Origin of the sequence: Acinetobacter sp. ACNIH3 (assembly GCF_002918965.1) — a bacterium.
Lineage (GTDB): Bacteria > Pseudomonadota > Gammaproteobacteria > Pseudomonadales > Moraxellaceae > Acinetobacter > Acinetobacter schindleri.
The window spans coordinates 1-57,671 of record NZ_PQLP01000011.1; the positions used below are offsets into that span (position 1 = coordinate 1).

Below are 57,671 nucleotides of genomic sequence, written 5' to 3' on the forward strand. Positions count from 1 at the left end.
GACTCAAGCATTAATGCAGTACGATCTTCAAAGTTAAGATGATGGTATGACAATTTTATATACTCCATAAACCCTTTAAATTAATTAGGTGGTTTATGTCGCACTTCAAGTTTTACTCTGCCCTGGAATCTACAATATGGAACTGAGTAAAAAATGACTTATGAAATAAGTCTATTTTAATTTTTATTAATAAATAATTTTTTTAATATTAAATAAAATGAATTAAATAAGTGCATTTAATACAATTAAATGCTATTAAGATGTGCATTTATATTTAAAATAATTTATGTAAAAATAAAAAATTCCATTCTTAAAATGGGATTTTCTTCTAAAAAGGCTTATCTGCTTTGCCAGAATTGCTGTTGTAAACTGACCGTTTCAGCTTCAATCTCAGGTACTGGTCCAATCAACTCAATCTCCTTTTGTCCATGGCTAAAGATATAGTGTGAGCTGACACTCATCGTTGGGTTTTCCTGATGATTACCGGTACATTCAAGTAAATGTCCTTCCGAAATACCATAGACTACACAGCCTATATTGGCCCAATAGATGGTTCCAGCACACATACAGCAAGTTTCTACTGCCGTATAAAGCGTACATTGCCATAAATAATCTGCTGGATAATTGGTCGCAGCAATACGGGCTAATGTTGATTCTGCATGATTGACCGTATCAATATTACATTGGGTGAGCAGCACCGTTTCATGATCTGGCGCCACCAATACTGCTCCAAAAGGATGATGTCCCAGCTGGGTAGCACGCCGTCCCACGTCATTGGAAAGTCTTAAAAACTTTAATATCTGCTGATGATTTGGACGGCTCATTTATTTATACCAGAATAAATTTTAAATGATTGAATGTTTAAATGGATAATTTGCATTTTAAGAAAGTGTGATTTATTTAAATATAGCTCCTGCTTGTTAAATAAAAATCTAATGGTTATTTTAAATAATATAACGTTTACTTAATCCCCATTCTGCCAATATACGTCGATAAGTTGTTGATGAGCGATCTGCTTCAAAATGTGCTTCCATTGAAATATCCAATGGCAGCTCTTCCGGTTTTTGACTTTCTACCAGTTCCTGGTCTTCAGCAAAGATCTGTGCATTAAAATCATAAACTGCCTGCAAATCGCCAGTGGTATCAAAATTTCGGGTTAATGGTACAAACAGTCTGGTTTGGTTGTGTGACACTGGACAGCAGGCATTCAGGATCTTAAGAATGCCTTCATTTGGAAAATGCACAGTTAATATCGCAGAAAATGGTGGATAGACATCAAACACGCGTTTCCATAAAAAGCCTTCAGGTGCCAGATGCTGCATGCCATGAGGATAATTGCTGACATTACTGACATATTCAGTATGCAGACCATAAGGCGTACGTTCGGTATTGTATTTCGGCACCACCGGATTATCACGATCAGCAAAAGCATTGTGATGTACCCAGGCAAAATGCGCTACATCAATAAAGCCTTCTAACTGACGACCACTCGAACCGGCAATATCCACAAATGGCGGTAAAATAGATTGATGTTCTGCGGTATCCCAGGTATCTAGTACCGGGAAATTGGCAGCACTTTCATTCCGACTAAACAGGCTGGTCCAGATCAGACCGTATTTTTCTACGACTGGAAATTTTGTGAGCGAGAAACGGTCTGAGATTTTAGTCAACTCGGGTTGCGCTGGGATTTTGATACATTTTCCCTGTTCGTTGTATTGCAGACCGTGATAGGGACAGACAATATTTTCCCCAGAAACCCAGCCCTTGCTCAGTGGTACACCACGATGCGGACAGATATCGCGTACCAGATGAATGACGCCGCTTTCAGTTTTATAAATTGCCAGTTTGACATCCAGCAAAGTCACTTGCTGTGGCTTTTCGTTCACGTCCTGAATACGTGCAACCGGATACCAATGATGCGCCAGAATCTCCCAATCCTGATCATCAAACTGGCTGTAGCATGGCTTGCTAAATACATTGATCATTGGAATAGCGTTCATATCAAACCTTTTTTCTGCAAAATCCTGAATATTTTTAATCCCCCTGAAACGTGGCTTGTGCTGGCTAGCGTTCCAGTTATTTACAATTGAAATTACTCGTTTTTTTACTTTTTCGTCTATTAGAATGTTTCGTATAAATCATTCTAAAAATTAGAACAGTACCTTGTAATACTTGCTTGGCTTGGACCTTAGCTGCCTGATTTGGCATAAAACTCGCATAAAGCTTTTATTGAATTTTAAGTACAGGTGAAACAGGCTTGAGTAAATTGATAAATACCCCGTTTTCACGCTTTTCTGATTACTTTATTGCAGTGGCGAAAAGTGGCAGTTTACGCAAGGCTGCGGATCAGTTGTTTATTTCGGTATCTGCAGTTCACCGGCAAATCGCCCTGGCTGAAGAAGAGCTAGGTATTGACCTGTTTGAACGTTTGCCAAACGGACTGAAGTTAACTTTAGCAGGTGAAATGTTATATGCCGATATTCTAAAATGGCAAAAGGAGTTTCAGCAGACCTGTATCCGCTTTGATGAAATTCAGGGACTCAAACGTGGCAGTATTGAATTTGGATTAATTTCTGCCTTGAGCGAAGGCTTTGTAATGCAGTCACTACAGCATATGTACGCGCAGTATCCTTGGATTAATTTCAATATACGGGTGGCAGACAGTGAAGTAATTGCCCGAAAAATTATCGATACCGAACTGGATTTCGGGCTGATTCTTAATCCCAAAGCCCATCATCAGCTGGAAGTACTGCATTTTCTGGAACTGCCTTTGGGCTTTGTCATGTCCAAACAGCATCCCCTAGCTGAGGCTGAACGAATCTATTTTTCAGATACCTTGGATGACAATCATTTTATTGCAGCAGAGCCGCTGATCATTCATGACTATGTACAGGCCATGTACAAACATCACAAATTCATTCCGGCACGCAAAACGGAATCTAATGATATCCGCTTGATGAACAGCATGATCAAGGCCAATACTGGTATTGGCATCTTGAGTTATCTGGATGTCTTCCCGGAACTGCAACGCGATGAACTGATCTTTAAACTAATTACGGAAAAAGGTGTACGTCCTTTGACCATTGCCCTTTGCGTGGCGCCAAAACGTCAGATTTCACGAGCCTCCCAGCTGATGATCAAGCATATCATTGAACAGATGGAACAATTAAAAAGTCAGATTTCTCAGCAAGCAGCCTAATAAATGATTTGTGATGTCTACCTTTTCCGTAAAGACGCGTTAATTCTCAAAATATGCTCACATATAAAAGAGAATGATCTTCAAATGCTAAAGAGTGTTCTAATTTCTTCAATACCTCATACAGATTTCTCTAATTTCAGTGAATAGCCTGTTGATCTATATTCAATCGAATAATACCGATTTGAGGCAATCATGAATAGTAAAACCATCCTCACGCATCAGCCTGACTTACCTGTTCATATGACATTTTCAGAACATGACTGGCATCTGTTAGCACAATACTGGTATCCGGTAGCCTTGGCACGCGAAGTCTCTGAACAGCCAATCGGGACCATGCTGCTGGATATGCCCTTGGTAATTTATAAAATGGAGGATGAAATTATTGTGGCGCGAGATACCTGTCCACATCGAGGGGTTGCTTTAAGTCTGGGAAAAAATGATGGACAAGGTGTAGTTTGTCCTTATCACGGTCTACGCTTTGGATCAGGTGGAAAATGTAATCGTATCCCGGCCCATCCGCAGCAAAAAATCTCTGAGCGTTTCAATCTAAAAACCTATGCCGCCGTAGAAAACTATGGTCTGATCTGGTGCTCACTGCTGGCAGATAAACAGGCTGAGGCAAATATTCCGCAAATGCCTTACTGGGATGAAGCAGATTACCAACAACTGGTTTGCCCGAAAGTTGATATTCAATGTTTTGCCGGTCGGCAGCTAGAAGGTTTTATTGATGTCGCACATTTTGCCTGGGTACATCCAGATACTTTTGGCGATCCGGATAATTCAGAAGTGCCCGATTATCAAACCTATGAAACAGATTATGGCTTTGCTGCTGACTATATCAGTACCGTTGGACGCTATCCGATCGGGCTGGATCAGCGCGGTGCAAAAGACTTTAAATGGCTACGCCATTTTGAAATCAGTATACCCTTTACCGCTACCTTGACCATTCATTTTCCAAATGATGCCAAACAGGTCATTATGAATGCAGCTTCGCCTATGACAGCACGTACTACGCGGCTGTTTGCACCCATCTGCCGGAATTATGACAAAGACCTGCCAGTTGAAGATGCTTATGACTTTAACCTGAAAATTTTTGAAGAAGACCGGTTAATCGTCGAAAACCAGAAACCTGAATATCTGCCTTTGGACTTGTCTTTAGAAGCACATTTCCCGGCAGATCGCAGTTCCAGCATGTACCGGAAATTATTGCGTAAGCATGGATTCAGTCCTTTATTTGCGGCTTGAGTTGAAATGAAAGGCTCTGGTTTTGGCTGGATTATTTTCCAGCTTTCAGTTTGAACAGTGGATCAGAGTCTTTCTTGAATAACACATACTTTCAAAGAAATAATAACAAGCGTTAAGCATAATATGCCTCTCTTTTCTTTGAGAACCGTTCTAACTGCTTCAGGAACCCTTCAAAATAATCTTTCTGTTTTTCTTCAGTGCGATAGCCTGCAAATAAAGTCCGGCGTAATCCTTCAGGTGCGACGCAATCCAGACGACGGGAGCTTACCCAGCCTTTCTGCTCATATTCATTCACCACCCAGTCCGGCAGTGCTGCAATGCCGCGTCCACTTGCCACCAGCTGAATCAACATCTGGGTTAAATCAGTCGTCCGGATCTGCTTTGGTAAAATATTTGCGGGAATAAACAGGCGTGACATGATGTCCAGGCGATGTTTATCCACCGGGTAAGTCACCAGTGTTTCTTCTGCCAGTTGCTGTACACTAATCTCTTTGGCACGTACCAATGGATGAGTATTAGAAAGTACCAAACGTGACTCATATTCAAAAATCGGAAAATACTCTATCCCTTTTAATGCGATCGGATCGGCGGTAATCAGCAAGTCAAACTCACCAGTTTGTAAAAGCTCATGCGGATTGGCTTCAAAGCCTGAGGCAAAATCTAAATCTACATCTGGATATTGGATGCGATACTGATTGAGTAAAGGCATCAGCCAGTCAAAGCAGCTATGACATTCAGAGGAGAAAATAATACGTCCCGTCTGTCCATGGACAATGCGAGTAATATCACTTTGAGCAATCTGTACCTGAGGCAATATTTCATCTGCCAGTTTAAGTAATCGCTGTCCAACATTGGAAAAGCTCACAGGCCGACTGCGGCGATTTACGACTTCTACGCCAAACCATTGATCAATTTCACGCAATTGATGAGATAAGGCTGAAGGTGTAAGACACAGATCTCCTGCAGCGGCGACCAATGAACCATGTTCTCGTAAAGCAACTAAAGTTTTTAAATGACGAAGTTCTAACATGTCTTCCTGTAGAATTTTCATAAAGCATTTTCAATATGCTGATCATAAAGCATAAAATTTTTATCTGTTAGTTTTTTTCAGCTTTAAATAACAATGATGATATTTATTCAATTTATATTTATAGATACTAACATTCCTAGCAGATGACCCGACTTATATTTTAAAAGCTAATTTTGAAAACAAGAATGATTTGATGGTGAGGCTTTGCCTTCAGCAAATTCTGGATTTTATCCAGCCCTAGAGTAATACCATTCACTGGATCATCTTGAATCGCATCAACTGGTAATGCGCCAAGCAAGCCAACCCGACTCATCCACAATAGGATAAAGTTGGTATTAAACTGCCCGCCATTGTATAAAATATCACGCTCACCATCACCAATTGATACCATTGGAAATGCGGCTTTTAATGCCGGATGCTGGGTAGATGCCCCCAGCAGACTGGTAATACCTAGATAAGAAACACCATAGAGACCAATATTGCCATTTGACCATAACTGTTTGCCAGCCCAGTCAATAATTTCAAAACTGTCCTGCTGTTTAATGCCATCAAATGCCTGCCATACCCCTTCTGAAGAACCGGTACCATGTACATCTGCAGCTACTGTGGCATAACCACGGCCTACAAACTCAGGATTCGGGCCGCCTGCCATATCCGCAATCTGGCCTGCAAGGCCTGTATTGTAGAGTGTCTGGATTAAAATCACTGGATGTGGTTTAGTAAAATCGGGTTGTTTATTCTGATCAGCTGGCAAGGTAACACGAATTGCGATTTTGGTACCATCACGCATTTTAATCCACTGTACAGGCAAAGTAACCATATTGGGATAATCATAATCGCGAGTGTAATTACTCTATTGTGCATCTGAATTTGTGAGTAATGGTCGTTGAACTTGACTTTCGAACTGTCGTGTTCCTAATTTAGTATTTTTTAATGTAATGGCAGGTTGTGTCATGCCTGTAGAGTCAGTAAAAGATTGTGGTTCTAGGTAACTTAAATCTGAAGTGACTTGCTGAGGGGGGGGAAGTTTTATTGACCACACCCGCGGTCACGGTCACTGCAACCACACAGTGACCGTCGCTGCCATAGCAGCATAAAGTTTATTGAGCAGCTTCATTACTTATATCCTAATTATTAGGATGATGCATTCCTCGATCAATGAGACATGCATTTTTATCTATGTTCATAGTTTTTATTAAGTTTGATTTGACGAAATGATCTCCTTCTCTCTGTTTTTCTTTTTAGATCACTTCTTAACACTGCATTTATAAACTGACAATGCTCCTTGTCTGTTATAAAAATTCTTATACAAAACTATGCTTATTCACATCTTGATAGATTTTAGAAATTTCTGATTGAGAAAAAATTTTATAGAAATGTGATTTTCAAGACATTTTTACAAGATATTGCAACGTTACAGTAGATAGGTGAAATGTATTATTCATTATAGGAATAAGCAGATCCCAGATCTTGACATGTTATAAAAATAATCAATGCATCAAGAGACTGTAATTTATTACACCCTAACAATGAAAACTACAAATGCTGTTCTAGATTCTATTTATCCCGAGATAGCGAAAAAGCTGGATCGGAGAGCTAAATATAATTCCTTACCCTGTATTTTATTTTTAGACATTGACGGTACACTTTCAGAATTTCATCCAGATCCTGAACAGAGTTTTATCCCCTCTTCTACCCTAAATAATATTGCACAAATCCAGCAATTTTTACCTTTATATCTGGTTACTGGACGTTCTATCGAGCAAGCACAACGACTGATTCAGCCTTATCGCTGGAATATTATCGGATCACATGGCGTAGAGCTGCTACAGCAAGACGGTATAGGTCGAAAACTTTTTTATATCAATCACAAAGAACTTGAACAACTCAAATCTAGTGTACTTGAGCAGCAGCATAAATGGCAGCCGATCCGGGTAGAAACTAAAACCCATTCAGTTGCCCTGCATTTCCGTGAACATCCTGAATATGCAGATCAGGCAAAAGCCATTATTGATAATTATCTTAAACAATTTACAAGTTTTGAATTAAAAAGCGGCAAATGTGTCTATGAACTGGTTCCCCACGGTTGCAATAAAGGTGCGGCAATCCAGCATATTTTAGAGGATCTTGAAGCTGAGCAGTTTTACCCCATTTTCATTGGGGACGATTTAACGGATGAAGCTGGTTTTCACATCATTAATGACTATGGAGGTATGTCAATCAAAGTTGGCCCAGGAGAAAGCGCAGCCAAAGCTCGTTTAGACGACGTGGCAGATGTCGGTTTTTTCTTACATGAATTTTTAACATCACTAAAAGCGTTAAAACAAGAAATGAAAGGAGAAAAAACGTGTCCCGACTCATTGTATTATCCAACCGTGTAACATTACCGAATCCGAATGCCACTCAGGCAGGTGGTCTTGCGGTTGCTCTGGAAGATGCCCTAAATGGTATAGGCGGCATCTGGATGGGATGGAATGGCAAAAAGACGGCATATAGGCAAAATTCCTTTGACGTCCTGAAAGATCAGCAGATTGAATATCATACCTGTAGTTTCTCTGAAGCTGAATATCAGGGTTTCTACTGCGGTTTTGCGAATGGTGCACTATGGCCGCTAATGCATGACCAGAATCAATATATTGATTACTCAGATCAGGATTACCGGATCTATCAGGATGTCAATTTTAAGTTTGCCCGCCAGTTGCAGAAAATTATTGAACCGGGTGACATGATCTGGGTGCATGACTATCATTTCTTAAGTGTTGCACATTACTGCCGTCAGTTGGGCATGCGCAATCGTATCGGTTTCTTCCTGCATATTCCATTTCCAGAGACACAAAAGTGGAAAGATCTAGCCTGCAGCCAGCATCTTGCAGCGCATCTGGCACAGTACGACCTGCTTGGCATGCAAACGCAGCAGGATCAGAGAAACTGTTATGATTTCCTGAAAACTACCTTGTCTCTAACTGCACATACCAACAATATTCTGCGTAATGGACAGCGTCAGGTAGAAGTAAAAGCTTATCCGATCAGTGTGCATCCTACTGCAATCCAGCGTCGTGCGGGACAACTCACTGATACTGAACTGCCATTTGATTTCAGTTCATCACCTGATGTTAAACATATCATTTCAGTAGACCGAATTGACTATAGCAAGGGCTTATTACAGAAGGTGGATGCGCTGCGTCAATGTTTCCAGGAAACTCCTGAAATGTTGTCGAAGATACGCCAGTTTCAGATTGCCTGTCCTTGCAGACTGGAAGTTCCGACCTATGCCAATCTGTATCGGGATTTAAAACGAGGTGTCGATCAGCTGAATCAGGATTTCTCTCATACAGATCAACCGGTCTTTGACTGTCATTATGATGCTTTAGGCCATCATGCCTTGATGCGTTTATATCGCAAGTCGGAAATCTGCTGGGTCAATTCGGTACGTGATGGCATGAATCTGGTAGCGAAGGAATATATTGCTGCTCAAGATCCAGAAAATCCGGGCATTTTGATTCTGTCCAAATATGCGGGTGCTGCTGAGCAGATGCGTGAAGCTTTACTGGTCGATCCTCATGATAACAACAGCATGATCAAAGCCTTAAAGCTGGCAGTAAAAATGCCAAAGTCTGAACGTATTGCACGTTATCAGGCGCTATTTCAAGGCCTAAGGGACTATGACATAGTGCATTGGCGTGATTGTTTCTTAAAAGATCTTAAACACGTAAGTAGCCAGTATATTTACCAGCCACTTAGTAAGTCACCCTCTCACGATCTTTATTTACAGCATTAAATTGCTTTGATTTAAACAAAAAACACCAGCTTTATGCTGGTGTTTGTGTTTTTTCTGCTTCTGCCGCAGTTGCTGGAGCAGAAGTCAGCTGGTTCAGTACAGTAATACTGATCAGGCCAACTGCAATGATAAAGAATACCTGGCTTAGACCTATGATCTCGCTTCCGAATCCCACCAATGCTGGCCCAAGCAAAGAACCGGTATAAGCAAATACAGAAACATAAGATAAAGCAATATGTTTTGGTAATTCAGTTTGACGTCCTGCACGTGAGAACATCAACGGAACGATATTGGCGCTACCCAGACCCAGGATCGCATAGCCAATCAAAGCCACATACCACACTGGTGCAAATACCACAGTCAGAAGACCCAAACCTGCCAAAGTGGCACTGTACAGAATCGTGTTCTTTTCACCAAAGAAGCGAATAATCAAATGGCCACTTAAACGTCCTGCAACCATTAAAGCAGCAAAGCAACTGTAAGCTAGACCAGCTTGAGATGCTTGAACTTTAAATTGAGTATTCAGGTAAATTCCACTCCAGTCCATCGCTGCGCCTTCAGACAGAAAAGCGATAAAACAGATCAATCCCATGCAAAGAATTGCAAATGTTGGACGTGGTTTATGGGCAACTTTCTGGGTAGTATCTTCAGATTCTGTTGCTTCAGCTGCAGCTTCTGCTTTTAGACAGAATGGCACAGCAAATACCATGATTAGTAAAATGCTCATACTGATCACCAGTACACTCAAAGGCAGTGCAAGACCAAATGCCAGCATACTGGTCATACCCAACACACCTGCCAAACCACCCAGGCTACATACGCCATGGAACAGTGACATCATGCTTTTACGTTGCTGACTTTCCAGTTTAATTGCCTGAAGGTTAACCGATACGCCGAGTGCGCCAGCGCTAGCACCGAAGCAGAATAAAGCGGCTGCCAATAGCAATTTAGTCGGGCTAAATGCCAATGCAGGCAGAATCAAAACAAATGCAGCCAGTACCGTAGCAATAACGGAACGACAGCCGTAACGATGTGCCATACGACCTGCCAATGGCATGGCAATCATTGAACCTACGCCCGCGGCAAGCAATAGCACACCGAAATCCGAATGGCTCAAATTCAGGCGCTGCTGCACCAGTGGAATCAACGGTGCCCAGGCAGCGGTACTAAAACCTAGAGCGAAAAAACATAGTGCAGTGGCAATACGTTGCCAATGACTACGTGGAAGCGCACGAAGAGAAGCAGGTAATAACGGAGCGTACATAGTAAGAACCAGTAAAAATTTCGGTGCGGTATCCCAAACCGTTGATCCATAGAAAAACCCCATGAACTTATACTTGAAATGTATTAGTTCACAGGGCTTAATTTGGATGAATTATAAGCGGTTTTATTTTAAATGGAATAGGTTTTAATCAAAAAAATCGGCCAAATTGTTAAGCCTATGATTCATTGAAAAATATAGTTTCAAAAATTTTCAAATAATTTTTCTCAGGCATTTTGTATTGGATTTGTTATCCTGATTTTGTCGTTCAATGCTCCATAAAAATTGTGAAAATCCTTCACGGACACGTGAAATCAGGCGACTGCTGGTTACCACTCTCAACTGGTTAGACCAGGTAATATGCATTCCCATTTTTTCCGCGCGTTTAACCAGATCTACATCTTCATGACATGGCATAGGTTTGAAGCCACCAAGAAGCTTATAACTCGATGCTTTAAAACAAAGGTTAGCACCATGAATATGCCGATGCCCCATATAATCCTGATAATGGTGCAGATATTTTTTTTGGGTAGCTAAACTTAAGTGCTCCCATTGCGCAATTTCAACGACTCCGCAAATCACATGTGTAGGCTGATGCAGCAGCATGGTCTTAAACCAGTCTGGATGTACTCTGGAATCTGCATCCGTACAGCAAATCCAGTCATAGCCTTGTTGGATCAAATGCTGTATACCGAGATCACGGGTTTTTCCTACACAACGATAGTTACAACTTATAGCTAAAACATTATAAGTGTTTAACTTTTCTGCTGTAGCATCAGTACAGCTATCCATCACGACAAGAATTTGAATTTGTATGCAATGACTTTGAGGCATGTCCTGATAAAATTTTTGGCGTGCCTGTTCCAATGCCTGCAGACAACATTCGATTTCTTCTTCTTCGTTACAGGCCGGAATGACGACACCAATTTTTTTCATAACAATCCTTCTTGTACGGCTATCGAATTTACATCATGTGTCCAGACATCCAGAAAAAAATCGGCATCCTGTAACTGTGTGTGGTGATAATAATGCAATCGCTGTTTTAAAATCTGATGAACCTGTTCTCCATTCAGACTGAAGCCTTCAATCGCATGTCGCCAGTGGCAAGCCACAATACAGCCTTGTGGACTGAGATGCGTATTCATCCATTCTATCAGTTGCAGCAGAATATTTTCTTCAAGGTAATATAGCATTTCGCTGGCAACAATCAGATCAAACTGCTGGGTTGGCAAATCCAGTGGCACAATCCCCTGCACCACTTTGACATGATCATGGATTAGGCGTTGATTCGCTAGCTGTATGGCGGTCGAATTGGCATCCATACACAGTAAAGCTTCGCATCGTTCAGCTAGTTCGGCGCTCAGTACTCCATTACTACAGCCAATTTCAATACCATTTTTAAATTTCGGATAAGGTAGTACAGCCAATGTCATATCGCGTTTGCGCTTCTCATACCAGCGCTGTTCATACTGCCAGGGATCGCCATTATTTATGCGATACAGCTCGGCGAAGTAGTCATGATTATAGATGGCCTTCGTCATCAATATAGACCTCCCATGGCTGTAAAAGACGTGCTAATGCGCTGCCCGATACGATAGCAGCTTTACCTGTACTGGAGTCCGGTTCAAGCTGGCTTTTAAAACATTGCATGGCTTCTATTTTACGCGCTAACTGCTTTGCGTTGAGTTCAAGTCTAAGGGCTTTATGCCAAGGAATACGACTATCTCCAGGACTGGCCCAATGCCAGGTCCAGATCAGCACCTGTAAACATTTTAAAGAATGCGTTGCTGCAAGCTGTTTGCTTACCTGACCTGTAATCTCATGATCAGGATGGCCATCATGTTCAAAAGTGGTTACCAGAATATCATTTGCTTGCAAATACGGTTTTAAAGCAGCAACCAACTGGTCACGTTGTTGCGCTACTTCACCATCCTGGATATTCAGCGCAATACGCTGTATCGATTGTTTCAGATCGAGAACGCCTAAAGCATTTATTGTTTCCTGGGGTCGGATATGATCCAGCTGCTCTGGTGTATATAGTCTGGAGTCGGGATGACTTGCTGTGCCATTGGTGACTGCAAACAGAACAATCTCATAACCCGTTGCATCCAGCTGCTGAATCAGTCCACCACAGCCAAGAACTTCATCATCCGGATGTGGAGCAACAATACAAATGCGACTATTTAGGGGAAATATTTTACTCAGTTCAAGCGCTTTTAAATGATGGAGCTGCTGACTCTGCTGCCATTCTTCTAGCGCTGTTCCTTCACCCTGAATAATACGGTCTTCAACGATTGGATGTTTTAAAGTGCCCATGTCTGTTCATCCTCCATCGTCAGTTGACCAATACACTGCAAATCAAATGCAGCATGGCTTTGCCGGATAAATACGGGCAAATCTGCTACACAGCGGGCAAAATCCACCTGCTGGCAATATGGTGCTGCACCCAAGGCTTTACCACAAAGTTCCAGTACTGCCAGTGCAGTGTCTTCGACCTGGGCACGTAAAGCTCGAATTATCAATTCATGGTTATATCTAGGGTCGGCATCAATCAATTTAGCAGTTTCATGAAATAGTGCACGAGTTGCATACAGCTTGCTACTGACCTCACCCAGATACATTTCTCTAAATGGATTAGTTTTATGATGCATGGCATGTTTTAAATAACCAGCCAGTTTGAGTGTTGCACCAAACCAGCAGGCAGCGACGCCAGCCGCACCATGCCAAAATCCATGACGATCCAGATAATAGTTTGGCTTGCTAATGGTTTTGACTTTGACCTGATTGAAGCTGACCTCAGCCGTGCGTGTATATTGCATCCCTACAGCATGCCAGGCACTGGTATTGATCTGAATCCCATGCTGGGTCATATCTACCAGTAACAGTTGCGAGTGTTCTTCTTCATCCCGATAGGTCAATAAAGCCTGCTGTACCTGACCCGCGGCTGAACACCATGGTTTAATTCCGGAAAGCAGATCATCTTCCAGCTGCAAAGGTTTAGGACCACCCTCTGCCGCCCAGATAGCAGTCAATCCGACAATCTGCTCAGGATCAGCATGTAGTTCATGCAGTATCGCCAGTACATCCAGATGCGATTCATATAGCTTGGCCAGACTCAAGTCTATGGCAGAAACCTGACTCAGGATTTGCCAGCGTTTTAAGGTCTGTCCTTCACCCGGGTATGGCACCTCCAGACTGTGTGGAATCAGCTGATGTAAAGCGTGATCAATCCGCTGCTCAGGATCAGTCGAAGAAGAATTAAATTCTACTTTTAATTGTTCGACCAGCTGTTTGAGGTACATTCATCTTCCTCATTAAATATCATTAAGATTCTTTTATCGGGTTTTTAAAGATGAATAGCAAAGTGAGTATTTGACTATTCATTATGTAAATCACTGTTTATGAATTAATTTATGCCCAGTATTGGCGCAAAATACTGTAGCTTTTTGTCAGGAATTTGTCTGATTTGTAAATCTTAGATATTTAAAGCCATCAAAAAACCGCCTATCTTGAGGCGGTTTTTTGATGCAGCTATCTATGGATTACTGCTGGGCTACAAACTTGGCACGTGCTGCATGCAGTTTTTTATAGCTATCAATCAGGCGTAAATGACGATCCAGACCTTCAAGCTTCATACTGGTTTCAGTCAGGCCATAGAAACGAACTGTGCCCTCAACTGAACCCATCACCGCATCCATACGTTCATCACCAAACATACGGCGGAAGTTGTGCTCATAATCTTCCAGTTCCATGTCATCATCCAGCATGACTTCCAGAACGACATTCATGCACTGGTAGAACAGGCCACGTTCAACGGTATTGGTATTAAACTGCAGGAACTGCTCAACCAGATCTTTGGCTTCTTCAAATTGCTGCAAAGCCACATAAATCAGAAGTTTCAGTTCAAGAATAGTGAGCTGGCCCCATTCAGTATTTTCATCGAACTCGATACCGATCAAGGTTTTGATCTCGGTATAGTCATCCTCATCTGCTTCTTCCAGACGCTCAACCAATGCTTGCAGTTGTTCATCATCCAGTCGATGCAGATTCAGGATATCTTCACGATATAACAAAGCCTTGTTGGTATTGTCCCAAACCAGATCTTCTACCAGATAGATTTCCGAATAGCCCGGTACCAGAATACGGCAAGCGGTGGCACCCAAATGCTGATACACCGCCATATAAACTTCATGGCCCATGTCTTCAAGAATCGTGAATAATTCCTGAGCTTCATCCGCATTCGAGTTTTGACCATTATTGGTGAAATCCCACTCGACAAAATCATAATCTGATTTCGCGCTGAAGAAACGCCAAGACACTACACCACTAGAATCAATAAAGTGCTCAACAAAGTTATTCGGTTCAGTTACTGCATTGCTGCTAAAGGTTGGCTTTGGCAGATCATTCAGACCTTCAAAACTACGGCCTTGTAACAATTCAGTCAGACTGCGCTCTAATGCCACTTCAAAGTTAGGATGGGCACCAAATGAGGCAAATACACCGCCGGTACGTGGGTTCATCAGGGTGACACACATCACCGGGAACTGACCGCCTAGTGAGGCGTCTTTAACCAGCACCGGGAAACCTTGCTCTTCTAAGCCTTTAATGCCTTCGACAATTTTTGGATATTTTGCCAGAACCTGTTCAGGCACATCTGGAAGTGCGAGTTCACCTTCCAGAATTTCACGTTTTACCGCACGCTCAAAAATTTCAGACAGACATTGCACTTGTGCTTCCGCCAAGGTATTGCCGGCGCTCATACCATTACTGAGGTACAAGTTTTCGATCAGATTCGACGGGAAATAAACCGTTTCACCATCAGACTGACGTACAAATGGCAATGAACAGATGCCACGTGCAGTATTACCGGAGTTGGTGTCATACAGATGGGTACCCAATAACTCATCTTCAGGATCATAAATTTCACGGGTATGTTCATCTAAAACTTCTGCAGGCAGTTCGCCATTTGGACCCGGCTGAAACCATTTTTCATCTGGATAATGCACAAATTCTGCATTGGCAATATCTTCACCCCAGAACTGATCATTATAGAAGAAGTTGCAGTTCAGACGTTCAATAAATTCACCCAAGGCAGATGCCAGCGCACTTTCTTTGGTTGAACCTTTACCATTGGTAAAACACATTGGCGACTGCGCATCACGGATATGTAGCGACCACACATTCGGCACGATATTACGCCAAGAGGCAATTTCAATCTTCATGCCAAGTCCTGCCAGAATTGCAGACATATTGGCAATCGTTTCTTCTAGCGGAAGGTCTTTACCCGGAATAAAAGTACTATTTTCGGATGCCAGACTTGGAATTAACAAGGCCTGAGCATCGGCATCAATGCTTTCCACTTCTTCAATAACAAATTCAGGACCGGTTTGAATTACTTTTTTGACGGTACAACGGTCGATCGAACGTAAAATCCCTTGGCGGTCTTTTTCAGAAATATCAGCCGGCAGTTCCACCTGAATTTTAAAAATCTGTTTATAGCGGTTTTCAGGATCAACAATATTGTTTTGCGAAAGGCGGATATTATCGGTTGGAATGTCACGTGCTGCGCAATAGACTTTGACAAAATAAGCCGCACAAAGTGCTGATGACGCCAGAAAATAATCGAATGGACCGGGTGCCGAACCATCGCCTTTATAGCGGATCGGCTGATCGGCAATCACCGTGAAGTCATCGAACTTGGCTTCCTGGCGTAGATTATCGAGATAATTGACCTTAATTTCCATGTGGATACCTAAATATTCTTATGTGCCGTCACGGACAGATAAGATGCTGAATCTGAATATACAAGCCGGTTCACGGAGGAGAACTTGAATGAAAAATAGAAAATGGTCAGGTTATGCCATTTGACTAAGTGTCTGGATAACGCTGCCGAGAATGGCCGCTATTATAGAATTATTTTATGAAATTGATAATGTTTGTCTGAAATTCTGGCAGATTAAACTAGGCCCTCAGTCTTTCCTGAGCTACAGGAGCATGAATCTACTTCAAGTCATGAATTATATGATCAATCAAGGTTGCGGATGAGGCAGATTTTCACCTGCCTAGTCTGAATGATTTCATAATTTTAAAAATCATAACTCAGTGCAACTACTGCAAGATTACGCTGCTTGTCATCATAACGGTCATAACCGCCAAAGATATATTCACCAGACACACTCAACTGCGGTAAAAGCGTATAACTAAGTCCGGCAGAAGCATAACGAAAGGCAACCTGCTTTTCGGTATCGCCCAGTTCACCACCCTCATATTTGCCTTCATCGTTAAAATAGCTCCCTGCTGCCGTAACGCTGGCATTCAGACGATCATTTAACTGGTGGCTCAGATTCAGCGTATAAAAGGTATCGCCCTGATTGGCATAAGCCACATCATACAGATAGGTCGATACGCTGGCGCCGATACTGGTCTGATCATTCAATGCACGACTTACATTTAAGCCCAACTCATTTCCAGTGGTGTTCTCACCGCCCGGATAATAATAGGTAGCATTCCATAAATCCCAGTCATAGTTTTCGCTGCTATGGGTATAACCCAGCAAAAAATCATGCTCGAATTTGTCTGAACGATGTCCCGAACGTCCCTGCACTTCTGCATAAGAGTATCCAAGCGTAGATCCCCAATATCCGACATAAAAATTGCCATAAGCCAGATTCAATGCTGCCTGCACAGCAAGGTCGTCATTTTCAGGTGCATTGGTTAAACCACGGGAGACGTACTTGGAGACCACACTCAAGTTTCCGCTTGCTTCTATTTTTTTTACTTCCGCATCATCGGCATAACAGTAAAGACTTGAAACAGCAGCACAGCCAAACAGCACTGCTTTATATAACATTTTCATAAAATATAAATTGTATTAAGCACAGGCTAAATAAGACCTAAACCGGTGACGGCCTTATAAAGCTTGAGGTAAAGTAAATTTTGCTTTATTCCTGTTTGCATTCGGCAACAGAAAATTAAGCTATGAGTTAAGCGTGAGATGCCTTGTAGAAAGGTGCAGATGAAGGCGTAAGAGCAGGCTTGCCACGAATATGATCTGCCAGTTTTTCAGCGATCATAATTGTAGTTGCATTGAGGTTACCGGTAATGATCAAAGGCATGATCGAGGCGTCAATCACACGCAGACCCTGCATTTCATGTACGCGTCCATAACCATCGACAACCGCCATGTCATCCTCACCCATTTTACAGCTACACGATGGATGATACGCGGTTTCTGCATGATTACGAACAAATTCATCAATTTCAGCATCTGTTTGTAGATGTTTTCCCGGACTGATTTCTTCACCGCGATAAGGATCAAGTGCCGGCTGCTGCATAATTTCCCGGGTGATCCGGATCGCATCGCGGAACTCGCGCCAGTCCTGTTCCGTACTCATATAGTTAAACAGAATACTTGGATGCTCAAACGGGTCTTTGGATTTCAGACGGACACGGCCACGCGACGGCGAACGCATTGAACCAACATGAGCTTGAAAACCATGCTCATGAATGGCATTGGTGCCATTGTAGTTAATCGCAATCGGTAAAAAGTGATACTGAATATTCGGCCATTCAAATTCATCTGAAGAGCGGATAAAACCACCTGCTTCAAACTGATTGCTCGCGCCAATGCCCTTACCCAAAAATAACCATTCTGCCCCAATCATCGGCTGGTTATACCATTTCAAAGCCGGATATAAGCTCACCGGTTTTTTGCACTGATATTGCAAGTACATTTCCAGATGGTCTTGCAGGTTTTCACCCACTCCCGGTAAATCCTGAACTACAGGAATATCCAGACTTTTTAACAGTTCAGCCGAACCCACACCAGAACGTTGCAGGATTTGCGGTGATGCAATTGCACCAGCACAAAGTAGCACTTCACGATCGGCAAACACCTGAATCGGCTGCAAGGTATTTTGCCCCTCAAAATATTCCACACCAATCGCCTGATTACGATTAAACAGAATACGGTTGGTCATAGCGTGGGTAATAATCGTGAGATTATCCCGACCTTTGGCCATATCGAGATAACCACGTGCTGTACTGGAACGACGGCCTTGCGGCGTCACAGTTCGATCCATCGGACCGAAGCCTTCCTGTTGGTAACCGTTCAGATCATCGGTACGTGGATAACCGGCCTGTACACCCGCTTCGATCATGGCATGAAACAGTTCATTATTGCCCTGTTTAGGCGTTGCCACCGAAACCGGTCCAGAATCGCCATGATAATCATTGCCACCAATATCACGGCTTTCCGCTTTTTTATAATATGGCAGACATTCGGCATAGCTCCAGTGTTCAAGCCCCTTCAGGCTGGCCCACTGTTCCAGATCCATGGCATTACCGCGAATGTAGCACATGCCGTTAATTAACGAAGAACCACCCAAGCCTTTACCACGACCGCATTCCATCCGACGGTTATTCATATGTGGTTCGGGGTCGGTCAGGTAGGCCCAGTTATAGCGTCGTCCCTGTAATGGATAAGCCAAAGCGGCTGGCATCTGGGTTCTAAAATCCAGCCGATGATCCGGACCACCCGCTTCCAGCAACAAGACTTTGATCTCTGGATCTTCCGTTAAACGCGCTGCCAATACATTACCCGCAGAACCTGCACCAATAATAATATAGTCGTAATTCATTCATCCTCCCCTTATGCGTTAAACACGGATTGGAAAGGACTCAATTCCACCTGAACTGATTTGGTCTGGGTATATTGCTGTAGTGTGACAATACCGTTTTCGCGACCGACACCCGAATGTTTATAGCCACCCACTGGCATTTCTGCTGGAGATTCACCCCAGGTATTGATCCAGCAAATACCGGCTTCGATTTGATGAATAATACGATACGCACGTGCCAGATTTAGTGTCACGACACCAGCGGCCAGACCATACTCGGTGTCATTGGCGCGACAAATAGCCTCTTCTTCTGAGTCATAACTCAAAATACTCATGACTGGACCAAAGATTTCTTCACGGACAATCGTCATGTCGTCACGGCAATCGGTAAATACCGTGGGTAGCACATAAGCGCCTTGGGCAAATTGCTCATCTTCGGCACGGCCACCACCACAAAGTAAACGAGCGCCTTCTTTTTTGCCCTGTTCGATATAATCCAGCACTTTTTCCATATGAGAGAAGCTGGACACTGGACCAAAATTGGTGTCAGGATCAAGTGGATCCCCCATACGGATATAAGGAATGCGCTGCAGAATCTTTTCTTCGAATTCTGCTTTTAAGGCTAAAGGTACAAATACGCGGGTACCATTGGTACAGACCTGACCGGAACTGTAGAAGTTGGCCATCATGGCTATATCTGCTGCCAGATCCAGATCGGCATCTTCGCAGATAATCAGCGGGGATTTTCCACCGAGTTCCATGGTGACTTCTTTCAGACTGGAATTCGCAGCTTGGGCCATGACTTTTTTGCCGGTGGCAACACCACCAGTAAATGAAACTTTAGCTATGTCCGGATGTGAGGTCAGATAAGCACCAATTTCACCGCCACCTGTCACCACATTAAAGACACCATGCGGAACACCGGCTTCGGTATAAATTTCTGCCAGTTTTAACGCAGTTAAAGGTGTTACTTCACTGGCTTTAAAGATCATGGCATTGCCTGCTGCCAGTGCAGGAGCCGATTTCCATAAGGCAATTTGAATCGGGTAATTCCATGCACCAATTCCGGCCACCACACCCAGAGGTTCACGACGGGTATAAATAAATGATGTTTCTCGTAGTGGAATTTGCTGGCCTTCGAGTGCTGGCAAAATACCCGCATAATATTCGAGCACATCAGCGCCCGTTGCAATATCGACAGTTGAGGTTTCACTAAAAGCCTTACCACTGTCGAGAGTTTCTAAACGTGCCAGCTCGTCATTGCGTTCACGAAGAATAGCGACAGCCTTGTTTAAGATACGGGAACGTTGAATCGCCGTCATTTCTGCCCAGACTTTCTGGCCTTGCTGAGCGGATTTTACCGCACGGTCGATATCGTCTTTGCTGCAAATCTGGACTTCTGCCAGAACTTCGCCGGTCGCCGGATTAATTGTTTCAAATGTGCTGTTGGATGTAGCATCGACAAATTGTCCGTGGATATAAGGACGTTGCAGATTAAAGTGTGTCAATGGGATTCCCTCGCAGTTGAGTCATTCTTGAGTTGCTGTCGGATATAGTCACTACAAAGTTCTATCGGCATTTCAGGGTCAAGTTCTTCATTGATCAGTGCACCCCTTAACCAGAAGCCATCAATCAGCGCAGCCAGTCCTTGAGCGGCTTTTTCAGCTTGTGCCTTAGGCAGCACTTTCATGAATTCATGCTTGATATTGGAATGCAGGCGGTAATGGTTGACCTGCTGTAAACGGTGTAAATCAGGTTGATGCAGACTGCTGGCCCAAAATGCCAGCCATACTTTCATGGCCGCTTTATCTGTTTGTGGGGCAGCAAAGTTGCCTCGCACAATGGCCAGTAAACGTTGTTCAGGTGTGCTATCCACTTGGGACTGCATTTCTGCAACAGACTTACCTAACTGCTGCAATAAATAACGCATCGTTGCTTCAATGAGCCCATTTTTACCGCCAAAATAATGACTTATGATGCCGGTTGATACTCCGGCGCGCTGGGCAATCTGACTGATTGAGCTTTCAGCAAAACCCAATTCATTCACGGCAGCTAAGGTGGCATCGATTAATTGCTGGCGACGGATCGGCTGCATACCAACTTTTGGCATAGGACTAACCTGAATAACGGATGTAACAATAAAAAATCACTCTGCTAAAGCAAATAGCTGAATGATGTAACAATTCATAAACGCTTTTTTAATTGAACGTTCAATTAATAAAAATTATAGTACCAGCTCACCCTTGATGTACAGCGCAGTTTGTTTTGGATTTGCAAAAGTTTGTAATTCACAAAAACAAGGCAGCTTTACCGCAGGCTCTTGCTTTCAAATCACACTGCACTGTAGATCATCCGGCAACAAAACGATGGTCATGGATTTATGCAAAAGAAAAACGAAGAGGTGCAAGATAGTCTGAATAAAGTGGTCTTTTATTTTTCGGCAACGCTTATTCTGCTGTTTTCTATCATCACCATTTTATTTAATGAACAGGCCAATCAGGTTATTACCAATATTTTAAACTGGGTCAGTGCGACCTTTAGCTGGTACTACCTGTTGGCGGCAACACTGTATCTGGTCTTTATCCTGTTTATCGCCTGCTCACGTTATGGCGAGATTAAATTGGGTCCTAAACATTCCAAACCGGAATTCAGCCTGCTGAGTTGGTCGGCGATGCTATTTTCTGCCGGAATCGGGATTGACCTGATGTTTTTCTCGGTGGCAGAACCGCTTTCCCATTATATGCATCCACCGGTGGGCGAAGGTGAAACCTTTGAAGCTGCACGTTAGTCCATGGTCTGGACCCTATTTCACTATGGTTTAACCGGCTGGAGTATGTACGCGCTGATTGGGGTCGCACTGGGCTATTTCAGTTATCGTTATAACTTGCCACTGACCATCCGTTCGGCACTCTATCCCATCTTCGGTAAAAAAATTAATGGTCCAATTGGACATACAGTAGATACTGCTGCGGTACTCGGGACGATTTTTGGTATTGCCACCACCTGCGGTATTGGCGTCGTACAATTAAATTATGGTCTGCATGTGCTGTTTGGTTTACCGGAAAATCTCTGGGTCCAGACCGCTTTAATTCTGGTGGCCGTGATTATTACTATTTTTTCTGTCGCTGCGGGGGTCAACAAAGGTATTCGCATTCTTTCAGAGATCAATATTTACGTATCGATCGGATTACTGCTGTTCATTCTATTTGTCGGCAATACCGAGTTTTTACTGGGTGCCTTGATCCAGAACTTTGGCGACTACATCAGCCAGTTTCCTCAACTGTCTTTGACCAGTTTTCCTTTTGAGCAGCCGAAAGAATGGATGAATAGCTGGACCTTGTTCTTCTGGGCCTGGTGGATCGCCTGGTCACCTTTTGTGGGGCTGTTCTTGGCACGGATTTCACGTGGTCGTACCATTCGTGAATTTGTCACTGGGACTTTGGTTATTCCATTGTTATTTACCCTGACCTGGTTATCTATTTTTGGTAACAGCGCTTTATATAGCGTCATTTTTGATGGTAATACTCAGCTTGCAGCGACCGTTCTCGATAACCCGGCCCACGGTTTTTATGATCTGTTAGCGCAATATCCCGGCTTTATGTTTACCGCAGGCGTGGCCACGATTACCGGTTTATTGTTCTATGTGACCTCGGCAGATTCTGGAGCATTGGTATTAGGCAATTTCACCACTAAATTTAGCAATATCGAGCATGACTCTCCACGCTGGCTCAGTATTTTCTGGGCGATTGCGATTGGCTTGTTGACCTTGGCGATGCTGATGGCCAATGGCGTGACAGCATTACAGAACACCACGATTATTATGGGCCTGCCCTTTAGTTTCGTGATTTTCTTTGTGATGGCTGGCTTATATAAATCTTTGCGACTTGAAGATTTTCGTCAAGCCAGCACCAGCCTAAATGCAGCGCCTGTTGTCGGCAATGTCGATATTTTCAACTGGAAGAAACGTCTGAGTCGGGTCATGTTGCACCCCAGCTTGAGCCAAACCCGAAACATGCTGGATGACGTGTGTAAACCGGCAATTCAGGCTGTGGCCAGCGAGCTAATCAGCAAAGGGATACACGTTGATGTACAGGAAAAACCGGTTGATCATGAACCTGAACTTTATCATCTGGATTTAGTCATTCAGCTGGATGAAGAAGAAAACTTTGTCTATGCCATTTGGCCAGTACGTTATGACACGCTAAACTTCAGTGCCCGCGGGAAACGCACCAAACGTTATTACTACCGTCTGGAAAGTTACCTGTTTGAAGGCTCTCAGGGCAATGATCTAGTGGGTTATAGCAAAGAACAGGTGATCAATGACATTCTGGATAAATATGAACGTCATATGATGTATCTGCATATCAACCGGATTAGCCCGGGTAAACGCCCACTATTTCCAGATCGCGAATCTTAGGATAAGACCCATTAAAAAGGATTGAATAATGTCAGAAACTTTAAATGCCTTTGCCCTGTTCTTCTCCCTGCTCAATCCTTTTTTGATGAGTATTTACATGCTCGGAATTATCCGTAATTCCGAGGCTAAAGTATTCAACATGGCATTGATTCAGGGCAGTCTGATCAGCTTTATTGTGTTCATCATTTTTGCAAAAACTGGTGAAGCCTTCTTTCAGGAAGTGCTGCATGTCCGCTTTGAATCCTTTCAGATTTTTGGCGGTATTATCTTTCTGGTGATTGGCTATCGTTATGTATTTGAAGGTGCCGATACGATTGGGGTCATGCGTGGTGCACCCAGTCATCTGGCGGGCACCATTGCCATGCCCTTTATGATTGGTCCAGGAACCATTTCGGCATCCGTGATTACCGGCATTCAGCTCAGTTTATGGCAAACCATTCTGGTGATTTTCTCTACCCTGTTTCTGACCTGTAGCCTGTTAATTCTGATGAAATATTTACATGATCATTTACAGCATAAATACTCCAACTATATCGATTTATATGTCGATATTGTTGGTCGTGTTGCTGCACTGCTGATTGGGACAATTGCGATTGATATGATTGTCACGGGCGTAAATGGCATCATGCAAGGTTAATTCAATCATTATAAAAGCCGTCTTAACTGTTTATTGCGCGTCACCAGCCCTAAGACTTTTCGGCGGGCCATAATATCTTCTTGACTGCATTTCAGCATTTCACTGAGTTGTTCAATAGGTAAATTATTATTTTCAATCAGTATAATGTCCTGCTCACGTGTCCAATGGGCCGTGAGCAATTTAGCGGTTAATTTCTTGGTATTTACTCTCATTCATTTCAACGCATCATCAAACAATTGATTTCAGTTTAAAACACTATAAATCATATGCTGTTGAAGTCTGGTAAATCCATGTTTATCAAGTTATAGCACCCTTTTCACTGTGCTCAAGGCGTCTTTTGGCTGACTCACTGGACTCTGACTGGTAACGCTGGTTTGCACATTCGATTTGAGTACATAATGAAGCTTGCCTTCTGCATCCTTGGTAATCGACTCAATATCAATATTACGTACCAGTTGACCATTAATCAGTAACCTCGTATTTGGATCCTGTTTGATTTCAATCAGATTTTTAGAGCTCAACTGTTCCGTAGTGCTTTTATCATAAAGCGCCATCGGGCTATCCAGATTTTCTTCGGCATATTTTAAACGCTGCTTTAAAGATGGATGCCGTTGCATAAATGCAGGTAACTTGCTTTGTATCGGGTATTCTTTCAGAAAAGTCGGATAGAACTGAGCGAATACTGCAATTCCCTGTTTAGGGTTATATCCTGCTCTTGCCATAAGTTCGAGTCCCAACAAATCTGCTTCTTTCTCCATGCGGCGCTGATAGGTACTACCATACCCATCATGTAATACGCCCGTAATCAGTGCTGAAGTTCCTGCTGTTGCCCAGGCAGTTCCCACTAAAAGTGGACTTACAATATATTTCCAGCTCTGTGTTTCACGCTGGTGCTCACGAATAACATGTGCCATTTCATGCGCCAGAACGTAAGCCAGCGCTTCATCATCCAGCATCGCACGATTTACCATCTTGTGGCTCATGAAAATCATGCCATTAGCCAAGGCACCTGCATTGGATTTGTCTGAATGATAAAGATGAACGCCCCATTTAATTGTTCGATCTGCTGAAATGTAATGATCCGTATAAGGAATTATTCTGTTCATAATTTTAGCGCAACGTATTTCAGCTTCACTTAAATATTCTTTTTCGATAAGTCCCGTTTTTTGGGTAAATTTACGCTTCGCCTGTTCAACGACCTGATCTTGAGATAACAACATGAGTTGTTTACGGTCAGCTCCGTGTCCCATATGAGTGGTATTGATACAACCCGTTAGAGCCCCAACAGCAATGAGTGCTGAAAATAAATTTTTCATACAAAAAATTACATTTTATTAACATTTGATTGTAGTTTTAGCGGAATTCTTTTGAATTGTGAAGCTGTATTTAATAAATGTTTGGTCACTATTCTATTGCTAATCACTTAGAAAATAATTTTTTCAACTAAGCTTCTGAATTAATTATTTTTATATTAAAAATGAGAATTGGTTAAGGTTAAATTAGGATAAGCAGAATTAAAGCAAAGAAATAAGATTAAAAAAAGTAGCAGTACTCATTTCTAACTTAATCCTCCCTTTTATTCATATAAAAGCAATCTGAAAAATCATTCATGCGGATTTCGTGTCTATGAAGTGAATTTGAAACAGTAAATACATATTTAAATTGTATCTCTATTCAATGGCTTCTATTTTTAAAGAATTAAGATAAGCCAAGGAGATCGAGATGAAATTAATAACAGCAATTATTAAACCATTCAGACTCGATGATGTACGTGCTGAACTTTCTCATCAGGGTGTTCATGGTTTGACAGTCACTGAGGTAAAAGGTGCCGGACGCCAGAAAGGTCACTCTGAAATGTATCATGGTGCTGAGTATAGTGCTGAATTCCTTCCGAAAGTAAAAGTAGAAGTTGCCGTCCCAGATGAAAAGGTAGATCAGGTGATTGAAGGTATCATTAAAGCGGCATGTACCGATAAAATTGGTGATGGCAAAATTTTTGTCACTCCTTTAGAGCAGGTCGTGCGAATCAGAACCAGCGAAACTGGAGTAGCAGCAATTTAGGCATCTTTTGTAAAAGTAAAAATTTATCTCTACAGAAATGCTGTTTATGAATCTATGCAAATTATATTTCAGTTAGTGGATCTATATAACTTGATAACTTGCAGAACAGCTCACCCATCTCATGATGAAGTGAGCTTTATTCTGGATAACTTGAGTATTTATTTTTGAGTTTTAGCTTCGACTGTTTTGGCATGTAAGACTTCGCTATCTGCTACCGTTACTTTCTTTTTCTCAAGATATTCTGCTGCCTTAGCAATATTTTTTTCTGCAAAATGCAAACCACCCTCACCTGCCATAGTGACGGTCGTAAACATGCAAATGCCACCTAATAATGCGAGAGTAGATATTATTCTTACTTTCATCGCTTCCCCTCCAAATTTGTAATTACTGAATTGATTTTTCTTTGTTTTAGACCAAGCAATTATTATTCCAATTCATAAATTGGATATCTTTTATTCATTATAATATAACATAATATTTATTAAATAAAGCAATGCAATATCAATCACATATTTTTACCTAATCTTCTCTTTATAAAGTTTAGATGAAATATAAAAAAAACCTCAAAAATGCTTCATCTTTGAGGTTTTAAGATAGGCAATATTCTGTTTCGAACGTAGGTCTTGATTCTGTTTTTATTTTTGAGTTTTAGGCAGGAAGAAACTCAGTATGCCCAATAATGGCAGGTATGAACATAACTGGAATACCCAGGCAATGCTGGTATGATCTGCCACATAACCTAATCCTGCTGCTGCGATCCCACTGATGCCAAACATTACGCCAAACATCAAACCGGCAATCGTACCCACACGGCCTGGTACTGCTTCCTGAGCATACACCACCATCGCTGAAAATGCTGACGATAAAATCAGGCCAGCGAAAATTGAAAAGATACAAGTCCAGAATAAATTGGCATACGGCATGAGTAAGGCAAATGGTGCCATACCTAAAAAGGAAAACCAGATCACTGCATTACGGCCGATCCGGTCTCCAATGGGTCCACCAAAGAAAGTGCCCAAAGCGACGGCGCCCAAAAAGGCAAATAGATAGAGCTGCGCATCTCGGATTGAGATACCAAATTTATCAATCAGGTAAAAAGTAAAATAATTACTGATGCTCACTGTATAAGTAAATTTGGCGATCATCAGGATACCAATGACACCAAGCGCACGGATTAAAGTGATTCCATGCAGTTTGGACGCTGCTGTAGCACCCATCTTTTTCAGTTGTGTCTGGCTATTTGTGATGGTCCAGCGGCTAACCTTAAATAATACAAATATGCCAAAAGCAGCAAACAGCATCAGCCATGCCGAAGACGCTTGTCCATTTGGAATAATAATCAGTGCAGCCAGTAACGGTCCTACTGCAGAGCCACTATTGCCACCGACCTGAAAGGCTGATTGTGCAGTACCGAGCTTGCCACCAGAAGCCATACGCGCTACACGTGATGCTTCCGGATGAAAAGTCGAAGAACCGATCCCGATAATTGCAGCGGAAACCAATAGCATTACAAAACTCTGAGATAGAGCTAACAGCAGAATCCCAAACAGGGTAAAACCCATACCGATCGGTAAAAGATAAGGCTTTGGATATTTGTCAGTATAGAAGCCCACCCAAGGTTGTAATAAAGACGCCGTCAATTGATACACGAGAGAGATTAAGCCGATCTGACCAAAACTCAGGTCATAATTAGTTTTCAATAAGGGATAGATGGCTGGTAAACAGGCTTGAATCAGGTCATTTAAGAAATGTGCAAGGGCAACAGCAAAGACAATGGGTAAAACCATTTTTGAGGCAGACCGCGTTACTTCGGTCTGTGCAATATCCGTCATATTCATCCATGTAGCATCCGGTAATGGCTGAAGATTATACGCCAAGCCAAATTACTTGAAATTTATTTTATTTTTTATTTATAAGTATTCTTAAAAAAGGTATTTCGGCGAATTGCTTAGCTGATGATCCTGTAATTCAATAATTTCTGCATCCAGCTGTTCCAGCTCTTCATGATGATGGGTCACATAAATCATCGGCACCTGTATTTCATCGCGGATGCGAGTAAAAAATGGCAGGATCTGCTGTTTCAGTTTGGTATCCAGGCCAGTCAATGGCTCATCCAAGAGCAGTAATTCAGGACTGGACAACAACGCCCGCCCGATCGAAATACGCTGTGCTTCCCCACCCGATAATTGCTGAACCCGACGCTGCAATAGATGATCAATTTCCAGTAACTCGGCAATCTCCTTTAATTGGAATTTTTCCTGTTCCAATTTGCCCCATTTTTTGGCGTAAAGCAGGTTCTGTTCAACATTCATATGTGGAAACAGCATCGCCTGTTGAAATATCAAAGTGATTTTACGCTGATGGATGGGAATATGAATTTTCTGATTTGTATCAGTCAGGATCTGTTTATTTAAATGAATATGGCCAGATTGTGGTTGATAGAGCCCAAGGAGTAATTTAAAAAAAGTAGTTTTGCCTGCTCCCGAAGGTCCAACAATTCCCAAGACAGAATTCTGCATCTGGACTGCTGCATCTAAACTAAAGGCATCCTTTTGATAATGAAACTCACATTGCAGCATTAGCGCTCCTGAATTTTCTGCTGATATTTTTGCATAATCCAGTAATTCGCCAATAATGCTGCAAAAGCCAGACCTAGAGATAAAAGCACCAGTCGTAAAGCCATCTGTTCGCCATCAGGTTGCTGTAATAGGGAATAGATTGCAATCGGAATGGTGCGGGTTTCGTCAGGAATGTTGCCAACAAAGGTGATGGTAGCACCGAATTCTCCCAGACTGCGGCTAAAACAGAGAATACTGCCAATCAGAATACCGGGCAACGCCAGCGGTAAGCTGATACTGCAAAAAACTTTATAGGGCTGAACACCCAAAGAATTTGCTACCTGTTCCAGTTGCGGATTAATCATTTGAAAGGACAACCGGATCGGTTGCACCATTAAGGGGAAAGCTACAATCATGGCGGCCAGCACTGCACCTTTCCAGTTAAAAGCCAGCTGAATGCCCCACTGCTGCAACCATTGTCCAATCCAGCCATTGCCACCAAAGACGATCAATAATAAATAGCCCAATACCACAGGTGGTAAAACCATCGGCAGGTGCAACAGTGTTTCCACCACATATTTCAGACGAAACTCATAACGTGCCAGAATCCACGCCAATAAAATGGCAAACGGCAAACTGATCGCTGTGGCAAAACCTGCAACCTTTGCTGACAGATACAATGCACTGAGTTCCTCTGGTGTCAGCATACTGGAACCATCCTAGAGTTTAAAACCATAGTGCTGATAAATCTTTTTCGCCTCGGTATGCTGACTCATAAAACGTATGAATTTGACTGCATCGGCATTTTTACTGCCCTGCTGAGTCAAGGCAATTGGATAGACAATCGGGCTATGCGTATGAGCTGGAAAGACCCCAGCAATTTTCACTTTTTTACTCTGTAACGCATCGGTTTTATACACAATCCCGGCCTGACATTCACCACGTTCCACAAAAGCCAAGGCCGAACGTACACTATCTGTTCCGACAATGCGGCCTTGCAGACCCTTTAACCATTTCAGATTGGTTAGACTCTGTTTGGCATATTTGCCAACAGGCACAGATTCCATTTGTCCGGTACATACATACCCCTGAAAGGACTGGGCAAAATTAAATTGAGAACTGGCCTGAAAGCTTTGCTGACGCTGTAAAGGACTGATTAATACCAGTTCATTGCTTAATAATGGCTTTACTTGAGATCTAGCTATTTTTTGTTTTTTTACCAGATAATTCATCCAGTCCTGATCGGCAGAGAAAAAAATATCAGCCGGTGCGCCAGTTTGAATTTGTCGGGCGAGCGATGAAGACGCTGCAAAGACCAGCACTACTTTGATTGAGGGATACTGTTTTTCATAACGTCTGGCAATCTCCGTCACCGCATTGCTCAGACTGGCGGCCGCATAGACTCGGACGGTACTGCCAGCCTGGACTGAACAGGAAAGGAAAACTGCACTGAATAAGATCAATCCCTTTTTCATCGGTGACATATTCCTTAAATAAACAGACCTTGCAGGATCTGACCGGTCTGGATGCTTTGCGCCGCCGGAATACGGACAATACAATTGGCCTGCATCAGGTTACTCAGCATATGCGACTGTTGCTTCGGCAAGCTGGAAAGCTTTAGCATTCCCGATTCAAAACTTAATGCCATACGCAAAAAACGTTCCCGGCTATCGGCTTTTAAGTCATGACTCATTACTGCACTAAACCATTGTGGTAATTGCTTTTGACCTTGTAACGTACTGATTAAGGTTGATACATAGATCTGCATGCCTATATAGACTGCAGCAGGATTACCCGGCAGGCCGAGTAAATAACATGGACTTTGATCGGGTCGCTCAGATCTGGCGAAGAACATTGGCTTGCCAGGTTTCTGTTTGACTTTCCAGAATAACTGTTCAAAACCCAGTTTTAGTGCGACCGGACGGACAAAGTCATAATCTCCTACCGATACACCACCGGTGGTCAGAATCAGATCGTACTGGGTTCTCAGCCTTTTAAATAGCGCGCTGACCGCCTGTTCGGTATCGGCAACATGCATGATCTCAACCTGCTGGTTTCTGGACTGGAACCAAGCTTGAATTAAAGGAGCATTGGCATCAAAAATTTTGCCGGAATTTAAGTCTTCAACTGTTTCAGCGACTTCATCACCAGTAATGATGACTGCAATTTTAGGATAGCGATAAACGGATACTTCATGCACGCCTGCCATACTCAAGGCTGCAATTGTTCCAATACTGAGTTGCTGCCCCTGAACAGCCAGGCATTGGCCCATGCAAATTTCTTCACCCGCTTGACGGATATCAGCATCCAGTCGCAAGGCTTCAGTCAAGATAATGGTCGAGTCCCTGAGCTGTACAATTTCCTGTCTTGCCACCGTCGTGGTCTGCAACGGAATTTTCGCACCCGTAAAGATGCGTACTGCCTGACCTGGCTCAAGTATCAGATCAGCTCCCTGTCCAGCACGAATTTCACCAATCAGTTCAAAACTGCTTTCTGCTGGCATGTCGATATCCATACAGATGGCATAACCGTCTACAGCACTTTGCGAAAATATCGGCAGCTGAGTTTTTGAATAAATATCTTCGGCTACGAAACGGTTCAGTGCCTGACTTAAGGGCCGTGTTTCAATGGCTAAATGATCAGTATGATCTAGAATCATCTGCAGAGCCTGATCGACAGAAATTAGGCCGGGTTCACTGCCACAGACGGAATGTTCTGTCGTTACAGCAGAGTTCATTCATAGCCTCCTGCATGGGGAATATTTTTCTGTACATCAAACAGATGTACGAGTGCAGGTAAAATCGCCACTAAGGATTCTTTAGCCCCTTGGCGGCTACCCGGTAAGGTAAGGATCAGGCTGTTTTCAATATAACCTGCGACACCACGGCTCAGTGCTGCGTAAGGTGTACGACGTTGACCAAAACTGCGTGCAGCTTCCATCAGTCCCGGAATTTCACGGGTTAGTAAGGGTTGAATAGTTTCCACTGTCAGATCTTTAGGGCCGAGTCCCGTACCACCCACTGTCAGAATTAATGGATAATCATTTTTTTGCTGTTCAATTAAAGCTTTTAGCTGTTCAGGACTATCCGGAATCACCTGATAGTGGATAAAGCCAAAATTAGCTTCTTCCAGAATTTCCATCACATTCTGCCCGGCTGTGTCGGCTTTCTTGCCAGATGCCACGGTATCAGAAAGTACAATGACAGAGGCTGGTAAAGGTTCTTTCAGAACACGGGTGAAATGTGATTTTCCACCCTTTTTTTGCCCCAGTTTAACCTGATCCAGACATAATTCTTCCGGCTCACAATGTGGTTTCAGCATATCGTAAAGGGTCAAACCTGCCAGACTGACTGCTGTCAGTGCTTCCATTTCCACACCCGTTGGACCAATCGTTTCCACTACCGCAGTAATCACTACATGAGCTTCTTCAAGCTCATATTCCACATCGGCCCGATAAATTGGCAGTGGATGACATAGAGGAATGAGTTCATCAGTACGTTTTGCGCCTAAAATCCCTGCGATCCGAGCGGTTTTTAGCGCATCACCTTTGTCGGTATTACCATTACGCAGTAATTCAATGCAGTGTGGCGGCGCATGCAGAATCCCGGTGGCAATAGCAGTGCGGTAACTTTCCGGTTTCATTCCGACATCTTTCATGGCTTATCCTTCTTGAATCTTTTCATTTTTTACTCAAACTTGAATTTATAGCGGCCATTGATAAACAGGAACATCTGGCTGGATCAGGTTCAAAGGCAATTTTTCCGATGTATGTGCATCAGTACAGTTATGAGTATGCGCATGCTTTCTATGAGGGTGATGATTTGAACCTTGGTCACGACGAATGCAGCAACCTTCGACATATTGACTACTGCCATCCATATAGAATTCTTCTTTCCAGACCGGTACTTCATGCTTGACCCGTTCCACGGCTTCTTCGCAGGCTTGAAAAGCTTCCCGACGATGTGGTGCATAGGCCATGGCAATAATGGCGATATCACCAATATCCAATGAACCGATGCGATGTACAATTCGGACATAGGACACGCCATATTCAGCCTGAATTTCCTGCTCGATCTGGCGAATCATCTTTTCAGCAACAGGTGCATAAGCGGTATATTTCAGTGCTTTAACCGCTTTACCTTCATGATGATTTCGTACTGTTCCGACAAAAATACCGATTCCCCCACATTCAGGAAAATATTGAATCCCATCAAATACGTCCTGTTGCAGCGGTGTGCCCTGAATACGGGCAAATTGTTTCAGTTCCATCTCAACCTCCTGCGACCGGTGACAGCAACACTAGAGTACTGTCCTGATTTAATCGAGTCTGACGAGAAATAATGTCTTCACCGATGGCACAGGCACAACGCTCTAACAGGTTGAAAGCTTCTGGAAAGGACTGAATGACTTTATTGAGTACATCGGCAACCAGACTGTCTATCTGACATTGCACAGTTAAATCTTGAGGTAACTGACGTTCGATCGCACCGAAAGATTCGATTTTGACGGTAATCGATGATTGAAGTTTTGTAGTCATCTTAGCCTCCTATCATATGCATGCTGATTTTTCGGAAATTTGAATGGGTTTTATGGGAGGGATTGAACAGTCTTTGCTGAGCCTGAATGGCCTGAAAGCCAGCAGCTTTATTCCAGATATAGGGTTGCAGCTGTTGTTGCAGGGTTTGTTCAGCTGATGCTAGGTGCTGTCTTAACTGTTGAATACTGTTTTTGAGTTTTAGACCTTGAGTTGAGAATAAGCAGTTAAATAATTCACCTTGAGCATTCAGTCGTAAACGGTCACAGTTACCACAGAATGAATTAGTAATCGTTGAAATAATGCCGATCGACATACCTTCAATGTAATAGCTTCGTGCTGGATTAGTCCCCTGACCTTGTCTGATCTTTACTTCAAATTCTGTAGCCAATTCATCCAGAATGTCCTGCTCGCTAACCACATGATCACGTGACCAGTTCTGGTCGCCATCGAGTGGCATAAACTCGATAAAACGCAATTCAACTTGTTCGCGTTTGGCCCAGTGTGCCAAAGACAGAATCTGGTCATCATTGATGCCTTTGATGAGTACTGTATTAATTTTGATTTGAAAGCCAGCCTGCTGGGCTGCTTGAATGCCTTCTAATACGGGTTGCAGTTTTTTTGCAGTTAATTGTTCAAACTGCTCTGCATCCAGGCTGTCCAGACTGATATTCAGGTCATCTAGCCCGGCCTGCTTTAATTCTGCTGCATATTGTTTGAGATAATGACCATTCGTAGTGATTGAAATACGTTTCAAGCCGCTTTTTTTCAGTTGTTGTAATTCAGCAATAAAATGCACCACACCTTGGCGCATTAAAGGTTCGCCACCGGTAATCCGGATCTGTTCAATACCACGGCGAACCATGAATTCACAAAAATGGTAGAGTTCTTCAAAGCTGAGTAAATCGTGTTTTTTCATCCATTCCGGATGTTCTGGCATGCAATAAACACATTTAAAATTACAGCGATCCGTCACAGAGATACGGAGCTTACGCTTATTGCGTCCAAACTGATCCTGAAATACCGGGACTGGTTCAGCCTGCTGTAAAGGATTGATATGGTTCATTACTTATTCCATCAGGGTCGATCATCAACTTTGTTTCTAGCCAAATGTTTTGCTGACCGATGCCCTATTAAATTGCTATTGCTCTAGGGTTAAATTGCAATAAATGTTCCAACTTTGCGCAGAAATTGCGGTTTTTTAATATTTGAGTGCGATTTATTGGAATTTAAGAAAAATAAGAGTTTTAAACAGATGTATTGCCCTGCTTTTAAGCACCATTCACTCAGCACTTAGAGAAAGTGCAGTTGCTGATGCTGCTGCAATTCATCAAAGGAGTTAATGCTGTGAAAAAACAGTGCATGATTTTTAAATCGCGCCATTTGCATGTGCATTTTCGCAAAACAATGTCTTAAGCTGCGCTGATTTTGTTCAAGATGCTGAACCAGTGTCGGCAAACTGCTTCGTTTAAGTAAGCAGAATGGATATAATGCTATATCATTTATTTCCACTACAGCCACTTCACAAAGAAGATCTCGCTGCATGGCCCGATGTAATCCAGAAATAACCTTTTTGGGAATGTAAGTCACATCGCATGGTACAAACAGCACGTAGTCAGACTGCACATGAGACCAGGCACTTTTCATGCCCATCAAGGGTCCGTGAAAGCCCGGTTCATCATCCTGAAAATAGCGGATTGATGGAATAAGGCGTTCATAAATGGAGTGATCACGGTGGCTGTTGATCCAGACCTGACCAACACGCGATCTAAGCTGCTGGTGAATCTTGATCAGTTGAATTTCATCATCAAACTTTTGCAGCAGCTTGTTAATACCATTCATCCGACGCGCCTGGCCACCAGCCAGGATGACTAAATCGGTGGGTGGATAATTTATACTCTTATGGATTCTTTTCATTATACGGACTCCGTCTGGCAAGCTTTAATCAGGCCACGAATTTCAGGTAAGCAGGAACCGCAGTTACCGCCGGCTTTTAGACATGCGGTCACCTGTTTTTCGTTAGTGATATTTTTTTCTTTAATCGTCTGGATGATGCGGTTTTTACCGACTTTAAAACAGCTACACACTAGCGCACCTTCACTCTTGCTCATTGAGATCGTCTGACCGGCCAGCAACGCTTTACGGTGCATGGCACTGAGTCGTTCACGCTGAAATAGCCCCGATAACCAGTCGCGATCTGGCAACAGCTCTTTTGGTGCGATATACAGGCTGGCAATCAGCTTGCCGTCCTGCAACACTATGCTATGGCTGATATGCGCGGTCTGGTCTTCCAGATTTAGCCATTCAAAGTCCTCTTCAGTAAAGGGCAACAGGCTTTTCAGCTGTTCGGTCGTAGTGCTAAATTTCTGACGATCTGCAATTTCATAACGTGTCGCACGAATAGCCTTTACCTTGGTCCACCAGATGCTCTTGTCAATAAAGGGTTGCACATAACTTTCAAAACCTTCACGCACATACAGCACACCCTGCCACTGGGTATGGAATGGCTGGATCAACACTGGCGTATGCTTAAACTCAGGCTCGCCAGAAATGGCATCGACCACCGGATTCACCAGCTTGCCGATACGTGCATCGGATGCCATCTGATCATTCCAGTGGATTGGTGTAAAGATCTGACCACGACGGATATTGTCACTAACCTGAGCACGTAAAATACATAGGCCCCATTCAGAACGAACTTCGACCAGCTCACCATCCTGAATCCCGTATTTCAGTGCATCATTCGGGTGAATTTCACAATACGGTTCGGCACGATGTGTACTGAGATTGGCAGATAATCCAGTGCGGCTCATAGTATGCCATTGGTCACGAATCCGACCAGTATTCAGAATTAAAGGATATTCACTGGAAACCTGATTGACCGGATCAATTGCAGTAGTTGCAATAAATCTTGCTTTACCATCAGCATGACTGAACTGGCCTTGGGCAAATAATCTTCCTACAGATTGAGCAGGTTGCTGTTTACCCCAAACCGGCCATTGCACTGGTTCCAGTTTGTCGTATTCTTCTGTGGTTAAATTACTCAAGCCTTGCAGATTAAAATAACGGAAATATGGGGTTTCTAGACGTTGGGAAATTTCTACATTCTGATAAGCAGAGAGCTCGGCATGCTCTTTAAAAATTTCATGACTATTGTGAAAATCAAACCCTCTGAAGCCCATTTGCTTCGCCACCTGTGCAATCGCCCACCAGTCAGATTTGGCTTCACCCGGCGCATCTAAAAAGGCATGTTGCCTTGAAATACGGCGTTCCGAATTGGTGACGGTTCCATCTTTTTCGCCCCAGCCTAAAGCTGGAAGTAATACATCAGCATATTGAGTAGTATCCGTATCCTGACAGATATCAGAGACCACTACGAATTCACATTTATCCAGAGCACGCTTCACCTGATCGGCATCGGGCAAGCTGACGACCGGATTTGTGGCCATGATCCAGATGGCTTTGATCTTGCCGCTTTCGACTGCCTGGAATAGATCAACTGCCTTAAAACCCGCTTGCTTGGCAATATATGGACTTTGCCAGAATTTTTGCACCAGCTGTTGATGCTCCAGATTTTCTAAATCCATATGGGCTGCCAGCATATTGGCCAAGCCACCGACTTCACGGCCGCCCATCGCATTTGGCTGGCCGGTCATAGAGAATGGGGCTGCACCGAGCTTACCAATTTTTCCGGTGAGCAAATGGCAGTTAATAATACTGTTGGCTTTATCTACGCCACGGGATGACTGATTTACGCCCATGGAGAACAACGTCATGACTTTGTCAGTCTGGGCAAATTTTTCAAAGAATTGACTCAGCTTAACAGCTGAAATACCGGTGCGTGCCGCCACATCTTCAATCGAAGCTTCCGCAGTACTGCTGGCCAAGGCCTGTTCCAGCCCTTGGGTATGTGCAGCAACAAATTCCTGATCTACATCACCATGCTGATATAAGTACTGTAATAGGCCATTAAATAGTGCAACGTCTTGCCCTGGCAGAATAGGCAGATGCAGATCTGCTGCTTCACAGGTACTGGTAAAACGCGGATCAATCACGACTACAAACAGATCACGCCGTTCCTTGGCTTTCATGATGCGCTGGTAGAGCACCGGATGACACCATGCAGTATTGGAACCCACCAGCACCACCATGTCAGTATGTTCAAAATCTTCATAACTGGCTGGAACCAGATCTTCACCAAAAGCTCGTTTATGTGCAGCAACAGCCGAAGACATACACAGGCGTGAATTGGTATCAATATTTGCCGTGCCGAGATAGCCTTTGACGAACTTATTCACCACATAATAATCTTCGGTCAGCAGCTGACCCGAGACATAAAAGGCAATGCTGTCACGGCCATATTGATCGATGTATTGCTGGAATTTATGGGCAATCGTTGAAGTTGCAGTATCCCAATCAGTAACTTCACGCTGGTCTTTACGGCCTAACATTGGATGCAATAAACGGGTTTCCAAGCCTAAAGTATCAACCAGATTACTGCCTTTGATGCACAATTTTCCGTAATTCGAAGGATGTTTGACATCACCTTCAACAGTCACTTTCGGACCTGATGTGGTCGGCGTTACATGTGCAGTCACACCACAACCCACGCCGCAATATGGGCATGTGGTCTGTGTGGTTTTAGTTTTTAATTCTGTGGAGCTATGCAGTTCCACCACTGGGATACTATTCATTGCTGCTGTGCTCCTAAATTATCTAAATTCACGTAATTCCGATTTTTATCTTGGCTTTATTTGAAATATGAAATTCATGTAAGCATTCACTATCGTGAGGTGGCATGGATGCCACCGATACCCATCATTACAGGACGTAATGTATGGGAATCCAAGATTTTTGTTACTTTTGATCTTTCAAAAGTAAGGGAATGCCTACACGTAAACGGTTGCTTTAGCACTCCATTTGAGGCTAGGACATCCTTCTTATGAAGTACTAATTACAGAGATCTAATTACCCTGCTTTCTTTAATGCAAAATCCCGACCAAAAAGCAGCTTGTTACGAATCGTTGCAATTGGGGTTTGATCTGCAATTAGCTCGGCATACCAGGCACCATCCTCAGTATCACCAAACAGCACCGCACCAATGACTTTATCTTTTTGAATAATAATGCGTTTATAGATCTGACGTTTCTCGTCATTCAGTACGATATCTTCAAAATCATCTTTTGGTTCGAAGTCACCTGCAGAGAACACATCACAACCACTCACTTTCAGCTGAGTCGGAACCGTTGGCGCTTTAAAGGTTAAGCTGCCATGCTCGGCTAGGTGTGATGCACAAATGAACGCTTGGCCCCAAAGTGGTTCAACCAGACCAAAGGTTTGACCACGGTGCTCGATACATTCACCCACCGCATAAATACTTGGGTCGAAAGTCTGCATGGTGTCATTCACCAGCACACCGCGATTACAACGCAGACCGGCACTTTGTGCCAATGCGATATTTGGACGGATACCCACAGCGAAGACCACCAGATCAGCAGCCAGCACAGTGCCATCTTTGAGTTTCACTTGGGTCACATGACCATCTGCACCAATCAGGCATTCGGTATTCGCTTCATTCAGAATGGTGATGCCCTTTTGTTCAATCGCCGTTTTCAGCATCTGGCTGGCTTTGCTGTCCAGCTGACGATCCATAATGCGATCCATCAGATGCAATACTTTGACATTCATGCCTTGCTGTTTCAGGCCATAAGCAGCTTCCAGGCCCAGTAAGCCACCACCGATGACTACCGCATTTTTCTTGGTTTTGCAGTAGTTCAGCATGGTATTTACATCATAGATGTCGCGGAAGCTGAGTACGCCTTTTAATTCGCTACCTGGGATTGGTGGAACGAATGGCTTGGAACCCGTCGCCAGAATCAAACGGTCATAACTGATCACTTCGCCTTTTCCGGTATAAACCTGCTTACGCGGACGATCAATGCGAACCGCTGGGTCACCTGCAATCAGACGAATGCCTTTGTCGGCATACCAAGTATGTGGATGTAGCATGATGTCATCAATGGTTTTTTCACCAGAAAGCACTGGCGACAGCATGATGCGGTTGTAGTTGCCCCACGGCTCTTCACCAATCACGGTAATTTCATAACGGTCTGGTGCCATATCCAACAGGTCTTCTAGACAGCGCATGCCTGCCAGACCATTACCGACCAGTACCAGTTTCATTTTCTCCGGTGAAACACCGTTGCTGGTGATATAGGTTTTTTGTGGCACTGGGCTAATGAACACCTTGCCATTTTCAATCTTGCTTGGAAAAACCAGTAGCTTTTGATCTTTATCTTCCAGACAGCGTCCGGTTGCCAGACTGAAATGCTGCTTGTAAATCGGTGAAGCGACGACGCGTTCCCCTTGCAGATCACCCAGAATCCCGCGTGACATTACAAATGCTTTACTAAATGGATCCTGGTTACTTAAGGCATAAACACGCTTTTCATGACCTACACGGAACAAAGCAATTTGCTGATTTTCAATTAATGCACCTACACCGGTATTCGGGGTAATGTCATCCAGTGCACACACTTCCACCCAATTCAGTTCATTCATATCTTTTAAAATGGTCATCTTCTTTCTTCCTTATGCTTTGAATCAGGCTTCAACTACTGGGATACGTGTGATATCACGTTCAGCTTCAGTTTTCGGACGGATCTGGCCGCGTACTTCAGTAAATTGAACATGAGGATCATTCTGCAATTCAGCTTTGGCATTAATAAAGGTTTTAAAGCGCTTACGTACTTCAGGATCTTCAATCGCAGTACGCCATTCGTCCTGATAAGTACCCACCACATGCTGCATACGCTGTTCCAATTCAGCGGCCAGACCAAGCGAGTCATTCACGATGACATCTTTCAGATAATCCAGGCCACCTTCAAGGTTGTCACGCCATACCGAAGTACGTTGCAAACGATCTGCAGTCTGGATATAGAACATGAAGAAACGGTCGATATAGCGGATCAGGGTTTGAGTATCCAGGTCAGATGCCAGTAGTTCCGCGTGGCGTGGTTTCATACCGCCGTTACCGCAAACATATAGGTTCCAGCCTTTTTCAGTGGCAATCACGCCCACGTCTTTGCTTTGTGCTTCGGCACATTCACGGGTACAGCCAGACACAGCCATTTTCAGTTTGTGTGGAGAACGCAGGCCTTTATAACGGTTTTCCAGGAAGATCGCCAAGCCAACCGAGTCATCTACGCCATAACGGCACCAGGTGCTACCGACACAAGATTTCACGGTACGTAAGGATTTACCGTAAGCGTGACCTGATTCAAAACCGGCATTGATCAGTTTTTCCCAGATTTCTGGTAATTGATGGAGTTGCGCACCAAACATATCGACACGCTGGCCGCCAGTCAGTTTGGTGTATAGACCATATTCTTTAGCAATCTGACCAATGATGATCAGACCATCTGGAGTAACTTCACCACCTGCCATACGAGGAACGACAGAGTAAGTACCATCTTTTTGAATGTTACCGAGGTAGTAGTCGTTACTGTCTTGCAAGCCAGCATGGCTTGGTTTCAAGACGAAATCATTCCAGCAAGATGCGAGAATGTTCGCTACTGTCGGTTTACAGATGTCACAGCCCAGCCCATGTCCATGTTGATGAATCAGGTCATCAAACGTTTTGATTTCATTAACCCGAACTAGGTGATACAGCTCTTGACGTGAGTAAGCAAAATGTTCACACAAATGGTTATTCACCGTTACACCTTGGCGTTGCAACTCGGACTTCAATACTTGAGTGACGAGTGGCGCACAGCCACCACAGGCGGTTGCTGCTTTGGTGCATTTTTTCAGAGCGCCGAGTGAAGTTGAACCATCAGCAATCGCAGAGCAGATATCTGCTTTAGACACGTTATTACATGAACAGATGGTTGCACTGTCTGGAAGTAGATCCACACCACTACCGCCTGCTTTAGCAGTCGCCTGATCAAAGCCCGGCATAATCAGGCTTTCAGGATTCTCAGGTACAGCCAGCCCATTCAGCATCATTTGCAGCAGGTCGTTATATTCTTTGGCACAACCGACCAGTACTGCACCCAACAGTTTGGTCTTTTCGGCATTGACCACGATTTTCTTATAGACTTGAGCCGCTTCATCGGCGTAGAAGTAGCTCAGTGAACCTGGTGTCATGGCATGTGCATCACCCACCGAAGCAACATCTACACCCATCAGTTTCAGCTTGGTGCTCATGTCTGCACCAGCAAATGCTGCACATTCTTCTTGCAGCACATGCTTTGCAGCGATACGTGCCATGTCATAGCCTGGAGCCACCAGACCAAAAATCTTGTTATTCCAGAGTGCACATTCACCAATCGCGTAAATATCTGGATGAGAAGTCTGACAGTAATCATTGATCATGATTCCGCCACGTTCACCAATGGCCAGCCCGCTTTGACGTGCCAATTCATCACGTGGACGAATCCCTGCAGAGAACAGGATAATATCGGTTTCCAGTTCCGCACCATCACCAAACTTCATCACATGTTTGGCATTGGCACCGTCTTCAATAGATGAGGTTGCTTTTTGGGTATGAACTTTAACACCCAGATTTTCAATTTTTGAGCGTAAAACTTTTCCGCCAAGATCATCAATCTGGACTGCCATCAGACGTGGTGCAAATTCAACCACATGTGTTTCCAGATTTAGATCACGCAGGGCTTTGGCTGCTTCCAGACCCAACAGACCACCACCGATTACCACACCAGTTTTTGCATTTAAACTCGCTGCACGAATGGCATCCAGGTCTTCAATCGTACGGTAAACAAAACAATTTTCACGGTCATTCCCCGGGATTGGCGGAACAAAAGCATAGGAACCCGTTGCCAGAATCAGCTTGTCATAAGTTAACTCTTCACCATGCTGGGTAGTCACAGTACGAGTATGCTGATTGATTGAAACTGCTTTAGTGCCCAAGCGCAGGTCGATCCCATATGCATCCGCAAAGTCGCTACGGCAAAGGGTCAAGTCTTTTGCTGATTTTCCACTGAAATATTCAGTTAAATGAACACGGTCATATGCCAAACGTGGTTCTTCAGCCAGAATAGTGATTTCAACCTCATCGCCCGCCTGTTCAAGTACAGATTCGATAAATTTGTGGCCCACCATGCCATGACCAATCATGATAATTTTCATATGTTTACTTCCTACTAATTTTAAAATATCTGGTATTAATTTTGCGCTTCAGCAAGGTTGCGATCCTGGATCGCCTGTTCAAACAGACGCTGCTCTTTTTCCTTATGCTCAACCGAGAAGCGGATCATTAGTACACAGCTCGCAGCAATCACCACTAGTCCGCCCAGCACCATTAATGTGGTCTGTATATCCAGCATGCCTTTTAATAAGAAGCCCGCTGCAACTGCGCCTACGTTACCGCCTGCACCGATAATGCCCGCCACACCACCCAGTGCATCACGGTCAATAAATGGCACTAGCGCATAGGTCGCACCGCAGGCCATGTGGGTAAACAGGGCGAATACCGTCATGGTCAGGATTGCCAACATTGCACTGTTCATTTGTGAGAACACCACCAGGAACACACCTTCCAGCAGGATCATCAGAAACAATACTTTGGTACGGCCATCCAGACCTTTGCTTAGTGCCACTCTGTCAGATACGATGCCACCCAGGGCGCGTGCAAATAACGCCAGCAAACCAAAGATCCCCGCAGCCATACCCGCTTCTTTCAGGCCAAACTCGAAGTTTTCTACGTAGTACATTGCCACGATGTTATGAATGAAGATTTCGATACCGAAACAGGCAGCATAGGCACCAAACAGGATCCAGACGCGGTAGTTTTTCGCTGCATGCATCAGAATCGCCATGCCACCTTTTTTATCGCTGCCCACACTGACGCCTTGGGCACGTAATTCACTAAAGTTGCCTTGGGGACAGTCTTGAGTCAGTTTCCAGTACAGGAAGCCTACCATCACCATCATCACGCCTGGCACAATCAATGCAATTCTCCAGCCCATTGCCTGTTCAACACCGAACATCACCAGGGCAGCCAGCATTAATGGCATCAATACCTGCGTGGCACCACCACCTGCATTGCCCCAGCCTGCAGTTGCCGCATTTGCCGTACCTACGACATTTGGTGCAAACATGATGCTGGTGTGATATTGGGTAATCACGAAGCTGGCACCAATGGCGCCAATCAATAAGCGGAAGAACAGGAAGGATTCGTAGCTATTAGAAGCTGCGACACCAAAGACAGGAATACTGCCGATGATCAGTAATGCAGAATAGGTTTTACGTGGACCGTATTTGTCACATAAAGGCCCCACAATCAGACGAACCAAAATAGTGATAGCAACCGCAGCAATATTGATATTGGCGATTTGTGCTTTGGTCAGATTGAATTCACCCGCAATGACCGGCATCAGCGGCGCACAGGCAAACCAGGCGAAGAAACAGACAAAGAATGCCAGCCAGCTCATGTGGAAGGCACGCATCGCTACGCTGGAAAAACTGAATAGACTTATTTTTGTTGCTTTTTGAGCTTGTAAATTTGAAGACATGACCATCTTCCTCCAGAACTGAACGTTATAAATATCCTGGCCTGTGGCTTTGGCAGGTCAGAATCGAACAGAACGGACGTCATTGGCCGTCTAAATTTTCAGGTATAAGTCGCCTTTGACTCAATACTCTTATCTTGTTAAATACTTAGCAGGATCTATGCCAATTTTATAAAAAAGGCTTTTTTACTTATTTTTTAAAGATAAAGCGCTAGCCCAACTTATTTATAAGCATTGCAATCCCCTACGACATTGATGGAATTGCACTGTTTCAAAGCTTTTGCACAAAAAGGAATCATAAATATACAGAAAACCCTGCTTAATATGGCATAAAAATGGCGCAAAAATTGCATATAAATGTGTTCAAGATGTACCGATCATTGGATCAAAATAAAACTGTAATATGCCAAAACTTAAAATTGCACTCATTGATGACAATGCCGAGCGTGCTGAATTTATTCAGGATTCATTGACTGCGCATGATTTTATCGTCGTTGCCTGCCTGATCGTCCATGATCTAAGTATGACGCATGTCAAGAATCTGCAGGCAGATGTCATTCTATTGAATATGGATCACCCGCATCGAGACATTATCGAAAGCTGCGTCAGCCAGTATGAATTACCTACGGTTCTTTTTACCCAGAACTCCAACAAGGACACCATCAAAAGCGCGATTGATGCCGGTGTGACGGCGTATATTGTTGATGGTATCGATCCGAGCAAGCTGAATAGCATCATGGAGATTTCCATTGAGCAATTCCATAAGCATAAAAAACTGCTGAATGATCTCAAGGAAACCCAAGATAAGCTGGCAGACCGCCGTGACATCGACAAAGCTAAATCCTTGCTGATTCAACTGCATTCCATGAGCGAAGAACAGGCTTTTGCTCTGCTGCGAAAAAATGCCATGAGTCACCGCATAACTTTGGGTGAAATGGCAAGGCGTCTGCTGGATGCACAAAAACTGTTATCGGGCGAATAAGGAGAAGAAAATGTCTGAACTGGAACAGCATGAAATTAACATCGGCTTTATTCCTTTGCTTGATTGTGTCGCGATCTTATGGGCGGAAAAACAGGGTTATTTTCAGGAACAAGGTTTAAATGTGAACTTGATCCGGGAAGCTTCATGGGCCAGTCTGCGTGACCGTCTGGCTTATGGTTTCCTTGATGTCGCGCACTGCCTGTCTGCGATGTTGCCAGCCGCAGCACTTGGTCAGGATCAACTGAAAGCCAATCTGCAAACGCCTTTGGTGCTCAGTATTAATCAGGCCTTTATAAGTCTGCGCCAGGATCTTTGCTATGCGCTGGATTTACATCCGGATGTCGATGAAAAAACCAGTTCGCAAAAAGTCGTGCAAGCCCTGAAAGAAAATAAAGGTGTGAATCTGGCGCATGTATATAAATATTCAATCCATCATTTCTGTTTACGTGAATGGCTGGCATTGACCGATCCAGATTTGGCTAAAAACTTTCATATGCTAACCTCGCCACCGCCCTCGATGGTGAAAGGTATTGCCCAACATGTCTTTGATGGCTTTTGTGTGGGTGAGCCGTGGAATATACAGGCACAGATTGAAGGTCATAGTTTTATTGTGGCCTCCAGCCCAAATATTATTCCTGCAGTGGCAGACAAAGTACTAGCAGTCTGTCAGGAGTGGGCAGAACAACATCCACTGACCTTAAAAGCTTTAGTGACTGCGATTCAGAAAGCCCAGGCCGATTTGCAACAGAGAACTGACCTGTCTGAAGTCTGGGAGATGCTGGTCGATTATAAGATTATCCAGTTTGAATGCTCTGATCATCAGCATGTTTATGACTTCCATAAGATTCAGACAATTATCCGTAATATGCATGGTGAAAGTGCCCAACCCAAACTGGAAGATTTTAGCTGGCTCTTGCAGCAAATGGAAAAATGGGAAGATATTGAAATGACCGCAGCCGAGAAAAAACAGATTGCGCAATCCTGTATTTATCAGCAAGAAGCGACTACTGTTTAAAACATTGCCTATTTCCATAAAAAATGACCCAGAAAATTCTGGGTCTTTTAGATTTAACGTTTTATTCAGCTGAATGCCTGTTGTAAATTCAGTTGCATGAATTTCTGCAAGGACAGTTTTTCAGCAATGATCTGATTGATGAATTGTGCCATTTCGTCATACAACATCTCATAGAGCTGCGGTTCTAATGCCATATGTCTTAACTGGATCTGCAAATGCATTAAAAGTTCCTGCTGCTCGCATTCGCCCTGCTCCAGAGCATAGACATAACCGAGCACTGCTCCTTTTAAAACCACATCAAAAGGCAAGCTATATTTGAGCAAGGTCGCCAACGAGCCCATCACCCGCTCATTGTGCTCAAGTTTTCTGAGGGGTTCACGACCTACACGTGCGCATGGGTCCTGATAAGCATGGGCACAAGATTCACTAAAGCTTTGAGCCAGACGTTCCAGATCTGAGGCATGTTTTGGAATCTGGTAACATAGACTATGCTTCACCTGAGCTAAGGACTGGTGCATAAATTTTCTGACTGCCTGATCTGACATGGCAATCCCAATAGTCGGATGTCCACGCAGGCTGGCATACCAGGCCATCATCGCATGTACGCCATTCCATAAGCGGTTTTTAATCAGCTGGATATTGGCAATATCATCCACCAGAATCATCTGCCGCATTTTCGCCAGTAAGGGACTGTTATTTTCTACATAAATCGGCATATCCGTTTCAGCATTAAACAGAATCAGATCCATCGACTGCAGGATATGACTCGGCTGGAAGTTACGGCGCAGGTCTTCTATATATAGACCTGCCTGATGTTCCTGCTCGGCATTCAATGCGGTTGAATCATCCAGATCAACGGTGGACAGATCTTCATCTAGCTGGTACTGCTTGAACATGTTGTATTTAATGCGCAACTGACGATACAGTTTCTGGTCTGATAGCTTGGACACCATACGGTTGACCACGGTGTCACAGAAGTAATGCTGATCCATAATCTTCTGTGCAGTCTGTTCATCGGTAATTCGTTGCAGACGATTCAGAATCTGGTGTATCACCTTCTGTTTAGCACCGATTTTATTCAGGATAATGAGCACTGTCAGTGGTTGATCCTGCTGCTCATAAGTCAGATAACGTGCGTATAAACCTTGTGCAATGACCTCCGCTTCAGAAACCAGTGCTTCCTCAGGTACGCAAATGGCGACCAGACTGGATTCAATATACATGTTCTGCATCTGTTCCAGATCATGCGCATCAATTACGCTCATATTTTCAATACGCTGGTCAAACGAATTCTGACCATAGCGAATACAGTAAGTGCCAAAAGCATTAACGCTAGATTGATAAAGCGGATTACGTGTCGAAGCAATAATTTTGCGCGGACGTGTGTATCCATCCCAGTGTGATAATACCTGAGCCAGATAACCGCCGCCAATTGCACCAAAACCGTGAATCCCGACAGTCAGCTGATTGAGTGTTTGCGGAAAAGTGGTCTCCAGTTCCGGCATGTCCAGAACCGGAACAAACTGGTTCAGTTCCGTCAAGAAATCTTCGACCGTTTCATAATAATACTGGGCTTGTGCCAGCATCGATTCATTCGGTGTTTTGATGTCTTTGAAAAGCACCGTCATCCCGCCTGCATCATAGGCAGAGCGCAGACCATTTTCAGAATCTTCAAACATCAGGCACTGGGCCGGACTTAAATTGATTTTTTCGGCTGCATTGATAAAAATTTCCGGATGAGGTTTCCCCTGTTTAATCTCATCGCCACAGACCAGTACATCAAAAAACTTATAGACATTGGCATTGATTAAATATTCTTCTGCGATCGCACGTCGGCTTGAGGTGGCTACCGCCATTTTCAGACCAGCTTTGCGCAGGCGTTCCAGCACTTGTAATAAACCTTTTTTAATCGGAACGCCGTACTGACGCACGTGCTCCAGTTCCAGCACATCGGCACGTTGACGAATCTCGGCATAAGGTACATCTTCTCCATAACGCTCTTTAGCCAATTGCTCTGCACTACGAGCACTAAGGCCCAAACACTGCATTAAATAACTTTCAGAAAATTCAATGCCAATCAGCTCACGTGAAGCTTGTTGCAAGGTTTGAAAGCGCAAGCGTTCAGTATCAAACATGGTTCCATCCATATCGAAAATTGCGCCGTGTACGATTTGATTTTTAAATTCTAGCATTGCTCCCCTTTTATAATTCAATGAGTTAAGAAGTGAGCAATACCTTAAAGAAAAACAAAACTGAATTAAACCAATGTAAAGATATGAAATAGTTTGGATCAAAAAATAACCAATAAAGACTGAAATGTTATGTTTTATGTTTTTATACGTAACCAGAAGGTTAATTTAAGTAAGTCAAAAACTTTATTTTTTAATGATTTTTGAATATCAGATTCTTTTATCAAATTGAAGATTTTAGTTAATCATGGCATCCATTTTGCTTAGTCAGTATTACGTTTTATAAAATTTGTAATATTGAGGGGCAACACTATGAGTTACGTTGCACGTGAACTCAGTCAAAGAAATAAGTTACTGTTTGGCTTGGGGTCGTTTTTAATACCAATTCTCATCTGGTGTGCAGTCAGCTATTTGCCATTTATCTGGCATCCACAAGTCCAGATTACGGATTCAGGTAGTGTTGCCTATTTACAGGTGGATAGTCTTATTGATAAAAACCTGTTTTTTTCTGCTGCCCAGTCTGCGGTAGATCTGGGTCTTGCCCCACCGCAAGGTATTCTGGTGAATCCGATTTATCTGCCTGCACCCCATGAAGTTGCCATTGCTTTGGTCACAGCTTTTACCACGGAGCCGGCTCAGGCCAATGCGCCCTGGTTTCATGAAAGTCTGTGGCACAGTATCAAACTGGTGTTTACTGCGTTCTTTATTTCTTCCCTGGTCGGTATTCCACTGGGTATTTTATGTGGATTCTCCAATAAAATTTCCCAGCTGACCGAGCCCTTTGTTGAATTTTTCCGTTATCTGCCTGCTCCGGCCTTTGGTGCACTGGCAGTGGCAATTCTGGGCATTAATGATGCACCAAAAATTGCCATCATTGTGATTGGAACTTTATTCCAGCAAATCCTGATTATTGCTAATACCACACGTCTGGTGGATCGCAGCCTGATCGAAGCCGGTTTTACCCTAGGCACCAATAAACTGAAAAGCCTGTTGCATGTCGTCATTCCGGCAGCCCTTCCGGAAATTTACCGCAATCTGCGGGTGCTGCTTGGCTGGGCATGGACTTATCTGATTGTGGCTGAATTAATTGGCAGTACTTCCGGAATTACCTGGTTCATTACCCAGCAAGCCCGCTATCAGAACTTTGATAATGTCTTTGCCGCGATCCTGATTATTGGAGTGATTGGCCTGCTTTGTGATGTGATTTTAATGAAACTGGGACAACGCTTATTTAAATGGAAACCGGGAGCCAACTGATGCAAAACACTGAATTTAATACCCGCGAATACTTTGACAAGATTTATAGCCGTCCGGTGATTCTGGAAGCGAAGCAACTGACACAAAAATTCAGTCATGGCAAAACCGAACGTACGGTTTTAAATGCCCTTGATCTCAAAATTCATAAGCGTGAATTTATCTGTGTGATTGGTCCTTCCGGTTGCGGCAAGTCAACCTTTAGCCGTGTCGTCGCCGGTCTGGATCCTTATAGTAGTGGTGAGATTCTGGTGGATGGACAGCCCATTACCGGCCCAAGTCCGGAGCGTGGCATGGTGTTCCAGGGCTATACCCTATTTCCATGGAAAACCGTCAAGGAAAATGTCATGTTTGGTCCGCGCATGAAAGGCCAAAGTAGTGCGGCGGCCGAAGCGCAGGCACGTGAATGGATCAATATTATTGGTCTGGAAAAGTATGAAAACCAGTATCCGCATGAGCTGTCTGGCGGGATGAAGCAACGTGTCGCGATTGCCCGGGCTTTAGTCAATGAACCGAAAATCCTGCTGATGGATGAACCTTTTGGTGCACTTGATCCGCATACCCGGCAAAAAATGCAACGTCACCTGATGGACCTGTGGCAAAACATTGATATCACCATCATTTTTGTGACTCACGATATGGATGAAGCCATTCTTTTGGCCGACCGGATTTTAGCATTGAAAGCCAATCCGGGTGAAATCAAGGAAATTATTGAAGTTGATCTACCTCGTCCACGCCATCCAGACGTCATACTTAGTCCTGAATTTAAACAGTTAAGACAACGTGTCGATTATCTGGTGCATGCTGAAGAAGATGAACTGGATCCGGCACTGGCAGAACTGCCGGTTATTCCGCGTATGACCAAGGTCAGCAGCAATAAATAATCTTGTTCAAAATGCCTTTGGGACGACCCGAAGGTTTTAATCGCTGTGTTGGACGACCAACATAAGAGGTGATTGTCATGCAAGCGCAATATGTACTCCCACTGGTTGATATTTCAAAATTGCAAAGTCCGGATTTAGCCGATCGTGTAGAAGTAGCAAATGCTCTGGATCATGCCTGTAAAGAAGTTGGATTTCTCTATCTGCAAGGTAGCCAGTTTAATTTTGACTACGCTAAAACCCTGATTGAAATGGCCCAGTCCTATTTTTCTCAGGATCTGGACACCAAAATGCAGCACTATATTGGCAAATCAAAAAACCATAGTGGCTATGTGCCGATTGGCGAAGAACAGTTTGCCGGCAACAGTTATGATTTAAAAGAAGCCTATGATGTCAATTATGATTATCAGGGTACACAAAAAAACTGTCCTTTACTTGGCCCCACCTTATGGCCAGACCATCCGGATTTCAAGTCTATTGTCAGCCAATACTACAGCCATCTGCGTGAGATCAGCCGGCAGATTTTTTCTGCCTTTGCACTAGCGTTGGGCGTTCGTGAGGACTTTTTTGAAAGCAAGATTACTGATGCACCAAGTCAGCTACGCTTGATTCATTATCCCTATAATCCTGAAGTGAAGGACGCCGAAGGGATTGGCGCACATACCGATTACGAATGCTTTACCCTGCTGTTACCCACCGCACCCGGCTTACAGGTTTTGAATAAAGCCGGCGAATGGATCGACATTCCACTGATTGAAAACACACTGGTGATGAATATCGGTGACATGATGGAAATTCTGTCGAATGGTAAATATCTCGCCACCAAGCACCGCGTGAAAAAGGTCTCGGAAGAACGTTATTCATTCCCGCTGTTTTGCGCCTGCAATTATGACACCGTGATTGAACCGGTGATTCACACTGAAAATTCCAAATATTCTGCCCTGATCGGGGGTGAGCATCTGTTTAATCAGACTGCCCAGACCTTTCAATACTTAAAACAACGTGTTGCTAGCGGTGAACTGGTCTTAAAAAATGCTGTACCACTTTCCTCTTTTGGACTTGAAGAACAGGTGGAGACAGCATCATGAATCTGTTTGAAGTGATTAAAACTTTAAAGCCTACTATCCCTCAGCCAGAGATTATTCCGGGTTTTTTATACGGTGCTTTCCGGCGTAAAAGTATCAGTTTTTATAATGGTCTGACCGATGAAAATACCATCGTGTACTGGTTCCAGTCACGCAGTTTTACCATTGATCTGCGTCTAAAAAGCCAGACGGGAACTGCTGTTCAGCAACGCCAAGGCTGGATTGGCAATACGCTTTGGGATAGCGCTAGCCAGCTATTGTCCTGGGAAGTGAAAGACTACGCCAATTACCAGAATCATGTGCAGTGGCCGGAACCAGCCAAGTTGCATGCGATTGGCAACTGCATTCTGGAATTTTCTCCAAGCAATGTCTATGTGGAAGACTGGCGCCAGCAGGTACAACATGGCCTATTTTTAGGGCTGCGGCTGCAATCTGCGATTGATGTTCAATCTGGTCAGACACTGGAAATGGATGGTGGCCTGATTATTTGCGCTGATCATATTGCCTATGCCCTGACGCGTTTGCCTGAAGTGCAAAGTATAGTCGCTCAAATGGACTTTAAAGCTGTCGATCCGACCGTGTTTGCCTTGGTGGAAAGTTTTGAGGTTTCTATCGGGACTGATGGTCAAGCTAAAACTTACAGTACCCGCAGCAGTGAGACAGGCAAAGCCTTTAAGCTGGAAAATTTTGAAGTTCTCAATGAAAGCAGTCTGGTTCAGCATGTCATTTTAGATGGTCGCGACATTGACCTGATTTTTGAACTGGATATATACCAGCCAGATTACCAATTTCAATACAGGACGCCAACGACTACACAAGCTGAAAGCTGGCTGAAGTCAGAACAGGATCACCTGATGCAGCATGCAGAACGGGTGTTATAGGGAGAAATATGTCTTTTTTATATCTTTCGATTGCCATCATTGCAGAAGTCATTGCAACTTCTGCATTGAAAGCTTCCAATGGTTTTAGCGTGCTCTGGCCTTCACTTGCCACCATTGCCGGTTATGCCGTTGCCCTGTTTTTCCTGTCACTGACCATGAAAACCATTCCAATGGGCATTGCCTATGCAATCTGGTCTGGTGCTGGCATTATTCTGATTTCAACGGTTGGTCTCTTGGTGTTTAAACAGCAACTGGATCTTCCTGCGCTGATCGGTCTGGCGTTTATGATCATTGGCATTATTTTTATCAATGTCTTTTCCAAAAGTACGCAGCTTTAACTTTTTGATATTCATCTGATAGTAAAAAATCCCCAATCTGGGGATTTTTTATGGGTTTAGATTACATTCCCGAATGAGGAGATATGCTCTATTTGAGTTCTTGTACTAATGTGGGAACAATAACGCCATCCACGTTCATTTCAGTCGTATAAATGCCGTTGGCCACATTGAACTTGTTCACATGATAGCTGGAACCATAGATCGAGTCGAAACCATCACCTTTGGTAAAGACTTTCTTGTTGGCGGCCAGATCAAGTAAATGCGTACCATCAATGAACTGCATATAGGTTTTCGCATCGACCCCGACACGTTTAGACATGATCTGTGCGGCATCTTCACGAGTCGCCGGATCATTGATGTATTTGACGGTTTTATCCCAGACCTGAATCACCTTTTTCCATTGCTCTTTATTGGCTTCCAGATGGGCAGGATTCACGGTCAAGGTATCGTAGATTAATCCCGGCTTGTCTTTAGAGGTGAAAATGATTTTTGAACCGGCCACTGCAGATAGAGCCTGATTTGCCACTGGCTGCCATACTGCAATCGCATCAATATCAGGAGTGGCAAACACCTGTGGCAATTCATTGGTCATGGTATTGACCAGTTTGACCTCATTCATGCCAATTTTGGCATCATCCAGTGCAGTGGACAGTAACAAGTGATCGACGAGGCCTTTTTCAGTCGCAACTGTTTTACCGCGCAGATCCTGAATCGAATTAATACCATTCTTGGCAATAATCACGTCATTTCCAGCTGAATAATCAGTCGCCATGATCATCACACCCTTGGTGCCGCCAGAGCCAGTGACCAGATTATCACCATTGGTGACCAGTACAGCGTCCAGCTGATTTGCAGCAAAAGCTGACAGTGAGGCTGAATAGTCAAACCATTCGAAATTGGCATTTACCCCTGCTTCTTTTAGCCAACCTTTCTCAATCGCCACTTGCCAGGCCACAAATCCCGGCCAGTCACTATAACCAATCCGGATGGGCTGAGTAGTCACACTCCCTTCTGCCTTGGCATTTGGTTCAGGTACTTTAGCGGTATTGTCACAACCGCTTAAAAGGATTGCAGACAGTACGGAAACGGACATCAGTGCTTTTTTGATCATTTTGCGACTTCCCCTATGCATTCACATTTAAATTTGGTATTTGAAAGTTGTTTAGATTTCATAAATTCGCGCCAGCCACCGAAATGACTGATATCTGTGGCATCTTCAAGTGCATAGCCTTCACAGATAAAGCCTTTGACCCAAGTACCATCAATCAGCTGGACATTACCAATCCCCAAAGGTGCCGGAACTTCTGCAACAATGTCCCCGAACATTGCACGCGGAATGTCCCAGACCTCTACTTCAATTGAAAAACCTTTCGCGTTGTATTGCAGGCCAGGTTTTGGCGGTGTGGTATTTTTTAAAGCGTAGAGTTTGTAATGCGAAGCAGTCCGGGTCTGCTTGATCAGGGTGCCACCACGTGTGGTCAGCTGAAAATTCAGCGGCATTCCGCTTAGATGTGCACCGACGACAGCCAGTTTGACACTGTGACCTGATGAGATTTCAGTTGTTTTTTCATATGGGCGTTCAGAGGTGCCTAGCTTCAATTGGCTTGCCTGCTGCCATTTTTGCCCGAATTTGACCAGTGCTTCATCCATCCAAGCTGGCGCAATAAAGGTCACGCCCGTTGGCAAACCATCGGCACGAATGCTATTGGGTAGCGCCAAAGCCGACAGGTCGGCAAAATTGACAAAATTGGTATAAGCGCCCATGTGGCTGTTTTTGACCAGAGGATCCGCTTCTACTTCTGCAATGCGATAAATGGTGGGTGCCGTAGGCACCATCAAGGCATCAAATGGTTCAAGTGCCACATTAATTTTTCTGGCCAATTGAGCGCGTTCATATTCATCCTGCATGGCATCGACCGCACTGAACCGGTCAGCCTGCGCAATAATCTGGCCAATTACCGGATGGGTCTGCTCGCGTTGCACCATTTTTTCCACGGCACTGGTACGTTCAGCCACCCAAGAGCGGTTGTAAAGTGTAGTCGCCAGTTGTTGAAATGGAGCAAAATCAATCGGCTCAACCGTATAACCCAAACTTTGTACACGTGTGATCGCCAGCTGGAATGCTTTTTCAGTTTCAGCATCGCCATAAAATTCCAGTGTATCCGGAATGGCAATTTTCCCTTTTGAAAATTGGCTCGGTACATTCTGAGGATGCATTCTGGAATAATCATCACTGGCATCATAGTCCTGCATGACTTGCGCCACCTGCCAGGCATCATCCACCGTTAAGGCAAAAATCGAAATCACATCGATGGTGCGACAAGCCGGAATCAGGCCTGTAGTCGAGAACCAGCCTTTGGTCGGTTTGAGTCCTACAATGTTATTGTGTCCTGCAGGTACACGTCCTGAACCTGCAGTATCTGTACCCAGTGAAAATGGTACTAATCCATTGGCTACCACCACGCTGGAACCTGAGCTCGAACCGCCACTGATATATTCAGGATTAAAGCTGTTCTTCACTGCGCCGTATGGGGAGCGCACCCCAACCAGACCTGTCGCAAACTGATCCAGATTGGTTTTACCCACGACGATTGCACCGGCAGCTTTTAATTTGGCTACTGCTGTTGCATCGGAAGTCGCCAGATAAGCTGCTTCTTTACAAGCCGCTGTGGTATAGAACCCTGCAACATCAATATTGTCCTTGACCGCAAATGGCACCCCATAAAGTGGCAAGCTTGCACTATCTGCACCAGTCAATGCATCAATTTGTGCCTGTAATTGTGCGGCTGTCGCAATTGAAATCCAGGCATGATCATCATTCTTAAACTCGGCAACATACTGAATCAGGTCACTGAGCAGGATATTGTTATTCTGGTAGGCGTGTTGCCAGTCCTGTACAGTCCATAAGTTGTGCACAGCTGTTCTCCTTAAGTGTGTTCGGTATTTTGTGGAATGGGCGGCATGACGGCATCCATCAGTTCGAGATGCCCTTTAATCACGCCTTTCAGTGCAATAAATTGTTCGCTAATTTCTTTCAGGTCACTGCTCGCGCCCTGCATCAGCATGACTTGCAGGATTTTTTCATCATCCAGCTGGATATGCAGTGAATTGATCACTTGTGCCAGATACTGCTGTTGCAGATCGACCAGTTGACTGCGCAGCGGTTTCAGACTGACGTCATAGAGCAAGGTAAGTGTGCCAACCATGACTTCATCGCGAATCACCAGATCATCAATCAGGTGGCGGTTAATCATGTCGACTATGGCCTGCGAGCGGCTTTCATAGTGCTGCTCGACAATTTTTTGATCCATTGCATGTAGCGTGGTTTCTGGCACGGTAATACTGATCCGTGCCAATTTTTGTTTAGGCACGATGTTGATCCTTAGGTTGGTATTGGGAAGACTGTTTAATGTGAAAGCCTGCGCGTACGCTGAGCAGCTCAACCAGAAAGTGAAGCCATGGATGCATTTTTTTATTTGATGTCGGATTGTTCATGTGCATCTCCTGTGGATATTACAAAACCAGAATTTCGTATTACTTAGGAAAATGCAGAAAGCGTGCCAGTTTGTGCTTATTGGAAGGTGATAAATAAAATTGGGTAAAAAGGCGAAAAAAAGCCCCATAACAGTGAGATGGGGCTTGTTCTAAAGCAAAAGTAAGTTTTGTATTTCACCGGTTTATTCCATTTAGATTGCTCATGTCCTCGCTATTCTTTTTATACATGAATGGTTAACCGATGTTTGTAATGAGTGATCAAGTGTTTTGTTCTCCTCTATTTATAGTTGTATATAAATAAAAGCATAAAGTGTGCCAACTTATTTTTTATAAATAAAATTATCTAAAAACAGTTATTTATTAAAATAAAAAGTGCTTAAAAATATTGGTCAAATGTTTATGCGCCAAGAGTGAACAGATTTGCACCAAAACGATATCGTTTGAAATAAAGTTATTGAGTAATATCTCTTTTCTGCTCATGATTAGGAAATTGTAAAATGTGGTGGTGATAGAACTATCAAAAATTGGATCGGTATTCAATTTAAAGAATTATCTAATTAATCTTATTGAATCTGAGATAGCAAATAGACTATGGGTTAAATATGAAATTAAATGTGCTGGGGAATTAGGTAGAGCTACTATTAGGCGTATATACATAATATAAATATCCTCGAAATGGAATAACAGTCAAAAGTAAAAAACCACTTTCTGAATTCACACTTAATAATACTTTTTCAGATTACATAGATTGCTATGATTCCAACCCTACTGATGCCTATAGTGAATATTAGATGAGTATTGAAAATTGGATAGAAAAGACAATAAAAGAAGAAAAACCGCCTAAGGAGGCTTTCTTCTTTGTATCTTATCAAGCCACTGGTGCCATGGTAATAAACTTACCCTATTGTTATTAATTTACTAAAGCTGCTGTAGAAGCAATATGCTGAGCCAGTAATTCTCTGAGTTTAAATTTCTGGATTTTCCCGGATGGCGTCATCGGAATATCCTCCCAGATTTCCAAACGTTCCGGAAGATACTGCATGGCCAGATTATGGGCTTTCAGGAAATCTACCAGCTCATTAAAACTTAACGGTTTTGCCTGATCTTTCAGCTTGATGATTGCACAGGCACGTTCGCCCATTCGCTCATCTTCATAAGCCACTAAAGCTACTGTTGCAATGTTCGGATGTTTATATAGCAATGATTCAATTTCTGCGACCGGAATATTTTCTCCGCCACGGATAATTACATCTTTCTTACGTCCGCAAATCCGAATATAGCCCTGCTCATCTTGATAGGCTATATCACCGGTATCAAACCAGCCTTCAGCATCTGTATCATTTAAATGTGGACGTTTTAAATAACCGCCAAAATTTGAACAGGTGCGGATCATCAAACGGCCGGATTCATTCACGGTTTTGGCCTGACCTTTTTTATCCACGATCTTGATTTCCACACCTGGCAAAGCGATGCCATCGGTATTGAAAGAGCGCTCATCCTCATCTTCAGGTCGAGTCAGCGTCACTGCACCACATTCAGTCATACCCCAAGCGGATATGACTTTAACACCCAGAATTTCCCGGGCTTTTTGCACCAGTGGACCTGGAATCGGTGCACCGGCACATAGGAAAATCTTTAGTGAATCGACTTTATCATGCTGTTCTGCCACGGTATTAGACAG

Annotated in this window: 50 protein-coding genes and 1 pseudogene (1 of these 51 running past the window's edge); 14 read left to right on the forward strand and 37 right to left on the reverse strand. The window is 43.6% G+C overall.

What is annotated here, in order from left to right; genetic code table 11:
* Window positions 1-338: 338 nt before the first annotated feature.
* Together C3420_RS06785 and C3420_RS06790 are read right to left on the reverse strand one after the other, a co-directional pair.
* On the reverse strand, window positions 339-824 hold the full coding sequence (locus tag C3420_RS06785; RefSeq protein WP_103799991.1) for a nucleoside deaminase: 486 nt from the start codon (window positions 822-824) through the stop codon (window positions 339-341).
* 120 nt (window positions 825-944) lie between these two features.
* Window positions 945-2,000, reverse strand: a complete 1,056-nt coding sequence (locus C3420_RS06790; RefSeq protein ID WP_103799992.1) for an aromatic ring-hydroxylating oxygenase subunit alpha — start codon at window positions 1,998-2,000, stop codon at window positions 945-947.
* Between the two features lie 269 nt (window positions 2,001-2,269).
* Between C3420_RS06790 and C3420_RS06795 the strand changes: the two genes are divergently transcribed.
* Both C3420_RS06795 and C3420_RS06800 read left to right on the forward strand, forming a co-directional pair.
* Complete coding sequence (locus tag C3420_RS06795; protein ID WP_034434237.1) at window positions 2,270-3,199, forward strand: LysR family transcriptional regulator; 930 nt, start codon at window positions 2,270-2,272, stop codon at window positions 3,197-3,199.
* Window positions 3,200-3,391: 192 nt separating this feature from the next.
* On the forward strand, window positions 3,392-4,444 hold the full coding sequence (locus tag C3420_RS06800; protein ID WP_103799993.1) for a Rieske 2Fe-2S domain-containing protein: 1,053 nt from the start codon (window positions 3,392-3,394) through the stop codon (window positions 4,442-4,444).
* A gap of 112 nt (window positions 4,445-4,556) precedes the next feature.
* Here the strand turns inward: C3420_RS06800 and C3420_RS06805 are convergent, their stop codons facing one another.
* Entirely contained in the window at window positions 4,557-5,474 is a 918-nt protein-coding gene (locus C3420_RS06805) for a LysR family transcriptional regulator (RefSeq protein WP_103800038.1), read from the reverse strand.
* A 160-nt stretch (window positions 5,475-5,634) separates the two neighbouring features.
* On the reverse strand, window positions 5,635-6,294 hold the full coding sequence (locus C3420_RS06810) for a CocE/NonD family hydrolase (RefSeq protein WP_171294450.1): 660 nt from the start codon (window positions 6,292-6,294) through the stop codon (window positions 5,635-5,637).
* A gap of 709 nt (window positions 6,295-7,003) precedes the next feature.
* Here C3420_RS06810 and otsB point away from each other — a divergent pair.
* Both otsB and C3420_RS06820 read left to right on the forward strand, forming a co-directional pair.
* Window positions 7,004-7,855 carry a trehalose-phosphatase gene (otsB, locus tag C3420_RS06815; RefSeq protein ID WP_228152946.1) on the forward strand — a complete coding sequence of 284 codons (852 nt, stop codon included), beginning with the start codon at window positions 7,004-7,006 and terminating at the stop codon, window positions 7,853-7,855.
* Complete coding sequence (locus tag C3420_RS06820; protein WP_103799995.1) at window positions 7,822-9,252, forward strand: trehalose-6-phosphate synthase; 1,431 nt, start codon at window positions 7,822-7,824, stop codon at window positions 9,250-9,252. The genes otsB and C3420_RS06820 overlap by 34 nt, the downstream gene beginning before the upstream one ends.
* A gap of 31 nt (window positions 9,253-9,283) precedes the next feature.
* Here C3420_RS06820 and C3420_RS06825 read toward each other — a convergent pair whose 3' ends face one another.
* From C3420_RS06825 to betI, 10 genes are all read right to left on the reverse strand, one after another.
* Entirely contained in the window at window positions 9,284-10,516 is a 1,233-nt protein-coding gene (locus tag C3420_RS06825; RefSeq protein WP_171294451.1) for an MFS transporter, read from the reverse strand.
* Between the two features lie 210 nt (window positions 10,517-10,726).
* Window positions 10,727-11,449 (reverse strand): glycosyltransferase, encoded by a 723-nt coding sequence (locus tag C3420_RS06830; protein WP_103799997.1) that lies wholly within the window; start codon window positions 11,447-11,449, stop codon window positions 10,727-10,729.
* Window positions 11,446-12,054 carry a class I SAM-dependent DNA methyltransferase gene (locus tag C3420_RS06835; RefSeq protein ID WP_005222089.1) on the reverse strand — a complete coding sequence of 203 codons (609 nt, stop codon included), beginning with the start codon at window positions 12,052-12,054 and terminating at the stop codon, window positions 11,446-11,448. Before C3420_RS06835 ends, C3420_RS06830 begins: the two co-directional genes overlap by 4 nt.
* Complete coding sequence (locus C3420_RS06840; protein WP_103799998.1) at window positions 12,035-12,829, reverse strand: PIG-L deacetylase family protein; 795 nt, start codon at window positions 12,827-12,829, stop codon at window positions 12,035-12,037. The genes C3420_RS06835 and C3420_RS06840 overlap by 20 nt, the downstream gene beginning before the upstream one ends.
* A complete protein-coding gene (locus C3420_RS06845) occupies window positions 12,817-13,815 on the reverse strand; it encodes an acyl-CoA dehydrogenase (protein WP_103799999.1) in 999 nt (332 codons plus the stop codon). Before C3420_RS06845 ends, C3420_RS06840 begins: the two co-directional genes overlap by 13 nt.
* Window positions 13,816-14,055: 240 nt before the next feature.
* Window positions 14,056-16,257: an OsmC domain/YcaO domain-containing protein gene (locus C3420_RS06850; protein WP_103800000.1), complete on the reverse strand. Its 2,202-nt coding sequence runs from the start codon at window positions 16,255-16,257 to the stop codon at window positions 14,056-14,058.
* A gap of 341 nt (window positions 16,258-16,598) precedes the next feature.
* Complete coding sequence (locus C3420_RS06855; protein ID WP_103800001.1) at window positions 16,599-17,369, reverse strand: hypothetical protein; 771 nt, start codon at window positions 17,367-17,369, stop codon at window positions 16,599-16,601.
* Between the two features lie 127 nt (window positions 17,370-17,496).
* A complete protein-coding gene (gene betA, locus C3420_RS06860) occupies window positions 17,497-19,152 on the reverse strand; it encodes a choline dehydrogenase (protein ID WP_004894819.1) in 1,656 nt (551 codons plus the stop codon).
* Window positions 19,153-19,163: 11 nt separating this feature from the next.
* Window positions 19,164-20,639, reverse strand: a complete 1,476-nt coding sequence (gene betB, locus C3420_RS06865) for a betaine-aldehyde dehydrogenase (RefSeq protein WP_103800002.1) — start codon at window positions 20,637-20,639, stop codon at window positions 19,164-19,166.
* Window positions 20,636-21,241 carry a transcriptional regulator BetI gene (gene betI, locus C3420_RS06870; RefSeq protein WP_005222098.1) on the reverse strand — a complete coding sequence of 202 codons (606 nt, stop codon included), beginning with the start codon at window positions 21,239-21,241 and terminating at the stop codon, window positions 20,636-20,638. The genes betB and betI overlap by 4 nt, the downstream gene beginning before the upstream one ends.
* Window positions 21,242-21,511: 270 nt before the next feature.
* Here betI and C3420_RS06875 point away from each other — a divergent pair.
* Together C3420_RS06875 and C3420_RS06880 are read left to right on the forward strand one after the other, a co-directional pair.
* Window positions 21,512-23,548: pseudogene (locus C3420_RS06875) on the forward strand (choline transporter).
* Between the two features lie 28 nt (window positions 23,549-23,576).
* Window positions 23,577-24,185 carry a MarC family protein gene (locus C3420_RS06880; protein ID WP_103800003.1) on the forward strand — a complete coding sequence of 203 codons (609 nt, stop codon included), beginning with the start codon at window positions 23,577-23,579 and terminating at the stop codon, window positions 24,183-24,185.
* An 8-nt stretch (window positions 24,186-24,193) separates the two neighbouring features.
* On the opposite strand, the gene C3420_RS06885 is transcribed toward C3420_RS06880, so the two are convergent.
* Together C3420_RS06885 and C3420_RS06890 are read right to left on the reverse strand one after the other, a co-directional pair.
* Entirely contained in the window at window positions 24,194-24,397 is a 204-nt protein-coding gene (locus tag C3420_RS06885; RefSeq protein ID WP_004809384.1) for a hypothetical protein, read from the reverse strand.
* 90 nt (window positions 24,398-24,487) lie between these two features.
* The gene (locus tag C3420_RS06890) at window positions 24,488-25,501 is read right to left on the reverse strand and encodes a M48 family metallopeptidase (protein WP_103800004.1); all 1,014 of its coding nucleotides are present in this window, start codon (window positions 25,499-25,501) and stop codon (window positions 24,488-24,490) included.
* A gap of 406 nt (window positions 25,502-25,907) precedes the next feature.
* On the opposite strand from C3420_RS06890, the gene C3420_RS06895 reads away from it, so the two are divergent.
* A complete protein-coding gene (locus C3420_RS06895; protein WP_008303518.1) occupies window positions 25,908-26,246 on the forward strand; it encodes a P-II family nitrogen regulator in 339 nt (112 codons plus the stop codon).
* 158 nt (window positions 26,247-26,404) lie between these two features.
* Here the strand turns inward: C3420_RS06895 and C3420_RS06900 are convergent, their stop codons facing one another.
* From C3420_RS06900 to C3420_RS06970, 15 genes are all read right to left on the reverse strand, one after another.
* Window positions 26,405-26,560: a hypothetical protein gene (locus C3420_RS06900; protein WP_228152947.1), complete on the reverse strand. Its 156-nt coding sequence runs from the start codon at window positions 26,558-26,560 to the stop codon at window positions 26,405-26,407.
* Between the two features lie 321 nt (window positions 26,561-26,881).
* The gene (locus tag C3420_RS06905; protein WP_004809388.1) at window positions 26,882-28,084 is read right to left on the reverse strand and encodes an MFS transporter; all 1,203 of its coding nucleotides are present in this window, start codon (window positions 28,082-28,084) and stop codon (window positions 26,882-26,884) included.
* 84 nt (window positions 28,085-28,168) lie between these two features.
* A complete protein-coding gene (locus C3420_RS06910) occupies window positions 28,169-28,825 on the reverse strand; it encodes an ATP-binding cassette domain-containing protein (RefSeq protein WP_103800006.1) in 657 nt (218 codons plus the stop codon).
* On the reverse strand, window positions 28,825-29,511 hold the full coding sequence (modB, locus tag C3420_RS06915; protein WP_048882720.1) for a molybdate ABC transporter permease subunit: 687 nt from the start codon (window positions 29,509-29,511) through the stop codon (window positions 28,825-28,827). The genes C3420_RS06910 and modB overlap by 1 nt, the downstream gene beginning before the upstream one ends.
* A 12-nt stretch (window positions 29,512-29,523) precedes the next feature.
* The gene (modA, locus tag C3420_RS06920; RefSeq protein WP_103800007.1) at window positions 29,524-30,279 is read right to left on the reverse strand and encodes a molybdate ABC transporter substrate-binding protein; all 756 of its coding nucleotides are present in this window, start codon (window positions 30,277-30,279) and stop codon (window positions 29,524-29,526) included.
* A gap of 14 nt (window positions 30,280-30,293) precedes the next feature.
* Window positions 30,294-31,541, reverse strand: coding sequence for a molybdopterin molybdotransferase MoeA (locus C3420_RS06925; protein WP_103800008.1), 1,248 nt, complete (start codon window positions 31,539-31,541; stop codon window positions 30,294-30,296).
* Window positions 31,538-32,461 (reverse strand): bifunctional molybdenum cofactor biosynthesis protein MoaC/MoaB, encoded by a 924-nt coding sequence (moaCB, locus tag C3420_RS06930; protein ID WP_004809393.1) that lies wholly within the window; start codon window positions 32,459-32,461, stop codon window positions 31,538-31,540. Before moaCB ends, C3420_RS06925 begins: the two co-directional genes overlap by 4 nt.
* Window positions 32,462-32,506: 45 nt before the next feature.
* Complete coding sequence (locus C3420_RS06935) at window positions 32,507-33,073, reverse strand: molybdenum cofactor biosynthesis protein MoaE (protein ID WP_103800009.1); 567 nt, start codon at window positions 33,071-33,073, stop codon at window positions 32,507-32,509.
* 1 nt (window position 33,074) lies between these two features.
* Window positions 33,075-33,341 carry a MoaD/ThiS family protein gene (locus C3420_RS06940; protein ID WP_004809395.1) on the reverse strand — a complete coding sequence of 89 codons (267 nt, stop codon included), beginning with the start codon at window positions 33,339-33,341 and terminating at the stop codon, window positions 33,075-33,077.
* Between the two features lies 1 nt (window position 33,342).
* Window positions 33,343-34,404 (reverse strand): GTP 3',8-cyclase MoaA, encoded by a 1,062-nt coding sequence (gene moaA, locus C3420_RS06945; RefSeq protein WP_103800010.1) that lies wholly within the window; start codon window positions 34,402-34,404, stop codon window positions 33,343-33,345.
* 227 nt (window positions 34,405-34,631) lie between these two features.
* On the reverse strand, window positions 34,632-35,255 hold the full coding sequence (gene mobA, locus C3420_RS06950; RefSeq protein WP_103800011.1) for a molybdenum cofactor guanylyltransferase: 624 nt from the start codon (window positions 35,253-35,255) through the stop codon (window positions 34,632-34,634).
* Entirely contained in the window at window positions 35,255-38,032 is a 2,778-nt protein-coding gene (locus C3420_RS06955) for a nitrate reductase (protein ID WP_103800012.1), read from the reverse strand. The genes mobA and C3420_RS06955 overlap by 1 nt, the downstream gene beginning before the upstream one ends.
* A gap of 274 nt (window positions 38,033-38,306) precedes the next feature.
* A complete protein-coding gene (gene nirD, locus C3420_RS06960; RefSeq protein WP_103800013.1) occupies window positions 38,307-39,917 on the reverse strand; it encodes a nitrite reductase small subunit NirD in 1,611 nt (536 codons plus the stop codon).
* 24 nt (window positions 39,918-39,941) lie between these two features.
* Window positions 39,942-42,488, reverse strand: coding sequence for a nitrite reductase large subunit NirB (gene nirB, locus C3420_RS06965; protein ID WP_103800014.1), 2,547 nt, complete (start codon window positions 42,486-42,488; stop codon window positions 39,942-39,944).
* A gap of 35 nt (window positions 42,489-42,523) precedes the next feature.
* A complete protein-coding gene (locus C3420_RS06970; RefSeq protein WP_076753567.1) occupies window positions 42,524-43,873 on the reverse strand; it encodes an MFS transporter in 1,350 nt (449 codons plus the stop codon).
* A 400-nt stretch (window positions 43,874-44,273) separates the two neighbouring features.
* On the opposite strand from C3420_RS06970, the gene C3420_RS06975 reads away from it, so the two are divergent.
* The gene (locus C3420_RS06975; protein WP_004894872.1) at window positions 44,274-44,852 is read left to right on the forward strand and encodes an ANTAR domain-containing response regulator; all 579 of its coding nucleotides are present in this window, start codon (window positions 44,274-44,276) and stop codon (window positions 44,850-44,852) included.
* Window positions 44,853-44,862: 10 nt separating this feature from the next.
* Window positions 44,863-45,867 (forward strand): ABC transporter substrate-binding protein, encoded by a 1,005-nt coding sequence (locus C3420_RS06980; RefSeq protein WP_103800015.1) that lies wholly within the window; start codon window positions 44,863-44,865, stop codon window positions 45,865-45,867.
* Between the two features lie 65 nt (window positions 45,868-45,932).
* On the opposite strand, the gene mtlD is transcribed toward C3420_RS06980, so the two are convergent.
* Window positions 45,933-48,059, reverse strand: coding sequence for a bifunctional mannitol-1-phosphate dehydrogenase/phosphatase (gene mtlD, locus C3420_RS06985; RefSeq protein ID WP_103800016.1), 2,127 nt, complete (start codon window positions 48,057-48,059; stop codon window positions 45,933-45,935).
* Between the two features lie 309 nt (window positions 48,060-48,368).
* On the opposite strand from mtlD, the gene C3420_RS06990 reads away from it, so the two are divergent.
* The 5 genes from C3420_RS06990 (at window position 48,369) to C3420_RS07010 (ending at window position 52,495) form a co-directional block, all read left to right on the forward strand.
* Window positions 48,369-49,313 (forward strand): ABC transporter permease, encoded by a 945-nt coding sequence (locus tag C3420_RS06990; RefSeq protein ID WP_103800017.1) that lies wholly within the window; start codon window positions 48,369-48,371, stop codon window positions 49,311-49,313.
* Window positions 49,313-50,194 (forward strand): ABC transporter ATP-binding protein, encoded by an 882-nt coding sequence (locus C3420_RS06995; RefSeq protein WP_103800018.1) that lies wholly within the window; start codon window positions 49,313-49,315, stop codon window positions 50,192-50,194. The genes C3420_RS06990 and C3420_RS06995 overlap by 1 nt, the downstream gene beginning before the upstream one ends.
* A gap of 77 nt (window positions 50,195-50,271) precedes the next feature.
* Window positions 50,272-51,279 carry an isopenicillin N synthase family dioxygenase gene (locus C3420_RS07000; RefSeq protein WP_103800019.1) on the forward strand — a complete coding sequence of 336 codons (1,008 nt, stop codon included), beginning with the start codon at window positions 50,272-50,274 and terminating at the stop codon, window positions 51,277-51,279.
* Entirely contained in the window at window positions 51,276-52,157 is an 882-nt protein-coding gene (locus C3420_RS07005) for a hypothetical protein (protein WP_103800020.1), read from the forward strand. Before C3420_RS07000 ends, C3420_RS07005 begins: the two co-directional genes overlap by 4 nt.
* An 8-nt stretch (window positions 52,158-52,165) precedes the next feature.
* Window positions 52,166-52,495, forward strand: a complete 330-nt coding sequence (locus C3420_RS07010; protein WP_004280373.1) for a DMT family transporter — start codon at window positions 52,166-52,168, stop codon at window positions 52,493-52,495.
* A gap of 88 nt (window positions 52,496-52,583) precedes the next feature.
* Here the strand turns inward: C3420_RS07010 and C3420_RS07015 are convergent, their stop codons facing one another.
* From C3420_RS07015 to C3420_RS07030, 5 genes are all read right to left on the reverse strand, one after another.
* Window positions 52,584-53,606 carry an ABC transporter substrate-binding protein gene (locus C3420_RS07015; protein ID WP_103800021.1) on the reverse strand — a complete coding sequence of 341 codons (1,023 nt, stop codon included), beginning with the start codon at window positions 53,604-53,606 and terminating at the stop codon, window positions 52,584-52,586.
* The gene (gene atzF / locus C3420_RS07020; RefSeq protein WP_103800022.1) at window positions 53,603-55,411 is read right to left on the reverse strand and encodes an allophanate hydrolase; all 1,809 of its coding nucleotides are present in this window, start codon (window positions 55,409-55,411) and stop codon (window positions 53,603-53,605) included. Before atzF ends, C3420_RS07015 begins: the two co-directional genes overlap by 4 nt.
* 11 nt (window positions 55,412-55,422) lie before the next feature.
* The gene (locus C3420_RS07025; RefSeq protein ID WP_004280384.1) at window positions 55,423-55,866 is read right to left on the reverse strand and encodes a CopG family ribbon-helix-helix protein; all 444 of its coding nucleotides are present in this window, start codon (window positions 55,864-55,866) and stop codon (window positions 55,423-55,425) included.
* Window positions 55,859-55,990 carry a hypothetical protein gene (locus C3420_RS17795; RefSeq protein WP_004647016.1) on the reverse strand — a complete coding sequence of 44 codons (132 nt, stop codon included), beginning with the start codon at window positions 55,988-55,990 and terminating at the stop codon, window positions 55,859-55,861. Before C3420_RS17795 ends, C3420_RS07025 begins: the two co-directional genes overlap by 8 nt.
* A 910-nt stretch (window positions 55,991-56,900) precedes the next feature.
* Window positions 56,901-57,671, reverse strand: partial view of an AMP-binding protein gene (locus C3420_RS07030; RefSeq protein ID WP_103800023.1) — the 3' portion only. 558 nt of this gene lie beyond the right edge of the window; the window shows 771 of its 1,329 coding nt (coding positions 559-1,329); the start codon falls outside the window, past its right edge; the stop codon is at window positions 56,901-56,903.

What these genes read in the sequence shown, in the direction of transcription:
- C3420_RS06935 (WP_103800009.1), bottom strand. Translation starts at nt 33,073, where the DNA reads ATGGAACTGAAACAATTTGCCCGTATTCAGGGCACACCGCTGCAACAG.
- C3420_RS06825 (WP_171294451.1), bottom strand. Translation starts at nt 10,516, where the DNA reads ATGTACGCTCCGTTATTACCTGCTTCTCTTCGTGCGCTTCCACGTAGT.
- C3420_RS06835 (WP_005222089.1), bottom strand. Translation starts at nt 12,054, where the DNA reads ATGACGAAGGCCATCTATAATCATGACTACTTCGCCGAGCTGTATCGC.
- C3420_RS06955 (WP_103800012.1), bottom strand. Translation starts at nt 38,032, where the DNA reads ATGAATAGTATCCCAGTGGTGGAACTGCATAGCTCCACAGAATTAAAA.
- mtlD (WP_103800016.1), bottom strand. Translation starts at nt 48,059, where the DNA reads ATGCTAGAATTTAAAAATCAAATCGTACACGGCGCAATTTTCGATATG.
- C3420_RS06900 (WP_228152947.1), bottom strand. Translation starts at nt 26,560, where the DNA reads ATGTTTACGACCGTCACTATGGCAGGTGAGGGTGGTTTGCATTTTGCA.
- C3420_RS07005 (WP_103800020.1), top strand. Translation starts at nt 51,276, where the DNA reads ATGAATCTGTTTGAAGTGATTAAAACTTTAAAGCCTACTATCCCTCAG.
- C3420_RS07010 (WP_004280373.1), top strand. Translation starts at nt 52,166, where the DNA reads ATGTCTTTTTTATATCTTTCGATTGCCATCATTGCAGAAGTCATTGCA.
- otsB (WP_228152946.1), top strand. Translation starts at nt 7,004, where the DNA reads ATGAAAACTACAAATGCTGTTCTAGATTCTATTTATCCCGAGATAGCG.
- modA (WP_103800007.1), bottom strand. Translation starts at nt 30,279, where the DNA reads ATGAAAAAGGGATTGATCTTATTCAGTGCAGTTTTCCTTTCCTGTTCA.
- C3420_RS06890 (WP_103800004.1), bottom strand. Translation starts at nt 25,501, where the DNA reads ATGAAAAATTTATTTTCAGCACTCATTGCTGTTGGGGCTCTAACGGGT.
- C3420_RS06925 (WP_103800008.1), bottom strand. Translation starts at nt 31,541, where the DNA reads ATGAACTCTGCTGTAACGACAGAACATTCCGTCTGTGGCAGTGAACCC.
- moaA (WP_103800010.1), bottom strand. Translation starts at nt 34,404, where the DNA reads ATGAACCATATCAATCCTTTACAGCAGGCTGAACCAGTCCCGGTATTT.
- mobA (WP_103800011.1), bottom strand. Translation starts at nt 35,255, where the DNA reads ATGAAAAGAATCCATAAGAGTATAAATTATCCACCCACCGATTTAGTC.
- C3420_RS06905 (WP_004809388.1), bottom strand. Translation starts at nt 28,084, where the DNA reads ATGAATATGACGGATATTGCACAGACCGAAGTAACGCGGTCTGCCTCA.
- nirB (WP_103800014.1), bottom strand. Translation starts at nt 42,488, where the DNA reads ATGAAAATTATCATGATTGGTCATGGCATGGTGGGCCACAAATTTATC.
- C3420_RS06980 (WP_103800015.1), top strand. Translation starts at nt 44,863, where the DNA reads ATGTCTGAACTGGAACAGCATGAAATTAACATCGGCTTTATTCCTTTG.
- C3420_RS07015 (WP_103800021.1), bottom strand. Translation starts at nt 53,606, where the DNA reads ATGATCAAAAAAGCACTGATGTCCGTTTCCGTACTGTCTGCAATCCTT.
- C3420_RS06850 (WP_103800000.1), bottom strand. Translation starts at nt 16,257, where the DNA reads ATGGAAATTAAGGTCAATTATCTCGATAATCTACGCCAGGAAGCCAAG.
- C3420_RS06975 (WP_004894872.1), top strand. Translation starts at nt 44,274, where the DNA reads ATGCCAAAACTTAAAATTGCACTCATTGATGACAATGCCGAGCGTGCT.
- C3420_RS06840 (WP_103799998.1), bottom strand. Translation starts at nt 12,829, where the DNA reads ATGGGCACTTTAAAACATCCAATCGTTGAAGACCGTATTATTCAGGGT.
- C3420_RS06940 (WP_004809395.1), bottom strand. Translation starts at nt 33,341, where the DNA reads ATGACTACAAAACTTCAATCATCGATTACCGTCAAAATCGAATCTTTC.
- C3420_RS06880 (WP_103800003.1), top strand. Translation starts at nt 23,577, where the DNA reads ATGTCAGAAACTTTAAATGCCTTTGCCCTGTTCTTCTCCCTGCTCAAT.
- C3420_RS07000 (WP_103800019.1), top strand. Translation starts at nt 50,272, where the DNA reads ATGCAAGCGCAATATGTACTCCCACTGGTTGATATTTCAAAATTGCAA.
- C3420_RS06895 (WP_008303518.1), top strand. Translation starts at nt 25,908, where the DNA reads ATGAAATTAATAACAGCAATTATTAAACCATTCAGACTCGATGATGTA.
- C3420_RS06910 (WP_103800006.1), bottom strand. Translation starts at nt 28,825, where the DNA reads ATGCTGCAATGTGAGTTTCATTATCAAAAGGATGCCTTTAGTTTAGAT.
- C3420_RS06790 (WP_103799992.1), bottom strand. Translation starts at nt 2,000, where the DNA reads ATGAACGCTATTCCAATGATCAATGTATTTAGCAAGCCATGCTACAGC.
- C3420_RS06805 (WP_103800038.1), bottom strand. Translation starts at nt 5,474, where the DNA reads ATGTTAGAACTTCGTCATTTAAAAACTTTAGTTGCTTTACGAGAACAT.
- C3420_RS06855 (WP_103800001.1), bottom strand. Translation starts at nt 17,369, where the DNA reads ATGAAAATGTTATATAAAGCAGTGCTGTTTGGCTGTGCTGCTGTTTCA.
- C3420_RS17795 (WP_004647016.1), bottom strand. Translation starts at nt 55,990, where the DNA reads ATGAACAATCCGACATCAAATAAAAAAATGCATCCATGGCTTCACTTT.
- moaCB (WP_004809393.1), bottom strand. Translation starts at nt 32,461, where the DNA reads ATGAAAGATGTCGGAATGAAACCGGAAAGTTACCGCACTGCTATTGCC.
- C3420_RS06990 (WP_103800017.1), top strand. Translation starts at nt 48,369, where the DNA reads ATGAGTTACGTTGCACGTGAACTCAGTCAAAGAAATAAGTTACTGTTT.
- betA (WP_004894819.1), bottom strand. Translation starts at nt 19,152, where the DNA reads ATGAATTACGACTATATTATTATTGGTGCAGGTTCTGCGGGTAATGTA.
- C3420_RS06785 (WP_103799991.1), bottom strand. Translation starts at nt 824, where the DNA reads ATGAGCCGTCCAAATCATCAGCAGATATTAAAGTTTTTAAGACTTTCC.
- C3420_RS06995 (WP_103800018.1), top strand. Translation starts at nt 49,313, where the DNA reads ATGCAAAACACTGAATTTAATACCCGCGAATACTTTGACAAGATTTAT.
- C3420_RS06845 (WP_103799999.1), bottom strand. Translation starts at nt 13,815, where the DNA reads ATGTACCTCAAACAGCTGGTCGAACAATTAAAAGTAGAATTTAATTCT.
- C3420_RS06810 (WP_171294450.1), bottom strand. Translation starts at nt 6,294, where the DNA reads ATGGTTACTTTGCCTGTACAGTGGATTAAAATGCGTGATGGTACCAAA.
- betI (WP_005222098.1), bottom strand. Translation starts at nt 21,241, where the DNA reads ATGCCAAAAGTTGGTATGCAGCCGATCCGTCGCCAGCAATTAATCGAT.
- C3420_RS06830 (WP_103799997.1), bottom strand. Translation starts at nt 11,449, where the DNA reads ATGAAAAAAATTGGTGTCGTCATTCCGGCCTGTAACGAAGAAGAAGAA.
- C3420_RS06885 (WP_004809384.1), bottom strand. Translation starts at nt 24,397, where the DNA reads ATGAGAGTAAATACCAAGAAATTAACCGCTAAATTGCTCACGGCCCAT.
- nirD (WP_103800013.1), bottom strand. Translation starts at nt 39,917, where the DNA reads ATGACCATTTTAAAAGATATGAATGAACTGAATTGGGTGGAAGTGTGT.
- C3420_RS06970 (WP_076753567.1), bottom strand. Translation starts at nt 43,873, where the DNA reads ATGTCTTCAAATTTACAAGCTCAAAAAGCAACAAAAATAAGTCTATTC.
- C3420_RS06800 (WP_103799993.1), top strand. Translation starts at nt 3,392, where the DNA reads ATGAATAGTAAAACCATCCTCACGCATCAGCCTGACTTACCTGTTCAT.
- modB (WP_048882720.1), bottom strand. Translation starts at nt 29,511, where the DNA reads ATGCTGACACCAGAGGAACTCAGTGCATTGTATCTGTCAGCAAAGGTT.